The sequence below is a fragment of the Cellulomonas sp. EB106-03-03-XG116 genome, from assembly GCF_058792015.1.
In genome coordinates this window covers 1-57086 of the sequence record NZ_JBYTEP010000023.1, presented here as the reverse complement: position 1 = coordinate 57086, position 57086 = coordinate 1, and the positions used below count along the sequence as shown (strand labels likewise).

The following is a 57086-nucleotide window of genomic DNA, read 5'->3' as shown; positions in this document are numbered from 1 at the left end:
GCGTGGTCCGGGACGCTCCTCGTCGTGGGCCAGCCCGCCGAGGAGACGGCGACCGGCGCGAGCGCGATGCTCGCCGACGGCCTGTTCACCCGGTTCCCCAAGCCGGACGTGGCGCTCGGCCAGCACGTCGGGCCGCTGCCGGCCGGGGTGGCGAACCACTCCCGCGGGCTGCTCATGGCCGCGGCCGCGACCCTCGACGTGACCGTCCACGGGCGCGGCGGCCACGGCTCGCGGCCGTTCGTCACGGTGGACCCGATCCTCACCGCGGCCTACGCGATCACCCGGCTGCAGACGATCGCCGCGCGCGAGACGTCGCCGGAGGACCCGCTGGTCGTCACGGTCGGCACGTTCCACGCCGGCACGAAGTCGAACATCATCCCGGACACCGCCACCTTCACGGTCAACCTGCGCGCGCGGTCCGACGCCTCGATGGCGCGGGCGGTCGCGGCGGTCGAGCGCATCGTCGGCGCCGAGGCGCAGGCCGCGGGCTGCCCCGAGCCGCCGACGATCACGATGCGGGAGAACCCCCCGGCCACCGTGAACACGGCCGAGGTGGTCGACCGCGTCATGGCGGCGCAGCGGGCGGTCATGCCGGAGGGCGCGGTGCGGACCGCCGAGCCGCTGATGGGCTCCGAGGACTTCTCCGAGTACGGCCTGCCGAAGGGCCGGTACGACGGCGACCCGGTGCCCTACGCGTTCTGGTTCTGGGGCGGCATGGACCCCGCGCAGTTCCCCGACGGCTACGTCTCCGGCTTCTCCGCGGCCGTCCCCGGCAACCACACCGCCCAGTTCGCCCCGCTCGACGAGCCGACGATCGCCGCCGGGCGCCGGCTGCTGGTCGCCGCCGCGCTGGAGTTCCTGGCCTGACCGCGTCCGGGGGATGATGGCGGGCGTGCCCGCGCTCGACATCGTCCACCTGACCGACCCCGACGACGAGCGGCTCGCCGACTACGTCTCGCTGACCGACGTCGCGCTGCGCTCGCGGCACGAGCCCGAGAAGGGGCTCTACATCGCGGAGAGCTCGACGGTGCTCGGGCGGGCGCTCGCGGCGGGCCACAGGCCGCGGTCGGTGCTGGTGTCCCCGCGCTGGCTCCCGGACCTCACGGCGATGCTGGCGGCGCGGGACCCCGACGGCGAGCCCGTGCGCGTCTACGTCGCCGAGCCCGCGGTGCTGGAGGCCATCACCGGCTTCCACGTGCACCGCGGGGCGCTCGCGGCGATGCACCGCCCCGTGCTGCCGCCGGTCGCGGAGGTGATCGCGGGGGCGCGCCGGGTCGCCGTGCTGGAGGACGTGGTCGACCACACGAACGTCGGCGCGGCGTTCCGGTCCGCGGCGGCCATCGGCGTGGACGCGGTGCTGGTGACGCCGCGCTGCGCGGACCCGCTGTACCGGCGGTCGGTGCGGGTGTCGATGGGCACGGTGTTCCAGGTGCCGTGGACCCGGGTGGACCCGTGGCCGGGCGGGATCGAGCTGCTGCGCGAGGCCGGGTTCGTCACGGCGGCGCTGGCGCTGTCCGACGACTCGGTGAGCCTCGACGCGCTGGAGGCGGACCCCCCGGAGCGGCTGGCGCTCGTGCTGGGCGCCGAGGGCGACGGCCTGAAGCCGGCGACGATCGCCGCCGCGGACCTGACGGTGCGGATCCCGATGGCCGGGGGCGTGGACTCGCTCAACGTGGCGGCGGCCGGCGCGGTGGCGTTCTGGGCGACGCGCGTGCGGGGCTGATCCGCGGGGCGTGCGGAGGGCCCGGCCCCTCGCCCTAGAGTGGCCGCCCGGGCGGCACCGCCCGCCCACCTGCTGGAGAGGAGTCACGTCGTTGCCGCGGATCGACGCACCCACCGTCGCGGAGCACCGCGCCGCGCGCCGACGGGTCGCCGTTGTCCCGGGTGCGCAGGACCCGCGCGCCGAACGCGCGGGCGATCTCCGGCGTCGCGTCGGTGCAGCGGTCGGCCACCACGGTCACCGCCGCGGGTCGCGCCGTCTGCCGGCGCAGGGCGCGGAGCGTGCCGGGCAGGGCCGCCTGCTCGTCGTGGGCGGGCACCAGCACGACCAGCCGGGCACGGTCCACCGTCCGGCGCGCGGCGACCCGCGGCGGCGGGGCGTGCGGGGCGGGTACGGCTGCGGTCGGCATCGGGACCTCCGGAGGCTCGGGCGCCCGGCTCTCTGGCGGCCCGGGCGCGGCGTGCTCCCATCGGACCCCGGCGGGGGGTGGTGCTCAGGCCCGGCGGCGGGCGCGCGAGCAGCGCGGGGGCCGGGGTGGAGCACCCGGCCGGCCGGGGTCGGGTGACCCGGGCGCGCCTGCTCACGAGCGTCAGCGGATGCGGCGGGCCAGGCCCTCCCGGTCGCCGACGCCGATCTTGCGGTAGATCCGGTACAGGTGGTTGTCGATGGTGCGCACCGACACGCCGAGCGCCTCGGCGACCTCCCGGTTCGAGGCGCCCCCGGTGACGAGCCGGGCGATCTCGAGCTCCCGGGCGCTGAGCCCGGCGACCGGCCCGAGGGTGTCCAGCGCGCGGTCCAGGTCGCCCTCGGCCGCGGCAACCACGGCGTCGGCGGACCGGAGCTCGGCCTCGGCCGTCGCCGGGTCGCCCTGGAGCGCCGCCAACGACGCCGCGCGGGCGTGCGCGCGGACCGCGTGCACGCGCAGCCCGGCCGCCCGCAGCTCCGGGCCGACCCGCGCCGCCTCGCCCGGGCTGCCGGCCGCCAGCGCGGCGACGTACCGACCCAGCACCGGCAGCAGCGCGCCCTGCGCCTGTGCTGCGACGGCCGCCACCCGTCCGGCGGTCGGGTGGTCCGGCAGCACCTCCGCCGCGGCCGCGCCACCCAGCACCGCGGCCGGGACGTAGCCGCGGTCCAGGTCGCGCCCGACCTCCGCCCACAGCGCCCTGGCGTCGTCCCGCGGGTCCCGCCCCGAGGCGACCGACACCCGCGTCCGCGCGAGCGTCGCGGACGTCAGCGGCACCGGCCCCGGCGCCAGCCGCATCGCCGCCAGGCCGTCCCGCAGCGCCGCCGCGGCGACGACCCGCCCGTCGGCGGCCGCAAGGGACGCGCCGACGCAGAGCAGCACGCCCCGTGCCCACGGCTGGAGCGGCGCCGTCGACCCGAGCGCGAGGGCGCCGGGCAGGTGCTCGCGCAGCTCCCGGGACCGCCCCGCGAGCGCGAGACCGAGCGCGACCACCGCCGCGCCGAGCTCGACCGCGGGGCCGTCCAGCGCGGCCCGGGCCTCGTCGAGCGCCCGCGCCGCGTCGCGGACCGCGTCGTCGAGCTGCCCGGCGAGCAGCAGCGCGAGCCGGCGGGCGGCCTGGTCCTCGGGGTCCGGCGGCGTCGACCCGCGCGGCGCCTCCAGGGCGGCCACCGCGTCCTGCACCCGGCCGGCGGCGAGGAGCAGCCAGCCGTCCGGCCGGGCGTCGGCGGACGGCCCGGGTGCCTCGGCGGCGGCCGTGCCCACGCCGAGGAACAGCTCCAGGCGCGCTCGGGCGCGCCGCCCGGGGGCGTCGTCCCGGACCGGCACCGCCAGCGCCGCGGCCACGTCGCCGCACGCCAGGCCGAGGTAGCGGGCGTGCCACTCCTCGACGGCCGCCCCGCCTGCCGGCCCGAGCCGGTCCCGGGCCGCCGTGGCGGCGGCCTCGACCTCACGGCGGTCCGCCCCCGACCGGGCGAGCGCGTCGAGGTACCGCACCGCGGTGCCGGCCGTCGGCTCGTCCCGCCACGCCGCGCGCTGCACGGCGAGCCGGGTGGCGGCGGCGCGGCGCAGCCGGCGCCCCAGCACGGCGACCGCCTCGCGGGACCACGCCCCGGCCGGTCCCGGGCCGTCGGCCCACGGGGTCTCGGGGTCCTCCGGCCGCGGCGCACCCGCGCCGGACGCGTCCGCCGCGCCACCCGGGGACGCGTCCGCCGTCGCGGGCGGGTCGCCGTCGTGCCCCGGCGACGGGTCCGCGGCGAGCGCGCGCTCCACCTGCTCGCGGGCGCGCGCCGCCTCGAGGCGCCCGCCCGCGGTGAGCAGGTGCTCGGCGACGAGCGGCGGCACGACGGCGACCTCGGTCCCCGCCGCGGAGTCGACCACCCGGACCACGCCGGCGTCCTCGAGCGCGGCCAGGTCGTCCCAGCCGACCACCCGCCGGACGACGGCCGGGCTCGACGGGCCGAGCGTCGCCAGGAGCAGCAGCGCCCACCGGCCCTGTCCGTCGAGGCCCTCGAGCAGCGCGTCCACGACCGTCGCCAGCTCCGGGGTGCGCAGGTCGGCCACCGCGGTCCACACGCCGTCGACCAGGACCAGCCGCCGGGCCCGGCGCGCGGCGGACGTGACCGCCCTCGCGACACCCGGGAGCCCGGCGGAGAGGGCGTAGACCCGCGCCGCCGCGTCGGGCGACGGCGCGGCCCCCAGCTCGTCCGCCAGCACCGCGAGCAGCTCGTCGAACCGCAACGGGGGCACCGCGAGGGTCGCCGTGGGCACCGCCCCGGCCGCGCGCAGCGCCGCGGACCTGCTGGCGCGGGCCGGTCGGGACGTGAGCAGCGGCAGCGCGGCGGACCCCTCGGCCACCGCGGCGAGGACCGCGCGGCTCTCCTCGTCGAGCAGGTCCGCCCGTCGAGCGAGCAGCACCGCGCGACCCGCACCGACGGACTCGAGGACCCGCGCGGTCGCGGGTCCCAGCGGGTCCCCGGGGGCCGGTCGCGCGGCCAGCCCCGCGAGCGCGAGGGCCGCGAGCGGGCGACCTCGGACGCCCGCCCGACCCGGGACGCGCAGGACCTGCCAGCCGTCCTCGGCGAGCTCCTGCGCCGCGGCCTCGGCGAGCGCGCCCGCCCCCGCGCCCGGGACACCGGTCAGGAGGACGCCGGTGCCGGGGCGCAGCGCGTCGGCGACCGGGTCCGCCGCGGCGTCGCCCCCGGGCCCTGCCCCCATCCCGGTCACGGTACCGGTGACGCCGTGCTGCGGCGCGGGCGCCCTCCCACCCCGGTCGGACGACGGGACCGGGGCGCCGTCCGACCGGGGTGGGAGGGCGCGCCGGCCCGGTCGGCCCCGGGGCCGACGCGCGGGACGGGCGACCCGCGGGACCGTCGGTGCATGACCCGACGCGACCACGCCCGCCGCGCCCCCCGAGCCGTGCGCCGACCGGTCGCCCCGGTCGGGGCCGCGCTCGCGGCGCTCGCCCTCGCCGGCTGCTCCGCAGCCGGAGCCGCCGCCGAGCCGGACGCGCTGCCCGCGGTGCCGGGGGAGACCGCCGACGCGACGGCCGGCGCGCTTCCGGAGGTCGCCCCCGGCGCCGGTGCTCCGCCGCTGGACGACGGCCTGGACGGCGTCGACGCCGACCTCGCCGCCCGGTTCGCGGCCGCCCGCGCCACCGCGGAAGCCGCGGGCGTCGAGCTGCGCGTCACCTCGGGGAAGCGCACGCCGGAGGAGCAGCAGCGCCTCGTCGACGACGCGGTCGCGACGCACGGCGTCCCCGAGGCGTACCGCTGGGTGCTGCCGCCGGAGTCGTCGGCCCACGTGCAGGGCCTGGCGGTCGACGTCGGTCCGACCGAGGGGGCGTACTGGCTCGCGCAGCACGGGGTCGACTTCGGGCTGTGCCAGACGTACGCCAACGAGGTGTGGCACTTCGAGAAGCTGCCGGACGGCGCCGACACCTGCCCGGAGCAGCACCCGGACTCGTCCTGGGGCTGGGGGTAAACGCTGGCCGGCGGCGCCGGTGCCCCCGTAGCGTCGCGGCATGACGACCGCCGAGCACCGCCGCCCGACGACCGCCCCCGAGGACCTCGGTCCCGCCCTGCACGCCCGCGCCGAGGCCTCGGGCCTCAGCGGCGTCGTGCACGTCTCCCGCGCGGAGGAGGTGCTGTTCGCCCGGGCGTACGGCTGGGCCGACCGCGCCCGCCGCGTGCCCGCCGCGCCCGACCACCGGTTCGGCGTCGCGAGCGTCGCGAAGGGGTTCACGGCGCTGACGATCGCGTCCCTCGTCGAGGAGGGACGGCTCGGCTGGGACGACCCGGTGCGCCCGGTGCTCGGCGCGGACCTGCCGCTCGTCGACGACCGGGTGACCGTCGACCACCTGCTGGGCCACACGTCCGGGATCGGCGACTACCTGGACGAGAACGGCGACGGCGCGATCACCGACTACGTGCTGACGCTGCCGCCGCACGTGCTGGACGACACCGAGGCGTACCTGCCGATGCTCGCGCCGCACGCCCAGGTGTCCGAGCCGGGCACGGAGTTCGCGTACAACAACTCCGGGTACGTGCTGCTGGCGCTGGTCGCGCAGCGGGTCGCGGGCGCGCCGTTCGCCGACCTCGTCGCCGAGCGGGTCCTCGCCCCGGCCGGGATGACCCGCACGGGCTTCCCGCGGTCGGACGAGCCGGCGGCGGACCTCGCGGTCGGGTACCTCGACGAGGACGGCCCGCGGACGAACGTGCTGCACCTGCCGGTCCGGGGGAGCGGCGACGGCGGGCTCGCCACGACGGCGGCGGACCTGGCCGCGTTCTGGCGCGCGCTGACCGCCGGCCGGATCGTCCCCGGGGCCACGGTCGCCCGGCTCACCGAGCCGCTGCACGTGGTCGAGGACGAGGGCATGCGGTACGGGCGCGGGTTCTGGCTCGGCCTCGACTCCGGCGACCTGGTCCTGGAGGGCTACGACGCGGGGGTGTCGGCGCGCACCCGGCACGACCCCGCGACCGGGGTCACCGTCACCGTGCTCGCGAACACCTCGGACGGGGCGTGGCCGGTGCTGCGCGAGCCCGGGGACGACTGACGCGACGCCGGCCGCCCGCGCCTCACCCGCGCGCGGCCGGCCACTCGTCGGCGAGCACCGCGTACAGGTAGGCGTCGTGCCAGACCGGTGCCCCGTCCGCGTCGGTGCGGAACGAGGCGCACCGCCGCTCGTGGCCCTCGCGCCGCAGGCCCAGCCGCTCGAGCAGCCGCCAGGACGGCGCGTTCCGGGGGTCGCAGCGCGCGACGACCCGGTGCGCGTCCTCGGCCCGGAAGCAGTCGTCGACGACCGCGCGGGCGGCCTCGGTCGCGTAGCCGGCGCCGCCGTGCGCGGGGTGGAACACGTAGCCGAGGGTCCAGGTGCGCCACGCCTCGGGGCCGGTGGGCGCGCGGAACACGTGGCCCAGCAGGACGCGGTCCGCGGTGCGCTCGACGGCCACGAACCGGGGATCGGTCTCCCGGCGCAGCGCCTCGGCGTCGGCCTCCTCCCGCGCGCAGGCGTCGTACGGCTCGAAGCGCACCACGTCCGGGAGCCCGAGGTACCCGTGCAGGGCCGGGCCGTCCGAGGCGGCGAACGGGCGGAGGGTCAGGCGGTCGGTGAGGGCGTGCACGGGCGCGACGCTACGGACGCCGCGCCCGGCGGTCCACGGGATTCCCGTGGCCGCGGCGGCTCAGCTCGCGCCGCGCCCGGTCTCGCCCTGGAGCCGGTCGATCATCTCGGAGGCCTGCGCCTTGGTCAGGCCCTCCGGGACCTCCTCGCCGGCCTCCCGCGCGAGGGTGTGCAGGTAGGAGTCCTGCGGGCCGGTGATCGGCTCGTCGCCCGTCACCCAGTCGGCGGGGTCCTTGGCGGCGTCGGTGCTGGGGTCCGGGGTCTGCTCGGTCATGGGCGCCACGCTAGGTCCGGGCACCCCGGCGCGCACGGCGAGCCGGCCCGGCGCGCGGCGTGCGAGGGCGGGGTCGATCCTGTGGTGGGTGGTGGGCTCCCTGGCTAGGGTGGTCGCCGCCCTGCCGCCGACCGAAGAGGACCCCCGTGGCGACACCGACGACCCAGACCGCACCCGACGCGCGCGTGCCCGAACCGGGGACCGGTCGCGGCCCGTGGGGCACGTCCCGGGCGGTGTTCTGGGGCGCCGCCGCCGTCGTGGCGGTCGTCTCCGGGTTCACCATCCTGTTCCCCGACACCGCGAGCGAGGTCATCGGCTCGGTCCAGACGAACGTGGTCAGCGCGTTCGGCTGGTACTACGTGGCGCTGGTCGCGGGCTTCGTGGCGTTCGCGATCTGGCTGGGTGTGGGCCGGTGGGGCGACATCACGCTCGGCAAGGACGACGACGAGCCCGAGTACCCGCTGATGACGTGGTTCTCGATGCTGTTCGCGACCGGCATGGGCATCGGGCTGGTGTTCTGGGGCGTCGCCGAGCCGCTGAGCCACTACGCGGACCCGAAGCCCGGCGTCACCGGGACGCCCGAGCAGCTCGCGCAGCAGGCGATGTCGCAGACCTACCTGCACTGGGGCCTGAGCGCGTGGGCGATCTACGTGGTCGTCGGCCTGTCGATCGCGTACACGGTGCACCGCAAGGGCCGGCCCGTGTCGATCCGCTGGTCGCTGGAGCCGCTGCTCGGCGACCGGGTGCGCGGCCGGCTCGGCGACGCGGTCGACATCACCGCCGTCGTGGGCACCGTGTTCGGCGTCGCCACGTCGCTCGGGCTCGGCGTCCTGCAGATCACCGCGGGCCTCGACCACACGGGGATCGCGACGAGCTCGACGACGCTGCAGGTCGTCCTCATCGTCGCGATCACCGCCGTCGCGACGCTGTCGGTGGTGTCGGGGCTCGACAAGGGCCTCAAGTGGCTGTCCAACATCAACGTGTCGATGGCGGGCGTGCTGCTCGTGCTGGTGCTGGTGCTCGGCCCGACGCTGTTCCTGCTGCGCGAGTTCGTGCAGTCGATCGGCACCTACCTCGCGCAGGCGATCCCGCTCATGTTCAACGTCTCGGCGTACGCCGGTGCGGAGGGCGAGGCGTGGCAGGCGGCGTGGACGACCTTCTACTGGGGCTGGTGGATCTCCTGGTCCCCGTTCGTCGGTGTGTTCATCGCCCGGATCTCCCGGGGCCGGACCGTCCGCCAGTTCGTCGGCGGCGTGCTGCTCGTCCCGACGATCGTGTGCTTCCTGTGGTTCTCGGTGCTGGGCGGGTCGGCGCTGCACCGGGAGCTGTTCGGGCAGGGCGGCCTGGTCGGGCCGGGCGGCGAGGTCGTGCCGGAGAACGCGCTGTTCGACCTGCTGGCCGGCCTGCCCGGCGGTGCGGTGCTGTCGGTCGGCGCGATCATCCTGGTCGCCCTGTTCTTCATCACCTCCGCGGACTCGGGCGCCCTGGTGGTGTCGATGCTCGCGGCCGGCGGCGACCCGCACCCGCGGACCCCGCTGCGCGTCGTGTGGGCGGCGCTCGGCGGCGTGCTCGCCATCGCGCTGCTGCTCGCCGGCGGGCTCACCGCGCTGCAGACGGCGGCGATCCTCATCGCCCTGCCGTTCAGCGTGGTGATGATCGGCATGGTGGTCTCGACGTCCCGCGCGCTGCACGCCGAGCACACGGCGTTCCTGCGTGCCGAGCGCCGGCAGCTGCGCGCCCAGATCGACGAGCAGGTGTCCCGCCAGCTCTCCCGGCAGGTCGACCGGCGGGTGGACCGGCGGTTCGACGAGCGCCTGGGCCGGTGGCGGCGCTCGCGGGAGCGCGGCGGTCGGTAGCGGCGGCGCGGCCCCGTTACGGTAGGTCGCCGGCCCGGCGACCGCGGTCGGCACCCGGCGACGGGCCTGCACCGGCCCGTGCCGCCGCACCCCCACCCCTGCACCAGGAAGCCGCATGCCCCGCGCCACCCCCGCACCGTCCACCGCCCTGCCCGCCACGCCGGCCCCGGCCGAGCACCTCGGCCACGGGCTGCGCACCCGGCACCTGACGATGATGGGCCTCGGCTCCGCGATCGGCGCCGGGCTGTTCCTCGGCAGCGGCGTCGGGATCGCGACCGCCGGCCCGGCGGTGCTGGTGTCCTACGCGCTCGCCGGGGTGCTCGTCGTGCTGGTGATGCGGATGCTCGCCGAGATGGCGTCCGCGCTGCCCGCGAGCGGGTCGTTCTCCGTGTACGCCGAGGCGGCGCTCGGGCGCTGGGCCGGGTTCACGCTGGGCTGGGTCTACTGGTTCACGCTGATCATGGTGCTCGGCGCCGAGGTCACCGGCGTGGCCCGGATCGTGACCGGCTGGGCGCCGGGCGTCCCGCAGTGGCTGGTCGCCCTCGTGGTCGTCGCCGTCTTCGCCGTGGCGAACCTCGCGGGCGTGCGCAAGTTCGGCGAGCTCGAGTTCTGGTTCGCGCTGGTCAAGGTTGCCGCCATCGTCGTGTTCCTCGTGCTCGGCGTCCTGCTCGTGCTGGGCCTGCTGCCGGGCACCGACCCGGTCGGCACCACGAACCTGCTCGGCCACGGTGGCTTCGCGCCCGCGGGGGTCGGGGGCGTGGCGGCGGGGCTGCTGGTCGTGGTGTTCGCGTTCGGCGGCATCGAGATCGTGACGATCGCCGCCGCCGAGGCGCGGGACCCGCAGCGCGCGGTCGGCCGGGCCACCCGGACCATCCTGTGGCGCATCCTGCTGTTCTACGTCGGCTCGGTGGCGATCATGGTGCTGGTGCTGCCGTGGGACGCCCCGGTCCTGCAGGAGGGCCCGTTCGTGGCAGTGCTCGACGTGGCCGGCCTGCCCGGCGCGGCGCGGCTGATGGAGGCCGTGGTGGTCGTCGCGCTGCTGTCGGCCTTCAACGCGAACGTGTACGCGACGTCCCGGATGGCCTACTCGCTGGCCGCCCGCGGCGACGGGCCCGCGGTGCTGCGCCGGGTCTCCGGCCGCGACGTCCCGTGGGTCGCCGTGCTCGTGTCGGTGGCGTTCGGCGTGGTCGCCGTCGCGCTGAACTGGGCGCTGCCGGACACGCTGCTGGGCATCCTGCTCAACGCGGTCGGCGCGGCGCTGCTGGTGGTGTGGGTGCTGGTCGCGGTCGCCCAGCTGCGGCTGCGGCCGCGGCTCGAGGCGGAGGCGCGGGAGCGCGGGGAGGAGCTGCCGCTGCGGATGTGGGGCTACCCGTGGCTGACCTGGGCGACGCTGGCGGCGCTGGCCGGGCTCGTGGTGCTCATGCTGGCGGACGGGTCGGCGCGGGGGCAGCTGCTGTCGACCGCCGGGCTGGTCGCGGTCGTGGTGGGCATCTACGGCGTGACGGCGCTGGTGCGCCGGCGCCGGACCGCCGCCGCGGCCTGAGCGCGGGGCCCCGCGCCTCACAGCCCGAGCAGCAGGCTCACCGCGATCGCCACCATCACCAGCGCGATCACCCCGTCGAGCACCCGCCACGCCCCCGGGCGGGCGAACACCGGGCGCAGCAGGCGCGCCCCGTACCCGAGCGCCGTGAACCAGAGCAGGCTGCCGAGCACCGCGCCGCCGCCGAACCACCACCGGTCCTCGCCGTGCGTCCCGGCCACCGAGCCGAGCAGGACCACGGTGTCCAGGTACACGTGCGGGTTCAGCCAGGTCAGCGCGAGGCAGGTCGCGACGACGGGCCAGACCCGCCGGGGGGCCTCCTGGCCGTCCTCGGCGGTGAGCGCCCCGCCCCGGCGCAGCGCCCGCCGGCCCGCCACGACGGCGTAGCCGAGCAGGAACGCCGCACCCGCCAGCCGGGCGACCGTCAGGACGGCCGGGTGCTGGTCGACGAGGGTGCCGAGCCCGGCCACCCCGGCGGCGATCAGCACCGCGTCGGACAGCGCGCACACCGCGACGACCGGCAGCACGTGGGCGCGGCGCAGGCCGGTGCGCAGCACGAAGGCGTTCTGCGCGCCGATGGCGACGATGAGCGACAGGCCGAAGGCGAGCCCGGTCAGGGCTGCGGCGAGGGAGGCGGGCACGGGGTGACGCTAGGTCCGGCGGCGCACATCAGTCCAACGCATGATACTCATACTGCATCCGAGACGCTGATGCTCTCCTCGGTGCCGAGTCCGCCACGAGCGGTGCCCCGCGGTCGGTAGGGTCCCCGCATGGCCGAGGTCGACCTCCCGCAGCTCCGCGCCCTGCTCGCCGTCGTCGACGAGGGGTCGTTCGAGAACGCCGCCGTCGCGCTGCACCTCACGCAGTCCGCGGTGAGCCAGCGCATCCGGGCGTTGGAGACCGCGGTCGGCCAGGTGCTCGTGCGGCGCGCGCGGCCCGCCGGCGTGACCGCGGCGGGCGAGGTCTACCTCCGGCTCGCGCGCCAGGTCGTCGCGCTGGCCGACGAGGCGCACGCCGCGGTCACGGCGGGGGCGACCTCGGGGCGGCCGGTGCTGCCCATCGCGGTGAACTCCGACTCGCTCGGCACCTGGGTGCTGCCGGCGCTGGCCCCGCTCGCGGACGAGATCGTCTTCGACCTGCACCGCGAGGACCAGGACCACTCGGCGGACCTGCTGCGCGAGGGCGCGGTGGTCGCGGCGATCACGACCGCCGCGCGGCCGGTGCAGGGCTGCACGTCGCACCGGCTCGGGGTGCTGCGGTACCGGCCGATGATCGCGGCGCACCGGGCCGCCGCCCTGCTGCCGGACGGCCCGACGCCGGCCGCGCTCGCCGCCGCGCCGCTCGTGGTGTTCGACCGGAAGGACGACCTGCAGGACCGCTACCTGCGCGGGCGCGGCGCGGACCCGGCGCTGCCGCCGCGGCACCACGTCCCCGCGTCGGCCGACTTCACGCTGGCGGTCCGGCTCGGTCTGGGCTGGGGGATGCTGCCGGACGCCGACGCGCGCGCCGGGGAGGCCGACGGGACCCTCGTCGACCTCGACCCCGGCCGGCACGTCGACGTCACCCTGCACTGGCAGCAGTGGACCGTCCGCACCGCGGCCCTGGAGCGCACGGGCGAGGCGGTCCGCGCGGCCGCGGCGTCCTACCTCCGCTGACCGGACGCACCGGGCGCACCGGGTGCCGAGGTCGGCGATTGCGCCCCGGCACGCGGCGCGACACGCCGGGCCCGTGGGCGGAACCGGCGACCTCGGCGGTCAGGTCTCGTCGAAGACCGGGTGCCGGTGCGGCGGCTGCGGCGGGGTCGGGTGGTGCTCGACGGGGGGCTGGGGGCGCTCCTGCTCCGGGGTGGCCGTCGTCAGGTGCACCGGGTCGCCGTGGTGGGTCAGGTGCGCCTCCTCGCCGGAGAGCAGCCGGTAGGCGACGACGTCCTGCCGCACGTCGACCTCGACCCGGGCCCCGGCCTGGAGCACGGTGAACGCGATGCGGGTGAGCCGGCGGGGGAGCCGCGGCGTCAGGTGCACGGCGTCGCCCCGCTGGCGCAGGCCGCCCAGCCCGACGACCAGGGCGGTCCACGCGCCGGCGAGCGCCGCGACGTGCAGGCCCTCGGCGCTGGAGGCGCGCAGGTCGGACAGGTCGATCAGCGCGCACTCCCGGGCGTACGCGTACGCGAGGTCCGGGTGGCCGACCTCCGCGGCGACGACGGCCTGCGCCGGCGCGGACAGCGACGAGTCCCGCACCGTGATCGCCTCGTAGTAGGCGAAGTCGCGGCGCTTCTGCTCGACCGGGATGTCGTCGGCGGCCACGTGCAGCGCGAGCACCAGGTCGGCCTGCTTGGTGACCTGGCGCCGGTAGATCTCGACGAACGGGTGGTGCTCCTGCAGCGGGTACCGGGTGTTCTCGGGGGCGGTGAAGTCCCAGGGGGCGCGCCGCGTGAACCCCTCGTGCTGCTCGGTGACGCCGAGCTCGGCGGAGCGGGGGACCATCATCCGGTCGGCGGCCCGGCGCCACCCGGCGCGCTCGGTGGCGGTGACCCCGAGCCGGGCCGCGACGTCCGGGTGCCGCTCGCAGGCGTCGGCCGCGGCCCGCAGGTTCTCCCGCGCCACGAGGTTCGTGTACGTGTTGTTGTCGACGACCGCGGTGTACTCGTCCGGGCCCGTGACCCCGTCGATCCGGAACCCCTCGGGGGTGTGGTGGCCCCGGCCCGCCCACAGCCGCGCGGTGGGCACGAGCAGGTCGACGGCGACGTCCCGGTCGAACACCGCGTCGCCGGTCGCGGCGACGTGCCGGGCGGCGGCGATGCCGACGCCCGCGTTCACGTGGAAGGCCGCGGTGCCGGCGGGCCAGTACCCCGAGCACTCCCGGCCGCTGATCGTCCGCCAGGGGAAGGTCACGCCCGGGAGGCCGAGCTCGACGGCCCGGGCGCGGGCCTGCGGCAGGGTGGCGTGCCGCCAGCGCAGGTGGTCGGCGGCGGCCCGGGGCAGGACGTGGTCGAGGACGGGGAGCACGAAGCACTCCGAGTCCCAGAACGTGTGCCCGTGGTAGCCGGTCCCGGCGAGGCCCTTGGCGCGGATCCCGGCGCCGTCCGCCTGGGCCGAGGCCTGAACGACCTGGAGCAGCGCGTACCGGGCGGCCTGCTGCAGCTCGTCGTCGCCCTCGACCAGCACGTCGCCGCAGGCCCAGATGCCCGCGAGCTCGGTCTCCTGCTCGTGCCGCAGGCCGGACCAGCCGGCGGCCCGTGCGGCGCGCAGCTCGGCGTCGGCCTGGGTGTGCAGCGTCTCGGCGTCCGACCCGCCCGCGTACGCGGCGATCACCACCACCTCGACCGCCTGCCCCGCGCGCAGGTCGACGGTCAGCACGGCGCCACGCGGGTCGTCGGTCGACCAGCGCGCGACCACGCCGTCGTCGGCGGTGACCTCGTGCGCGGTGCGCACCACGACCTCGCGGCCGGACGCCTCCGCGCGCTGGTGCACCGCCGAGCCCTCGGGGTCGTGCCGGCAGGTCAGCGTGCGCACGCCGGGCTCGTGGGCGGGCGGCGCGCCGGCGTGGTCGCACCCCGGCACGGGCGCGGCGGTGAGCGTCACGTCGGCCTCGGCGCGCACCCGCCACCGGGTCGCGACGACGCCGCGGCGGGTCAGCGACACCAGCCGGCGCGTGCTGAGGGAGACCGCGGCGCCGGTCGACGGCGCGGTGCGGCGCTGCTCGCGGTCGAGGATGCCGCGGCGCAGGTCGAGCACGCGGTCGTCGTGGGACGCGGGGGCGGGTGCGGCGTCGGCCGGGGCCGCGTCGAGCGGGTCGCCGTCGACGGACCAGCCGACGGCCCAGGCGTCGACGACGGGCACCAGCACCTCGTCGACGGCGGGGTAGGCGTACGCCCGCTCGGCGTAGGTGTGCGGCACCTCCTCGTAGACGGTCGCGAGCAGCGTGCCGGGGCCCAGGCCGTGGCCGGGTCGCTCGGGCACGGCGCGCACGCCGAGGTAGCCGTTCGACAGCGTCAGCACGGAGGCGGCGGCCGCGGCGTGGTGCAGGTCCAGGCGGGACTGCCGGACGTGCCAGGGGTCGTCGGATCGGTGGAGCACGGGGTCACTCCACCACAGGGTCCGCGACCCGGCGCGGGGAACGCGGGCCGCCGGCGGTCCGGTCAGCGCAGGAGATCGCGCAGGTCGTCGGCGGTGAGCGCCGCCGAGAACAGGTCGCCGTCGTCCAGGACCGCGTCGACGAGGGCGGCCTTGCGGGCCTGCAGGGCGACGACCTTCTCCTCGATCGTGTCCTCGGCGATCAGCCGGTAGACCATGACCGGCCGGTCCTGGCCGATGCGGTGCGCGCGGTCGACGGCCTGCTGCTCGGCGGCCGGGTTCCACCACGGGTCGAGCAGGAAGACGTAGTCGGCCTCGGTGAGGTTGAGCCCGGTGCCGCCGGCCTTGAGGCTGAGCAGGAACACGGGCGCGTCGCCGGTCCGGAACTCGTCGACGACCTCGCCGCGCCGGGTCGTCGAGCCGTCCAGGTACACGTACGGCACGCCGGCGGCGTCGAGGCGGTCCGCGGCGCGGGACAGGTAGGACGTGAACTGGCTGAACACCAGCGCACGGTGCCCCTCGGCGACGACGTCGTCCAGCTGCTCCAGCAGCGCGTCGAGCTTGGCGGACGGGGTGCCCGCCAGCGCCGGGTCGATCAGCGAGGCGTCCAGCGCGAGCATCCGCAGCAGGGTCAGCGACCGGTAGACGATGAACCGCTGCCGGTCGAGGTCGTCGATGAGCCCGAGCACCTTCTGCCGCTCGCGCTGCAGGTACCGGTCGTAGACGTCGCGGTGCGCGGGGTCCAGGGCGACCGTGAGCGTCTGCTCCTGCTTCTCCGGCAGGTCGGCGGCCACCAGGTCCTTCGTGCGGCGCAGCAGGAACGGCCGGATCCGGCGGCGCAGGCGCTCGAGCCGGCCGGCGCGCAGCCGGGCGGCGGAGTCGGGCAGGTCGCCCGCGCCCGGACCGGTGGCGATGCCGGCGTGCGCGTCCTCGATCGGGCGGACGTACTGCAGCGCGAACGTCCCGGCGGGCGGCAGCAGGCCGGGCGCCACGAGGTCGAGCAGGGCGTGCAGCTCGGTGAGCGAGTTCTCGACGGGCGTGCCGGTGAGCGCGACGACGAACGGCGCGGCCAGGTCCTTCGCCGCGCGGTGCACGCGGGAGGCCGGGTTCTTCACCTGCTGGGCCTCGTCCAGCACGAGCCCGGCCCAGCCGACGGCGCGGTACGCCTCGGCGTCCAGCCGGAGCAGGGCGTAGGAGGTGACGACGACGTCGGCGCCGGCGGCGATCTCGGCGAGCGGGACCGGGCCCGCGGCCTGGGTCGCCTCCACCCGCCGCACTTTCAGCCCGGGCGTGAACCGGGCGGCCTCCGCCACCCAGTTCGGGGTGATCGAGGTCGGGGCGACGACGAGGAACGGGCGGGCCTCGTCGCCGGGCCCGCGCTGCTCGGCGACGCGCTGCTCGGCGACGTGCTGGAGCAGCGCCAGGGTCTGCAGCGTCTTGCCGAGGCCCATGTCGTCGGCCAGGATCCCGCCGAGCCGGTGCCGCCACAGGAACGCCAGCCAGGCGAACCCCTCGGCCTGGTAGGGCCGCAGCGCGGCGCGCAGCCCCGCGGGGGCGGGCACGGGCTCCGGCCCGTCGCCCGCGGCCTCGGCGAGCAGCCCGCGCCACGCGTCCGGCGGCTCGGCCTCGTCCGCGAGCTCCGCGAGGTCGGCCCACAGGCTGGTCTGGTGCCGGCTGACCCGCAGGCCGGTCTCCCACTCGGCCAGCTCCCGCGCCTCGGCGACCAGGGCGGCCAGCGGCTCCAGGGCCGGGTGGTCGAGGGACAGGTAGGTGTGGTCGACCAGGCGCATCCGCCGCCGGCCCTGGGCCAGCGCCGCGAACAGCGGGCCGAACGGGACGGTGCGGCCGTCGATGGTCACGGTGACGCCGAGGTCGAACCAGTCGGTCCGCTCGCTGGGCTGCGCGGTGACGGTGAGGACCGGGGCGTCGTGCAGCACCCGGTAGTCGGGGGCGGTGCCCACCGTGTCGACGCGGACGCCGGGGAGCGCGGCGACGCGGGGGAGCGCGGCGGTGACGTAGTCGGCGGCGTCGGCGTCGCGCAGGGTGGTGGGCGGGGGGAGCGGGCGGCTGCCGGGCGTGCCGCGGGGTCCGTCGGGGGCGGCGTCGGTGCCGAGGCCCGCGGCCGGGTCGGTGGCCGGGTGCGTCGCCGGGCCCGCGTCCGGGGCGGGCCAGCCACCCGGGACCAGCTCGTCCGGCACGAGGTCCCGGGGGTCGGGGGCCGGGCCCGAGCGGGCGTGCCCGTCCCACCGCCACGCCAGGTCGACGACCCGCCCGGGCAGGTGCCGCACCGTGAGGACGAGCGTCGGCGGGGCCGGGGGCGGGACCACGACCGAGCCGTCCGCGCTCGCGACGTCGAGGCCGGCGCGCAGGGCGGGCAGCTGCTCGCGCAGGAACGCGCCGGCCTGGTCCTCCGGCACCACGACGCCCGCGCGCAGCGCGTCCGCGACGGTGCGCCCGCCGGCCGCGTCCCCGAGCAGGGCGAGCTGCTGCGGGCCGAGCGGCTCGGCGGCCGGGGCCAGCAGCACCCGGCGCGGGTGGGCCGGGTCGACGACGTACACGCCGTGGTCGCCGATCGCGTGGGCGTGCTCGACCGGGAACGGCTCGCCGTCGACGGTGAGGCGCGCCGCGAGCCGCAGGCCACCCGGGCCGCGCGTGACGTCCAGGCCCAGCCGGGCCGCGCCGGCGCGCCGCACCTCGGCGCCGGCGCCCGAGCCCACGAGCGGGATGCCGAGGTCCCGCGCCTGGTCGAGCAGGTCCCAGAGCACCGGGTTCACGAACTCGTCGAGGTACACCCACGCCGCGTCCTGCCCGGGCACGGGCGGCTCGGCGGCGCGGTGCAGCGCGCCGACCTGGCAGAACCAGCGGTGCTGCTCGGCGTCGAGGTCCAGCCGGGCGCGCAGGTGGGGGATGTTCGCCCAGGTGACGCTGCCGCGGGTCCAGCCGCGGTCGCTGCGGGTCACCGGGCGGACGCCGAGGCGGTAGCCGGCGGTGCCGGGGTCCGCGGGCTCGCCGGGTCGGCGGGCGACCGCGGTGCGGGACACCGGGCCGTTCCAGCGCTCGCGGGTGCGGGGGGTCAGCTCGCGGAGCTCGACCTGGAGCGCGGCGCGCCGGGCGCGCGGGGCGGGGGCGGCGTCGCCCCAGGCGAGCAGCCCGTCCAGGACCGCGCGCCAGTCGCCGGTGGTGCCGTCGGGCTCGCCGGCCCCGCCCGCGGACGGCGCGGGGGACGGGACGGCGGGCACGCGCCCGATCGTGCCACACGCCCCCGACACCTCCGCCGCCCCGGCCGGCCCGGCCGCCCGCCGCCGCTGCCGCCCCCGCGAGTGTCGACGAAACGGGCCGAGTGCCTATCCGCCGGATAGGCACTCGACCCGTTTCGTGCGCACTCGGCGCCCAGGATGCGTCCCGCGCGACGGTCAGGCCGGCTCGACCTCCGCGAGGACGGCCGTCAGCTGCTCGCGGGTGGTGGCGGCCAGGACGCGCTCGACGCGCTCGCCGTCGCTGAACACCAGGGCGATCCGGGACAGCAGCGACAGGTGCTCGTCGCCGACGCCCGCGATGCCCACGACGACCCGCACGGGGTTGCCGTCCCAGTCGACCGGCTCCTCGTACCGCACCAGGCACACGGCGGACCGGTGGATCGCACCCTTCGCCTCGTTGGTGCCGTGCGGGATGGCGAGGTAGCTGCCCATGTACGTGGAGATGGTCAGCTCGCGCTCGAGCATCGCGTCCACGTACCCGGGGTCCACCGCGCCGGAGCCGACCAGCAGCGCCCCCGCCTCCCGGATGGCCTCCTCCTTGGACCCGGCGCGCCCCGCGGGGACGATGAGGTCCGCGCTCAGCAGCTCGGTCATGACGTGCTCCTCTCCGCCGTCCCGGCCTCCGCCTCGGCCCGGGCCTCGCGGACGACGTCGTCGTACACGGGGCTGGACAGGAAGTTGTCGACCGACACGTGCCGCGCGCTGGGCGCGTGCCGGCGGGCCCGGTCGGTCAGCTCGCGCTGGGTGATGACCAGGTCGACGTCGTCCTCCAGGTTGGCGACGGCCTTGTTGACCACGGTGATGTCGCCGCGGCCGGCCTTCTTGAGCTTGTCGCGCAGGATGCTCGCGCCCATCGCGGACGACCCCATGCCGGCGTCGCACGCGAACACGATGGACCGCACCGGCGCGGCCGGCTCCCCGTCGTCGGTCGCGCTCGCCCCGGCCGGCACCGTGCCGCCCTGGCGCGCCGCCATGGCGTCGAGCGCCGTGGACGACTTGCCCTTGTTCGCCTCGGTCTGGGCGATCGCCGCGGCGAGGTCGCCGCCGCCCGCCGCCAGGTCCCGCTTGCGCGAGGCCCGGAGGATGACCGCCGCCACGAGGAACGTGACCACGAAGGCGAGCACCACCGAGAGCGTCACCCCGACGAACGAGTCGCGTGGCGTCGCGGCGTACACCGCGATGATCGACCCCGGTGCGGCCGGGCCGCGCAGGCCGCTGCCGAACACGACGTTGGTCGCGATGCCGGTGGCGCCGCCGAGGATCGCCGCGATGATGAGCGTCGGCTTCATCAGCACGAACGGGAAGTACACCTCGTGGATGCCGCCGATGAACTGCACGACCGCCGCGCCCGGGGCCGACGACCGTGCCGCCCCGATGCCGAAGAACGTGTAGGCCATCAGGATGCCCAGGCCGGGCCCGGGGTTGGACTCCACCAGGAACAGCAGCGACTTGCCCTGCTCCACGACCTCCTGCGCGCCGAGCGGCACCAGGACGCCGTTGCCGATGGCGTTGTTGAGGAACAGCACCTTCGCGGGCTCGACCACGACGGCCATGAGCGGCAGCAGGTGGTTGTCGGCCATCCAGGACACGACGTTGCCGAGCGCGTCGGACACGCCGGTGATGATCGGGGCGAACCCGAAGAACGCGGCGATGGCCATCGCGGCGCCGAGGATGCCCGCGGTGAACATGTCGACGAGCATCTCGAAGCCGGGCCTGATCTTCCCGGCCCAGATCGAGTCGACCTTCTTCAGCACCCACGCCGACAGCGGGCCGACGACCATCGCGCCGAGGAACATCGGCACGGTGGAGCCGGTGATCATGCCGACCGCCACGATGGAGGCGACGACGCCGCCGCGCTCCTTGTACACGATCCGGCCGCCCGCGTTGGCGATGAGGATCGGCAGCAGGTACGTGACCATCGGGCCGACCATGCCGACGTACTGCTGGAACGTCGTGCCGTCGTCGGCGAGGGCCAGCTGGGTGGCCGCGCCCTGCCAGCTGCCGGGGTCGTCGGCGTTGCCGAACCCGCCGAGGATGCCGTTCGGCAGCCAGCCGACGGCGATGAACAGCGACGTGATCAGGCCCCAGGCGAGGAACGCCGGGAGGTTCGGCATGATCATGGCGCTCAGGAACGCCCCGAACCGCTGGACGCGGACCTGGGCCTGCTTGCCCCGCGACGGGGCCGGCGAGGTGGTGGCGGCTGCGGTGGACACGGGGTTCACACCTCCCCGTCGCGGGGGGTCGGCCGGGCGCTGCGGCCCGGCGCGGAGAGGATCCTCATTGACCTGCTCCTTCGTGGTGGGTGACGGCTGCCTCGCGGCGCGTCGTCACGGCTCGATGGTGACCTTGATGCCCGCGCCCGTACGGACGACGTCGATGCCCTCGGCGACCTGGTCCAGCGGCAGCCGGTGGGTGATGAGGTCGGCGACGGGGACGCTCCCGTCGGCGATGTGCGCCAGCGCCTGCCGGTTGTGCTCGGGGCTGGACCCGTTCGCCCCGAAGACCGCCAGCTCGCGGTAGTGCACGAGGTTGGAGTCGAAGGTGATGGTCGGCCGGTCCTTGGGCAGGCCGCCGAACAGGCTGAGCCGGCCCTGCGGGGCGAGCATCTGCAGCGCCTGCTCCTGCGCGACGCCCGAGGCGGCGGCCGTGATGACGACCGAGGGCCCGCGGCCGTCCGTGGCCTCCTTGACGGCCGCGACCGGGTCGACCTCGGCCGCGCAGATCGCGACGTCGGGGTGCACGACCGCCGCGGCGAGGTCGAGGCGCTCGCGGCTGAGCTCGACCAGGACGACCTTCTCGGCGCCGCGGGCCCGGGCGAGCCGGACGTGCAGGCAGCCGATCGGGCCGGAGCCGACGACGACCACGACGTCGCCCTTGTGCACGTCGATGATCTCCTGGGCGTTGATCGCGCAGGCGAACGGCTCGGCGACGCTGGCCTCGGCGAACGAGACGTTCTCCGGGATCCGGTTCAGGCCGTCGACCTTCAGCACCTCGCGCGGCACGATCATGTACGGCGCGAACCCGCCGTCGAAGTCGTAGCCCATCGACACCTGGTTCGGGCAGATGGTCATCGCGCCCGCGCGGCAGAACTCGCACTCGCCGCAGGGGATCGCGGCGATGACCTGGACCCGGTCGCCCGGCGCCCAGCCCTCGACGCCGGCGCCGACCTCCACGACCTCGCCGGCGATCTCGTGCCCCATGACGCGCGGCGGGCGGATGCGCAGGTGGCCGGAGGTCGAGATCTTGACGTCCGTGCCGCACATCGACGTGGCGCGCACGCGGATCTTGACCTCGCCCGCCTGCGGCGTCGGCTCGGGCGCCTCCTCCAGGCGCACGTCGCCGGGGGCGTAGAAGCGGAAGACCTTCATCTCTCTCCTTGGGCTCAGGCCCGCACGACGCGCGGGCCGGCGGACTCGATCTCGTCGGCGAGCTCCGGGGCGACGCCGCTGTCGGTGACGACGGCGTCGACCCGGCCGAGCGGCGCCACCACGGCGAGCTCGGTGCGGCCGACCTTGGTGTGGTCCGCGAGCACGACGGTGCGGGCCGCGGCGGCCACGAGCGCGCGCTTCACGGTGGCCTCGGCGAGGTCGGGCGTGGACAGCCCGGCCTCCACGCTCAGCCCGTTGGTGCCGAGGAACGCCACGTCGACCCGGACGTCGGCGAGGGCGCGCTCGGCCCACGACCCGACGGCCGCGAGCGTGCGGGGCCGGACGGTGCCGCCGACCAGGTGCAGGGTGACGAGGGGGAGCGCGGCCAGCGCGGTCGCGACCGGCAGCGCGTGCGTGACGACGGTGAGCTCCCGGTCCGCGGGCAGCATCTCCGCGAGCCGCGCCGTGGTGGACCCGGCGTCGAGGATGACGGACCCGCCCTCGGGCAGCTCGTCGAGGGCCGCCTTCGCGATCCGGTCCTTCTCGGCGCCGAGCTCGTGCTCCCGCTGGGCGAGGGCGGGTTCGTAGCCGAGCCGCTCGACGGGCACCGCGCCGCCGTGCACGCGGCGCACGAGGCCCATGCGCTCGAGCGCCGTGAGGTCGCGGCGCACCGTCTCGGGCGTCACCTCCATCTCGGCGGCGAGCTGCTGCACCTCGACCCGGCCCGCGGCGCGCGCGGTGGCGAGGATCAGCGTGTGGCGCTCGGGCGGGTACACGACGGCGATGTCCTGTTCCTGGCGAGGTGCGGCCCGCGGTGGCGCCGCGTCGGGCCTCGGTGCCCGGCAGTGCCCACTGTGGCGGAGGACACACCGAGAAGTCAACAAAAACGGAGGAAGTCAGACCGAACCAAACATGCATGCGGGGGTAAACGCAGGTGGGCCCCGCCCTCGGGGTCGCCCCGGTCGGCGTCCCCGGAGGTCACGCGCGACTTCGTGCCGCCGGGAACATGCGGGGCGCCCCGGGCGTTGGGGAGGGCAGGATGAAGAAGCGATACGAAGACCTCGAGATGCAGGACGGCACGGTCGTGCGCTACCAGCGTCACGGCAACGGCGGCGGGCTCGTCGCCAAGGGGGCCGTCGTCGACGACACGGCGTACGTCGCGGACTCGGCCTGGGTGGACCCGGGCGCCCGCGTCGAGGCGCGCGCCCGGATCGGGCAGCACTGCTGGGTGGAGCCCGGCGCCCGCGTGGAGGTGGCGGCGACCGTCGGGTCGCACGCCCACCTGGCCCGCGGCGCGACCGTCGGCGCCGGCGCCTCCGTGGGCGTGCGCGCCGAGATCGGCGCCGACGCCCGCCTGGAGCCCCGCGCGGTCGTGGAGGCCGAGTCGCGGGTGGAGCCCGGGGCGGTCGTGCCGGGCGCCGCGGCGCGCAAGGCCGGCCGGCTCGACCGGCACCTGGTCGCCTGACGCCCTGACCTGACGACGACGACCCGGCCCGCCACCGCGCGGACCGGGTCATCGGCGCGCCCGGGGCCGGGCCTCGGTGGGCGGGCTAGCGGCCCGCCGGGCGGCGCTCGCCGGCCCGGACGGGGAAGGGGAGCGTGTTGCCGGCGGGCGGCAGCGGGCAGGTCCCGTGGTCGCTGAAGGCGCACGGGGCGTTCTCGGCGCGGTTGAGGTCGAGAACCACCGAGCCGTCCGGGCGGGGGTCGACGACGAGCACCCGGAACGCCGCGGTCTCGCGCCCGTTGGTCGCGTCCCGGAACCAGATCGCCGGCTGCGGGCCCCCGGCCACCTGGAGCACGTGCTCCGCGCCGTCGTGCGTGAACCGGACGTGCCCGGCGACGTCCCGGTGGTGCCGCACCCGGCCCGCCACGGAACCGGTCTCCTCGACGGTGCCCGCGGCCGCCGGCTCGAACGACGCCGTCAGCACCCACGCGGGGTCGTGGTCGAACCGCGGCACGCCGCCGAACCCCGCCAGGGCCGGCGCGTGCGGGTCGCGGACCCGGACGCCGTGGTTCAGCGGCCCGCGGCCCACCGGCTCCAGGCGGCGGTCGCCAGCGCGCAGGTCGCCCTCGGCCCCGCCAGCGACGGTCCAGACGACGACCGGGGCGGTGAGGGGGTCGCCGTCGAGCGTGAGCGCGGACGCGCCGGCCCCGCCCGCCGGGTCGACGTGGATGCCGTCGGCGTCGGCCCACCACCGGCCCGGGAGGTCGCCGTAGGTCGCGGGCGTCCCCGTCAGCCAGTGCAGCGCGGTGAGGCTCAGCCAGCCGAGCGGGTCGGCGAGCTCGGCGTCGCGGGCGGCCGCCCAGGCGCGCCAGCCCGCGGGGGCGGCCGGGTGGTCGATCGGGGTCGTGCTGGTCACGCGGGGTGCTCCTCGGGGGTCGCCGGGTCCGGGCGACGGTAGCCCCGGCCCACGCCGCCGGGCCACCGGCACCCGGCGGCGTGAGACGACGTGTCGGTGCCGGGCGCCCGTCCGCGCGCCCTCGGGTGGGCGCCCGCCCCGCCGCGCGAGCCGGCCGGGCCGCCGCGATACTGGCCGGCATGCCGACGTTCGCCACGCTCGCCGCCCGCACCGAGGACCGGGTCACCTCCGTCGTCGTCCGCCTGCTGTCCCGCCGCGGGTACACCCCGCGGGTCGTGGCGTACCCGTCGTACGGCACGACCGACCGGTCGAGGGTGCGCGCGCGGGTCCTGCTGACCGCGCCGGACGCGCCGACCCCCGGCAGCATCGCGCGGCGCGGCTGGCGGAACCTGCTCTCGGCCGAGCTGCCGGACGCGGAGGTGCGGGTCCGCGCGCAGCCCGGCGACGGGCCCGACCTGCTCGTGGCGCGGACCGACCGCGGCGGCTACCTCGACGCGTGGCTGGACGTCCCGCTCGAGCCGGGCTGGCAGACGCTCTACCTGTCGGTCGGCGAGGACCGGGACGTGCCCGCGCCGGTGCAGGTGGTCGACCCCGCCGCGACGCACGGCATCGTCAGCGACATCGACGACACGGTGCTGGTCACGATGGTGCCGCGCCCGCACCTCGCCGCCTGGAACTTCCTGGTGCGCTCCGAGGCCCGCCGCAAGCCGGTCCCGGGCATGCCGGAGCTGTACGGGCGGCTCACCGCCACGCACCCGGACGCCCCGGTCTTCTACCTGTCGACCGGCGCGTGGAACACCGCGAGCGCCCTGTCCCGGTTCCTCCACCGGGTCGGGCTGCCCCAGGGGTCGCTGCTGCTCACCGACCTCGGCCCGACCGGGGCCGCGCTGATGCGGTCCGGGCGCGAGCACAAGGCCGCGACGCTGCGCCGGCTGGCCGAGGAGCTGCCCGGCCTGCGGTGGATCCTGGTCGGCGACGACGGGCAGCACGACCCGCAGGTCTACGAGACGTTCGCGGCGGAGAACCCGGGCCGGGTCGCGGCGATCGCGGTGCGCGAGCTGTCGGTCGGCGAGCAGGTGGCGCAGAACGGCCTGCCCGGCCCGACCCCGGCCACCCGGCGCGCGGTGGACGAGCTGGAGCGGTCGTCGGTCGTGACCGTGCACGCCGCGGACGGGCGGGCGCTGGCGGACCAGCTGGCCGCCGCGGGCGTCATCGGCTGACGCCGCTGCCGCGGACCCCCCCGCCTCACGGGGTGTCGGGCCGCCCGAACACCTGGCGCAGCGCGCGCCGGGCCGCGTACCAGCCGGACAGGCCGTGCACGCCGGGCCCCGGGGGCGCCGAGGCGGAGCACAGGTAGACGCCGGGCGCGCCGGTCGCGAACGGGTCGAGCCGCGGCGTCGGGCGGGTGAACATCCCGACGAGGGAGATCGCGCCGCCGGAGATGTCGCCGCCGACCAGGTTCGCGTCGTGCTCCGCGAGCCGGGCGGCGGGGATGCCCCGCGCGGCGACGACGGTGTCGCGGAACCCCGGGGCGAACCGCTCGACCTGCCGGATCACCGTCTCGGTCGGGTCGACGTCGGACCCGGCGGGCACGTGCGCGTACGCCCACACCGGGCGCACGCCGCGGGACACCCGGCCGTGGTCGAGCGCCGCCGGGTCGGACAGCAGGGTCAGCGGCTGCTCCGCGTGCCGGCCGCGGCCGACCGCGCGCTCCGCGGCGACGACCTGGTCCCGGTTCCCGCCCAGGTGGACGGTGCCCGCGCGGTGCACCTCGGGGTGCGCCCACGGGATCGGCCCGTCGACGACGAGGTCGACCTTGGCGGCGGCGTTCCCGTACAGGAAGCCGGCGTACGCCCGGACGAGGTGCGGCGGCATCGCGTCGCCGAACACCTGCGCCACCAGCCGCGGCCCCGTGTCGAACAGGTAGGCGCGCGCGGGCGGCAGGTCCGCGCGCCGCGCGACGGGGTGGCCGGTCACCACGCGGCCGCCGAGCCGCACCAGGTCCGCGAGCAGCGCGTCCACGATCGCCTGGGACCCGCCCCGCACCACCGGCCAGCCGTGGCCCGCGTGCGCCAGCGTGGTGAGCAGCACCGCCGTCCCCGCCGCGGCGAGGGACGGCAGCGGCGTGATCGCGTGGCCGGCGACGCCGGTGAGCAGCGCCGCGCCCTCCTCGGTCCGCAGCGTCGACGGCACCACCGACTGCCCGTTGCGCAGCACCGCCAGCGCGAACCGCGCCGCCGTGACCGCCGACCGGGGCGTCGCCCCCGCCGGCACGCTGCGGTGGTCGCCGAGCGCCAGCGCGACGACGTCCTCCCACCGCTCCGCGAGCGGCCCGAAGGTGGCCCGCCAGGCGGCGCCGTCCGCGCCCAGCCCGTCCGCGGTGCGGTCCAGGTCGCGGTAGGCGATCGCGGCGCGGCCCCCGTCGAGCGGCTGGGCGAACGAGGCGGTCGGGGTGAGCAGGTCCAGGCGCCCGGGCAGGTCCAGCGACCGGAAGAACGGCGACGCCCACGCCATCGGGTGCACCGCCGAGCAGATGTCGTGCACCACCCCGGGCGCCAGCCCGAGATCGAGCGTGCGGGAGCCGCCGCCGACGGTGTCCTGCGCCTCCAGCACGACCACCTCGAGCCCGGCGCGCGCGAGGGTCACCGCCGCGGCGAGGCCGTTCGGGCCGGCGCCGACGACGACGGCGTCGACCTCGCGGGCGGCGGGGCGCGCGCCGGCGGTGCGGGCGCCGGGCGCGGGGACCGGAGGCCGTCCGGCGGGGGCCCGTCCGGCCGGGGGGAGCGCGGCGGCGCGGCGTCCGCGGCGCGCGCCGTGCCGCGCGGGGTGCCCGCGGTCGCGGTCGGGGCGGTCGGGGCGGTCGGCGGAGGGCGAGGTCACGCCCTCGACCGTAGGCGGGATGCCTCGCGGCCGCAGCGGCTCGCGGCTCAGGCCGGGCCCGCCGCGCGCGCCAGGCGCACCGCCTCCGCGGCCCCACCCGTCCAGGGCTCGCCGTGCCCGGGCAGCACGACGTCGGCGCCCGTGGCCGCGAGCGCGTCCAGCGACGCGAGGTTGAGCGCGCTGTCCGCGGTCGCCGCCCCGGCCACGATCCGCGGCTCGGTGCGCCCGGTGTACGGGTCGAGGGTGACCAGGGCGTCGCCGGACAGCAGCACCCCGCGGTCGGGCAGGTGCAGCGCGACGTGCCCGTCGGTGTGCCCCGGGCAGGCGACCACGTCGGGGCGGCCCGGCACCTCCAGCCGCTCCCCGGGCACGAGCGAGCGCACGACCGTCACCCCGCGCACCCGGGCGGCGCCGGCGGCGACCATCGCCCCGAGGATCGGCACCGCGCGCGGGTGCCGGATCGGGTAGACCGCGCGCGGGTTCTCGTGCGCGTACCGGTACGGGTGCGCCGCGAGGCGGGCGTCGGCCGGGTGCACCCAGACGTCGACGTGCAGGTCGCGCATCGCCTGCCGCGCGAAGCCCACGTGGTCGAAGTGCGCGTGCGTGAGCACCACCGCGCGGACGTCCGCCGGCGTGCGGTCGACCGCCGCGAGCAGCCGCGGCAGGGCGCGCCACATCCGGGGCAGGCCCGCGTCGACGACCGTGGCCCCGCGGTCGCCGGCGACCACGTAGCAGTTGACGTACGCGTGCTCGAGGCGGGCCACCCCGGGCGCGGGGACCGAGATCCTCACGACGCGTCCCGGGCGGCGCCGGGCGCGGGCACCGGCTCCGGCGGCCGGGGCACCTCGTCGTCGGTGCGGAAGCCGATCGCCTTGTGCGAGCCGTCGCAGAACGGCTTGATCCCCGACGCGCCGCACCGGCACAGGGCGACGGTCGCGCGCCGGCGGGGCACCACCCGGCCGGCGGCGTCGCGGATCTCGACGTCGCCGCGCACCAGGATCGGCCCGTCGGGGCAGGGGGTGAGGACGACGGGGGCGGGCTCGGCGGTCATGCGGTCTCCAGGGCGTGTCGGGGTGCGGGTGCGCGGCGGCCGGGGGCCGGGCCGTCGGCGGGGTCGGGGGTCGCGCGGGTCCTGTCGGGGGTCGCGCGCCGGGTCGGGCGGGCGGTCGCGCGCCGGGTCGGGTCGGCGGCGGCCCGCGCGCGGAGCTCGCGCGGCGGGGTCGCGGCGCGCGGCAGCCGGGCACCGCCGTAGCGGGCGCCGCCGGTGGCGCGCAGGACCAGGGCGAGCCAGGCGCACACGCCGCGCTCGACCAGCCAGCCCGGGGCGAGCAGGTCCGCGCTCGCGGGGAACCGCGCGGCCCCGCCCGCACGGCGCCGGCCCACCTCGGCGAGCGCGCAGGCGGCGGCCGCGAGGGCGAGCAGCAGGCGGGGACGGCGGCGCGCCGCCAGGACGGCGACCGGGAGCACCGCGAGCTCGGCGGCGTACCGGGCGGGCTGGGCGAGGCTGTCGTACGCCTGGCGCGGGCGCTGGCCGAGGAAGTGCCGGGTGGTGGGCGGCCGGCGCGCGACGTACAGGTCGTCGGCGCGCAGGACGACCCCGCCGCGGGCGCGGACCGTGCGCAGCAGCTCGAGGTTCTCGAACAGCACGTCGCCGTCGTAGCCGGCGGCGCCGAGCGCGGTCCGGCGCAGCGCGAGCGTCCCGGGGTAGTCGCCGCCCGCCGCCCGGTTGACCAGCATCCGCGCGGTGTCCCAGCGGGCGTGCCAGGGGAGCGGGTCGAACACGTTCTGCGGGCGGACCACGTCGGCCCGGGCGAGCCGGTCGAGGACCGCCACCAGCGTCGGCCGGTCGTACCGCACGTCGTCGTCGGCCAGCACCACGCGGTCGGCGCGCGCCAGCCGCAGGCCGGTGACGACCCCGGCCACCTTGCCGTTGCGGCCCGGGTGCGGCTCCGGGTGCACGTGCCGGACGGCGGGCGCGAACGCCGCCGCGTGCGCCGCGAACCGGGCGTCGTCCGACCCGTCGACCACGGTCACCGGCAGCCACCCGACCAGGCGGCCCAGGTAGGCGGCCAGGTCGGGCAGGTCGCGGTCGTCGGCCCAGCGCAGCGGCAGGACGTACTCCGCGTCCGGCAGCGCCGGGGCGCCGCTGGTCACGCGGCGCTCCCCACCGCCAGCGGTCGGCGCAGCGACGACTCGCCCGCGGTCCAGCGCTCGATCTGGTACCGCCCGACCCGGCCGTCGACCGCGAGGCACGCCGCCGCCCCGAACAGCACGTCGTCCCGCAGCCCCGGCTGCTGCTCCACGAGCCCGCCGGCCAGGTCCCGGCCGGCGATCTGCTCGTGCACGGCGTCGGCCTCCACGTGCTCGTCGAAGTACCAGGTGACGTCCGCGTCGTACCCGTGCCGGCGGAAGCCGTTGCCGTAGAGCCGGTTCGGCTGCGAGGACGTCATCTCGAACGCCGCGAGGTGCCCGACGACGCAGCCGCGCAGCCGCCGGTGCAGACCGAACAGGCTCATCATGTTCACCGAGGCGAGGGTGATCGCCGGCACGTCGTCGACGTACCGGCCGTAGGTGTCGTCCAGGCCGAGGCCGCGCATCGTGCGGGCGAACAGCGCCGCGTGCATCCGCTCCGGGCGGCCGCCGCCGTACTCGTCGGCCTGGATCTCCACCAGCGCCGCCTTCGGGACGCCGAGCAGCCGCGGGATGGCCCAGGTGTGCGGGTCCGCCTCCTTGAGCTGGTAGACCGACCGCTGGACGAGCAGCTCGCGCAGCTGGTCGTCGGTGGCCCGGCGCGCGACGTACGCGGACAGGCTCGGGCCGTCGTCGCGGCTCGTGAGGTCGAACAGCGCGCGGGCGACGGCGGCCGCCACGCCCTCCCGCTCCGTGGTCGTCTCCAGCTCGGCCACCAGGTCCGCGGGCACCACCACGTCCCGGCGCAGCTGCGCCTCGAACGCGTCCTCGAGCGCGGCGCGGGCGCGCAGCAGCGTCGGGTCCCACTCCAGCCGGTCGTCCACGCCGTCGAGGCCCTGGTGGTGCAGCTCGTACAGCGCCGTGAGCGTGATCTGCACGTCCTCGTCGGTCAGCAGGTCCGGCGACGCGGCGGCGGCTCGGGCGGCCTCGTCCGGGAGCGCGGGGTCGGCCTTGCCGGTCGTGAGGGCGTGCAGGACCCGCTCGCTGAGCGGGCCACGGGGCGACGGTGCGCGCATGGGTGGGTTCCCTGGTCCTGGGCGTGCCGCGCGACGGGGCGCGGCGGTTCGCCCCCCGGCTGCTCGAGGGGCCCGCTCGGGGGCGGCGGGCGTGGCGCGCCGGTCCCCGTGCTGGTCACGCTAGCCGCGGGGACGGGGGCGCGCGCGGCGAGCGCTCGGCCGGCCCGAGCTGGTCCGCGGCGCAGGTCGGCGGGGTGCGGCGAGCGCGAGGGCGCCCCGCGCTGCGTAGGTGGTCGCGCGGGCTGGGTGGGGTCACCGCGCCCCTAGCGTCGGGAGGGCCGCCGCGCGTCCGCACGGCCCGCTCCCGAGGAGGGTGACGCCCCATGTCCGACGACGGCCACGGTCCGCAGCAGGCTCCCGGGGCGACACCCCCCGCACCGGGCCCGGTGCCGCCGCCCCCGCCGCGCGACCCGGACGGCGACGGCGTCTCGCTCGCGGCGTTCATCACCGGCCTGCTCTCGCTCGGCCCGGTGCCGCTCGTGCTCGGGATCGTGGGCTACGAGCGCTCCCGGCGCCGCGGAGCCCGCGCGCCCTGGATGGCGGTCACGGGCATCGTGCTCGGCGCGGTCTCCACGGTCGGGATGCTCCTGCTGGTTCCGCTGATCGCGTTCTCGCTCCTCGTGGTGGGCCACGTCGCGAGCGTCGACGACGGGTACCGGTCCGGCGGCTCGTGGTCGTTGACCTGGGAGGACCCGCGCGGCCACCGCACCGGGGACGGCGACCGCAGCCCCTGAGACCCCGGCGGGCGGCGTCGTGGCGCGTCAGGCCAGGGCGAGGCCCTCGACCACCTCGACGCCCGGGGCGGTCGCCAGCAGCGCCCCCGGGAGCGCGATCTTCGACCGGCGCAGGCCCGACCCGATGATCACCGTGCCGCCCGCCTCCGGGTCGGCCTCCGCGACGCCCGCGTCCAGCAGCACCCGGTAGCCCGTCGGCAGGCCGATCGGCGTGATGCCGCCGTACTCCATGCCGGAGTCCTCGACGGCGCGGTCCATCGGCAGGAACGACGCCTTGCGCACGTCGAGCAGCCGCTTGACCGCGTTGTTCACGTCGGCCCGCGTGGTCGCCCGGACGACCGCCGCGGCCACCCGCTCGTCGCCCGCGCGCCGGCCGGACACCAGCACGCAGTTCGCCGAGACCACGAGCGGCAGGTCGTAGGCCTCGGTCATCGCGGCCGTGTCCGCGAGCTCGGGGTCGATCTCGGTCACCTGCACCGCGTCGGCCACCTCGGGTGCCACGGCGGCCCAGCCGGACAGCGCGGCGGCCGTCGGCTCGGCGAGCAGGTCCAGGCGGTCGACGGCGCGCGACCAGGTCAGGGCTCCGAGCGTGAGGGTCATGGCCGCAGGGTACCCAGGCAGCCGGTGCGGGAGCGGGGTTCAGCCCGGAGGCCGGCCGAGCACGGGACGTGACGTGGGCGGCGGCGCGCCGACCTCCTCGACGGTGTGGTCGCCGCACGGTGCCGAGGTGAGGGCCGCGTGCTGCACGCGGTCCAGCCGGAACCAGCGCATGGCCTCGCGGAGCCGGCACCACCCGATCAGGTACCAGGTCCCGTTCCGGGACCCGAACAGCACCGGCTCGACGTCGCGGGTGGTGACGGCGCCGTCGCCGGAGAGGTACTGGATCCGGACCACCTGCTGGTCGGTCATCGCCTGCTCGATCGGGGACCTCACGGACCGGGCCGGCGGGGGCGGTGCGTCGACCCACACCCGGTCGGCGAGGCGCTCGGCGTGCGCCCGGGTCCGCGGGTCCAGGACGTCGAGGACCTTCTGCACGGCGGCGGTGGCGAGGTCGGCGTACGGGGCGTCCCGGGCCGCCGAGACCGCGGCGAGGAGCGAGACCGCCTGCGCGGAGGTGAGGTTGACCGGCGGCAACGACGCCCCACCGGCGAGGCCGTAACCCCCGCCGGGGCGCTCGGGACCAGATCGGTGCCCCGGCGCGTTCCAGCGCGTCCAGGTCCCGCTTGACCGTCCGGACCGAGACGCCGAACTCCGCCGCCAGGCGCTGCGCCGTGCACCCACGGGCGCCCTGCCGTCGCAGCAGCTCCGTGAGCGCGTGCAGCCGCTCGGAACGCTTCACGCCGGCACGATACCGATTCGTGACAACAATGGTGACACCCTGCTGTCCGACCGGGGCGCGATGGTGGCGTCATGAGCACACGAGAGAACGCCGTCTCGATCGTCCTGGTCCCTGGTCACTGGCTGGGCGCCTGGGCGTGGGAGGGGGTCGTGGACCGCCTCCGCCGCGGCGGGTACCGGGCCACCCCGCTGACCCTGCCCGGGCTGGACCCCCTGGACCCCCGGCGCACCGCACGCACGCTCGACGACCAGGCCGCGGCGGTCGAGGAGGCGCTGCGGCAGGCCGTCGACGCCGGGGGGACGCCGGCGGTCCTCGTCGCGCACAGCGGGGCGAACGCCCCGGTCAGTCTGGTGCTCGACCGGCGCCCCGAGCTGGTCGGTCGCGTGCTGTGGGTGGACAGCGGCCCGGCGGCGCCCGGGACCGCGTTCCTGCCGGACGCGCCGTCCGACCTGGTCGAGCTGCCGCTCCCCGACCTGGAGGTGCTCGCCCAGCAGGCCAGCCTCGACGGCCTGGACGCCGACGACCTGGCCCGGTTCACCGAGCGGGCCGTCCCGGAGCCCGGCCCTGTCCTGACGCAACCGGTGGTGCTCTCGCGTCGTGAACGCCACGCCGTGCCCACCCTGCTGGTGTGCTGCTCCATGCCCAGCGCGCAGGTCCTGGAGCTGGCCCGCGACGGACACCCGATGTTCGCCGAGGTGGCGGCGCTGGAGCACCTCGACGTCGTCGACCTGCCCACCGGCCACTGGCCGATGTGGAGCGAGCCGGACCGGCTCGCGGAGATCATCGCCGCCGCGTCCACGCCGACCGCCGCCTGAGCCGCGTCGCCGGTCCGTCGCGACCCGCCGCACCTCGGGGGGTCTCGGTCGTGCCATGAGCGCTCTGGTCGCCCGCGGACGGCAGGATGGCGGCGTGACCGACGCCGCCTCGCCCGCCGACCCGTTCGCCGCCGACCCGTACGTGCTCGTGCCCGCCGCCCCGCCGCTCGACGAGTACCTGCGGCTGCGCCGGGAGTCGGGGCTCACGCCGAAGAATGCCGAGCAGGGCGCCGGGGCGCTCGCGGGCAGCTGGTCGTGGTGCCACGTGCGGACCGCCGAGGGGCAGGTCGTCGCGATGGGGCGGGTCGTCGGCGACGGCGGGTGGTACTTCCTGGTCGCGGACATGGCGACCGACCCCCGGCACCAGCGGCGCGGGCTCGGGCGCAGGGTGCTGACGCGGCTGCTGGACGACGTGCGGGCGCGGGCGCCGCGGGGTGCGTACGTCACGCTGGTCGCCGACCCGCCGGGGCGCGCGCTGTACGAGTCGCTCGGGTTCCGGGACGTGGCGCCCGGGGCGACGGGGATGGTGCTGGAGCTGGGGGCGAGCGCGGGCTGAGGGCCGGCGCGGCCCGCTCAGCGTCGGGGGCGGGGCGCAGGTCGCGGCGGGGGAGCCAGTCGGGCCGGTTCCGGTCGTCGAGTCCCCACAGGGCGTGCGGGGTCTCGCCACGGCGGCGGTGCCCGCGGTCGTGGACCCCCATCCCGGCGAGCTCGAGCGCCAGGCCGGCGAGGGCCAGCAGCAGCAACCAGCCGTTCCCGTCGAACGGCCCGCCCTCGGCCACGGCGCTCCAGGTCCACAGCACGACCCCGGTCAGCGCGGCGGCCGCGCCGGCGACGATCATCGTCGCCGAGAGCGGCGTCCGGAACGGTGAGCTCACGCGCCCTCGGTAGCAGCGGCGCGCCGGGGCCGCCACCGCTCGGGGCGGCGGTCCCGGCGGGCCCGGGCCCTGTCAGCGCTGGTAGGTCGGGGCGATCAGGGCGCGGCCGATCGTGTGGAACAGCGCCGTGAACGCCACGGCCGTCGGCGTCGCGTCCGGGGTCACGTCGAGGTGGTCGACGTCGAGCGCGTGCACCGCGAACACGTACCGGTGCGGCCGGTCCCCGGGCGGCGGCGCGGCGCCGGTGTAGCCGGTGGAGCCGCCGTCGTTGCGGACCTGGAACGCGCCCTCGGGCAGCAGGTCGGCCGCCGCGGAGCCGGCGCCGCGGGGGAGCGACGTGGTGCTCACCGGGACGTCCACCACCGTCCAGTGCCAGAAGCCGGCCGGGGTCGGCGCGTCCGGGTCGAAGCAGCTCACGACGAACGAGCGGGTGCCCTCGGGGAAGCCCGACCACTCGAGCGCAGGGGACAGGTCCTCGCCGTCGGCCGCGAAGGTGGCGGGCAGCGGCTCGCCGTGCGCGACGTCGGCGCTCGCGAGGTCGAAGTCCGGGACGGACGGCAGCAGGGCGTACGGCTCGGGGGCGACGGGACGGGTCAGCGAGACGGCCATGGTCCTCCTCCTGGTGGGCGCGCCGGGGCGCCCGGACGGGTGTGCCTGTCCCGTCATCATGCCCCCGCCCGGGGACGTCCGCAGGGGGTCCCGGCGCGTCGCCCGAGGCGCGCCGGGCGGTGGTCCCCAGGGCGGGTGACGCCGGATTGACGCGTGCCGGAGTGTCAGCGTCTACTGGCACAATCGAACACGTGTTCGAACGAGTGCCCGGCGGTCGGCCGGCAGGTGGCGGGGAGGTGCGGCGGTGAACCAGGAGGAGCGGATCGCCCGGGCTCGCGCCGCCCTGGTCAGCGCCGAGCTGCGCACCGGCGCCCGCAGCCTCGCGCCGCGGGGGACGGGCGCTGCCTCGGCGAGCGAGGGCGGCGCGGGGAGCAGTGTCGCACCCCGGACCGACGTGCGCGGCGACGTGCGCGGGCCTCGGTCGGACGTGGCGCGGGCGGACGGCACCCGTCCCGGCACCCGCGCCGTCGACGCCCCCGTGCGGGGCGCCACGGCGCTCGCGGTGCTGCCGGTCGAGGACCCCGCCCCGGTGCCCGCGCCCGCGGGTCCGGTCGCCGTCCCGGACCTGCCGGACCGGCAGCCGGCGTCCCGGTCGACCGCCGCGCGCGGCCCGGTGCTGCTCACCGACCGGCCGCCGCTCGCGGTGCCGCCCGCGCTCGCCCCGCTGCTGCCCGACGGCCTGCGCCGCGGGAGCACGACGGCGGTGCTCGGCTCCACCTCGCTGGTGCTCGCGATGGTCGCCGCCGCCTGCACCGCCCGGGAGGCGTGGGCGGCCGTGGTGGGGCAGCCGAGCCTCGGCCTGCTCGCCGCCGCCCAGACCGGGGTGGCGCTGGAGCGGCTCGCCGTCGTCCCGCAGCCCGGCGTGGACGCGCCGACCGTGGTCGCGGCCCTGCTCGACGGCATCGACGTCGTGGTCGTCGGCCCCGGCACGCACCTGGCCGACGCCGACCGCCGCCGGCTGATGGCGCGCGCCCGGGACCGCGGGTCCGTGCTGCTCGCCACCGCGCCCTGGCCGGGGGCGGGCACCGTGCTGACCGTCGAGGGCGGCCGGTGGACCGGGGTCGGCGAGGGCGACGGCCGACTCCGCGCGCACGAGGTGCAGATCACCCGCACCGGCCGCGGCAGCGCGGGGCGGGCCCAGGACCTGCGCGTGGTGCTGCCGCTCGAGGTGGGCACCGACCCGTACGGCCTCCCCGCCGACCGCCGCGCCGCGCCGCCCGCGCAGCCGGTCGCGCCGCAGCCGGTCGCGGACGACGGCGCGCTGCTCGCGCCCGACCTGAGGCTCGTCGGATGAGCACCCGCACCACCGTCGTCTGGGTGCCGGACTGGCCGGTCGTCGCCGCCGTGCGCGCCGCCGAGGTCCCGCCGCACCTGCCCGCCGCCGTCCAGCACGGCGCGCGGCTCACCGCCGTGTCGGCGATCGCCCGCGCCCAGGGGGTGCGCCGCGGCATGCGCCGTCGGCAGGCCCAGGGCGTCTGCCCCGAGGTCGTGCTGCTGCCCGCCGACGACGACCGGGACGCCCGGCTGTTCGAGCCGGTGGCGGTCGCGACCGAGGCCGTCGTCGCCGGGATCGAGGTCGCCCGGCCCGGCCTGCTCCTGCTGCCCGCGGGCGGCGCGGCCCGGTTCCACGGCACCGAGGAGACGCTCGCCGAGCGCCTGGTGTCCGTGGTGGCCGAGCGGACCGGGCACGAGTGCCAGGTCGGCACCGCCGACGGCCTGCTCGCCGCGATCCTGGCCGCCCGCACCGACGCCGTCGTGCCGCCCGGCGCCTCGCGGGAGTTCCTGGCACCGCGCCCCGTCGACGACCTCGCGCCCGCCGCGGTGACCGACGACGCCGGGCACGCGGTCGTCGAGCTCGTCGACCTGCTGCGCCGGCTCGGGCTCCGCCGCCTCGGCGACCTGGCCGCCCTCGACGGCGGCGACGTGCACGCGCGGTTCGGGACCTGGGGGACCTGGGCGTGGACCCTGGTGCGCGGCGAGGACCTGCGCCCGCCCGCCCGGCGCCGGCCGGAGACCGACCTGGAGGTGGGCACCGAGCTGGACCCGCCGGCGCACCGCGTCGACGTCGCGACGTTCGCGGGTCGCCGGCTCGCGGAGGAGCTGCACACCCTGCTCACCGAGCACTCCGTGACCTGCGCGCGGCTGCGGATCACGGCCCGCACCGACGAGGGCACCGAGCTCACCCGCGCCTGGCGGACCGACATGGGCGGCCTCGGCGGCCTGTCGGCCGCACGGATCACCGACCGCATCCGCTGGCAGCTCGAGGGCTGGCTGACCGCCGCGGCCGCCGAGCACGGCGCCGGCGCCCGGCCGGACGGGGGCGAGCCCGACGAGCACGCCGAGCCGATCGGCCTGGTCGCGCTCGGCATCACCGCCGAGGAGGTCGCGCCCGCCGGCGCCGAGCAGGGACGGCTGTGGGGCGGCGCGTCCGGCGGCGACCTGCGCGCGCACCGGGCGCTCGACCGCGTGCAGGGGCTGCTCGGCGGCGACGGCGTGCTGACCGCCGCCCTGCAGGGCGGCCGGGACGTCCGCGACCAGGTGCACCTGCAGCCCTGGGGCGCCCAGGCCGCCGCGCCCCGCCCGGTCGACCGGCCGTGGCCCGGGCACCTGCCGCCACCCGCCCCCGCGACCGTGCCGGTGCGGCCCGCCCCCGTCGACGTGCTGGACGGCACGGGGCGGCCGGTCCGGTTCGACAGCCGGTTCGCCATGAGCGGCGACCCGGTGCGCGTCCGCACGCACGCCACCGACCGCCGGCCCGCGGTCGACCACGACGTCGCGGGCTGGGCCGGCCCGTGGCCGCTCGCGGAGCGGTGGTGGTCGCCGGCCGAGGCGGGGCTGCGCATGCACCTGCAGGTCACGCTCGGCGACGGCCGCGCCCTGCTGCTCGCCTGGCGCCCCGACGGCTGGACCTGCGAGGCCGTCTATGACTGACGCACCGCGCTACGCGGAGCTGCACGCGCACTCGGCGTTCAGCTTCCTCGACGGCGCCAGCCAGCCCGAGGAGCTCGCCGCCGAGGCGCACCGGCTCGGGCTCGGCGCGCTCGCCCTCACCGACCACGACGGGCTGTACGGCGTGGTCCGGTTCTCCGAGGCGGCGCGGGAAGTCGGCCTGCCCACCGTGTTCGGCGCCGAGCTGCACCTGCCCGTCCCCGGCGTCGGCGGCCCCGACGTCCTCGACCTGCCGACCGGCGTGCCCGACCCCCGCGCGCTGCACCTGCCCGTGCTCGCCCGCGGCCCCGAGGGCTACCGGGCGCTGTCCCGCACCATCGCGGAGGCACACCTCGCCACCGGGACCAAGGGGGCCGCGGAGTACCGGCTGGAGCAGCTCGCCGAGCAGGCCGACGGCCGCTGGCTCGTGCTCACCGGCTGCCGCAAGGGACCCGTGCGGCACGCGCTGACCGACGGCGGCCGCGAGCCCGGCGGCACCGCGGCGGGCCTCGACCGCGCGCGCGCCGAGCTCGACCGGCTGGTCGCGCTGTTCGGCCGGGACAACGTCGCGGTCGAGGTCACCCAGGGCGGCAGCCCGTACGACTCCGAGCTCGCGGACGCCCTCGCCGGGCTCGCCGACGGCGCCCGGCTGCCGCTGGTCGCCACCGGGAACGTGCACTACGCCACCCCGCGGGACGCCGACCTGGCGATGGCCCTGGCCGCCGTCCGCGCCCGGTCGTCGATGGAGGACCTGGACGGGTGGCTGCCCGGGGCCCCGACCGCGCACCTGGCGTCCGCCGCCGAGATGCTGCGCCGGCACCGGCGGCACCCGCAGGCCGTCGCCACCGCTGCCGCGATCGGCGCGGAGTGCGCGTTCGACCTGCACCTCGTCGCCCCGCAGCTGCCGCCGTACCCGGTGCCGCCCGGCCACACCGAGGCGACCTGGCTCCGCGAGCTCGTCCGCCGCGGCGCGCTGGAGTGCTACGGCCCGCCCGAGGCCGAGCGGGTGCCCGGTGCCTACGCCCAGCTGGAGCACGAGCTGCGGGTCATCGAGGACCTCGGCTTCCCCGGGTACTTCCTGGTCGTCTACGACCTCGTCGACTTCTGCCACCGCAACGGCATCCTCGCCCAGGGCCGCGGCTCGGCGGCCAACTCCGCGGTCTGCTTCGCGCTCAAGGTCACCGCCGTCGACGCCGTCGCGCACGGCCTGCTGTTCGAGCGGTTCCTCGCGCCCGAGCGCGACGGGCCGCCGGACATCGACGTCGACATCGAGTCCGGCCGCCGCGAGGAGGTCATCCAGTACGTCTACGCCAAGCACGGCCGCACCCACGCCGCGCAGGTCGCCAACGTCATCTCCTACCGCGCCCGGTCCGCCGTGCGGGACGCCGCCCGCGCGCTCGGGTACGACGTCGGGCAGCAGGACGCGTGGAGCAAGTCGATCGAGCGCTGGGGCACGCTGCGCGGCCCGGCGCCACGGCACCCCTGGTGGTCGGGGGCGAACCGGGGCGCCGCAGCCGTGTCGGCGACCCCGCCGACGCAGCACGTCGCCGACCGAGCCACGTCGACCCGCCCGTCGTCGCCGCACCCGTCCTCACCCGCCGTCGGCCCGCCGGCCGCGGCGACGCCGGGTTCCCCGGTGAGCCGCGAGGACCGCCGCGCCGCGCAGTACGCCGCCGCCCAGCGCGACCCCGACGGCGTCGTCTGGGGCTGGAACCACGAGCCGGGCGCAGGCCCCGCGCCGGCCCCCAGGCGACCCGCCGGGCACGACGACGTCGACGGGCCGGCGGGCCAGCCGACCGCCGACCGCCACGACGTCGTCCCCGCGCACCGCCCGCCGCCCGCCAGCGACCTCGAGGAGATCCCCGAGCAGGTCATCGACCTGGCCGACCGGTTCCTGCGCCTGCCGCGGCACCTCGGCATCCACTCCGGCGGCATGGTCATGTGCGACCGGCCCGTCATCGAGGTCTGCCCCGTGGAGTGGGCGCGCATGGAGGGCCGCACCGTCCTGCAGTGGGACAAGGACGACTGCGCCGACGCGGGACTGGTGAAGTTCGACCTGCTCGGCCTCGGCATGCTCACCGCCCTGCGGCTGGCGTTCGACCAGGTCGAGCAGCACGGCGGTCCGCGCCTCCACCTGCACCAGCTGCCCAACGAGGACCCGCTGGTCTACGACCTGCTGTGCGCCGCCGACACCGTCGGGGTGTTCCAGGTGGAGTCGCGCGCCCAGATGGGCACCCTGCCGCGCCTGCAGCCGCGCAGCTTCTACGGGATCGTCGTCGAGGTCGCGCTGATCCGCCCCGGCCCGATCCAGGGCGGGTCGGTGCACCCGTACATCGAGCGCTACCAGGGTCGGCAGCCGATCACCTACCCGCACCCGCGGCTCGAGAAGTCCCTGGAGCGCACCCTCGGCGTCCCGCTGTTCCAGGAGCAGCTCATGCAGATGGCCATCGACGTCGCCGACTTCACGCCCGCCGAGGCGGACCAGCTCCGGCGCGCGATGGGCTCCAAGCGCAGCATCGAGAAGATGGAGGCGCTGCGCGCCCGGCTCATGGACGGTATGACCCGCAACGGCATCCCGGAGCCGGTCCGCGAGGAGGTCTACGAGAAGCTCAAGGCGTTCGCGGACTTCGGCTTCCCGGAGTCGCACGCCTACTCGTTCGCGTTCCTCGTCTACGCCAGCTCCTGGCTCAAGGTGCACCACCCGGCCGCGTTCTACGCCGGGCTGCTCGCCGCCCAGCCGATGGGGTTCTACTCGCCGCAGTCGCTCGTCGCGGACGCCCGCCGGCACGGGATCGGCGTGCTGCGGCCGGACGTGCAGCGCTCGGCGGTGCAGGCCGTCGTCGAGCGGGTCGGACCCGTGCCGCCGGGCGGCGAGCCGCGCCTGACGCCGCGGCCGTCCGGGACGGCGCCGGTGCCGCCGCTGCGGGCGGGCGGGGCGCGCGGGTTCGCCGAGGTGCCGCCGCCCTTCGGGCCCGCCACCGAGCCCGTGCCCGCGCCAGGTGCGCCGGCCGCGTCCGCCGAGCCCGGGCGGGTCGCGCCTGGGTACACCTCGCCCGCCGAGCCCGCGCCTGCCGAGCCCGAGCGCTCCCTCGCGGTGCGCGTCGGCCTCGCCTCCGTGCGGAACGTGGGGGAGAAGGTCGCCGAGCGGATCGTCGCCGAGAGGGACGCGCACGGCCCGTTCGCGGACCTGCGGGACCTCGTCCGGCGCGTCGAGCTCAGCACCGCGCAGCTCGAGGCGCTGGCCACCGGCGGTGCCCTGGAGTCGCTCGGCGTCACCCGGCGCGAGGCGCTGTGGGCCGCGGGCGCGCTCGCGCAAGAGGGCCCGGACACCCTGCCCGGTGTCTCGGTGGGCGTCCAGGCGCCGACCCTGCCCGGGATGAGCCCGGTCGAGCTCGCCGTCGCCGACGTCTGGGCCACCGGCGTGACCGTCGACTCGTACCCGACCCAGTACGTGCGCGACGGCCTGGACGCCCAGGGGGTGCTGCGCGTCGAGCAGGCGTTCCGGCACGAGGCCGGGCGCCGGGTCGCCGTCGCGGGCGTCGTCACCCACCGGCAGCGACCCGGCACCGCCGGCGGCGTCACCTTCCTGTCGCTCGAGGACGAGACCGGGCTGCTCAACATCGTGTGCAGCACCGGGCTCTGGCAGCGGTTCCGGAAGGTCGCCCGCACCTCCAGGGCGCTCGTCGTGCGCGGGCGGCTGGAGCGGGCGGACGGGGCCACCAACCTCATCGCCGAGCACCTGACGCCGCTGTCGCTGGGCATCGCGACGACCTCCCGGGACTTCCAGTGACCCGTACCGGAGCCCCCGTCGCCGCGCACCCTGCGCACCCACCGCGCGTGCCAGACTGCCCGCGTGACCCTCCTCGGCCCGCTCGTCCCGTACCTGCCCACGCCCCGCGGCCACGAGGGCGAGGTGGTGATCGACCCGCTGCAGCGCCTCGTGGACGACGCGGTCGACGCCGGGGCCTCGGGCGTGGCTGTCCTCGGCAGCACGGGCGGCTGGCCGTACCTGACGGCGGGGGAGCGTCGGCTGGTCGTCGAGGCGGCGGTCGACGCCGCCGGGGGCCGGGTGCCGGTCGTGGCGGGCGTCGGGGCGTTCACGACGGACGAGGTGGTCGTGCACACGATCGTCGCCGAGCGCGCCGGCGCCTCCGCGGTGCTGCTGCCCACGCTGGCCTACCTGCCGCTCACCGACGACGAGGTCCTCGACCTCGTGACGGACGTGGCGGACGCCGCGCGGGTGCCCGTGTGGCTCTACCACAACCCGGTGAGCACGACGTTCCGGTACTCCGTCGAGACGCTGGTCCGCGCGGCGCAGGTGCCGGGCGTCGGCGGGGTGAAGGACCGGGGGAGCGACGCCGCCGAGCTGCGGGACCGCGTCACGGCGCTCCGGTCCGCGGTCCCGGACACGGTGGAGATCGGCTGCAGCGGGGACGTGCTCGGCGTCGAGGGCCTCCTGGCGGGCGCGCGGACCTGGCACTCGGGGCTCGCGAGCGTGCTGCCCGCCTGGTACGCGGCGGTCGCCCGCGCGGCGGCGGCGGGACGGGCGGACGAGGCCCGCGCGCACATGGCGCGGCTGGCGCCGGTCGCGGAGCTGGTGGCCTCCCTGGGCGGGCCGCGGGCGGTGCACGCGCTCGCCCGGGTGCTCGGCACGGACCTCGGCCAGCTGCCCGCGCCCCTGCGTCCGGTGGACGACGCCGGCACCGCGGCGCTCTCCGCGGCGGTGGAGCGGCTCGGCGACGCGCCGGTGCCGGCGGCCGAGGGGCCCGCGCGGGACTAGGCCTCGGCCCCCTCGCCGTCCTCCTCGACCGGGCCGACCTCCTCGTCCGCATCCTCCGGCTCCATCGGCGGGTCGGGCTGGTGGAACCGCGACCAGATCGCCCACACCACCGACACCAGCGGGACCGCGATGACCGCGCCGAGGATGCCCGCGGTCAGCGTGCCGCCGGTGACGGCCAGCGCCACCACGACGGGGTGCAGGGACACCTGCTTGCCCATGACGAGCGGCTGCAGCACGTGCCCCTCGAACTGGCCGATCAGCGCGATGCCGATGCCCACGACTGCCGCCTGGATCGGGCCGTTCGCGGCCAGGGCCACGATCATCGCGATCACCATGGCCGCCGGGGCGCCGATCAGGGGGATGAACGCGCCGATCAGCACGAGCACCGCCAGCGGGGCGGCCAGCGGGACGCCGATGATCGACAGCAGGATGAACGCGAGCAGGCCGTCGGTGACCGCGATGATCACCGTGCCACGGGTGTAGCCGGAGAACGTGTACCAGCCGGCGCCGCCCGCGGTCTTCCACGAGTCGCGCACCGACGACGGCAGCTGGTTGACGAACCAGGTCCACATCTCCCTGCCCCGGGCGAGGAAGAAGATCGCGCAGAAGACCGCCAGGGCCAGCGCGGTGAACACCTCGACCACCGAGCCGGCGGACGCCGCCACCTGACCCGCGAGGTCGCCCGCGTGCTCCTGCACCCACTGCCGGCCGTTGTCGATCCACTCGGCGATCTGGTCGTTGCTGATCGAGAACGGCAGCGGTCCGTTCTCCAGGAAGTCGACGATCTGGTCGATGCCGTCGCCGAACTGCCGGGACAGGGCCTGCCACTGGTTCGCCACGGAGTAGCCGACGTAGAACACCATGCCCGCGAGCACCAGGAACCCGGTGAGCAGCCCCAGGGCCGTCGCCAGCCCGCGCGGCATCACCCGCGTGTAGAGGTCGACGACCGGCCGCAGCACCGCCGTGAACACGAACGCGATGAACACGGCGACGAACAGCAGCTGCACCTGCGATGTGGCGAAGAACACGAGCGCGATGCCGGCGAGCAGCACGAGCAGCCGCCAGGTGATCCCCGCGGAGGTCCGCAGCCAGCGGGGGACGCCGTCGTCCGGGGCGATCCCGGTGGGCGGTCGGCGCTGCCCCGCGACCCGTCGTGACGCGGATCCGGCCGGTCCGCCGGCCTTCGCGCTGCCGTACCGGTCCGCGCCGCTCTGGTCCGCCATCGCGCGCGCCACCTCCTGCCCTGCTGGTGCGACGCGTCCGCAACGGTGCTCCGCCGGACGCCCCCGCCAGTGTGCCCCCACCTGCGGATGCGTGCTCGGCCGCCACTCCGTGCTATGTTTTCTGCCGCACCTGAGGGGCCGGGAAGCGCGGAAATGCGCTCTTCGTCCACGTCAGGCGTACACCCTGTCCGGGTGGCGGAATGGCAGACGCGCTAGCTTGAGGTGCTAGTGCCCGTATAGGGCGTGGGGGTTCAAGTCCCCCTCCGGACACTCGTTGAGACAGCGACGATGAAGGCCTCGATCCCCGCCAGGATCGGGGCCTTCGTCGTGCCCCGATCCGTTCGTGCGAGAGAAGCGGCCAGAATCTGACCGCTTCTCCCGCGACCCTGGGTCGTGAGGCCGGGCGGACCGGCCCGCGACCGACGGGGGACCGACCATGCTCCAGGGACTGGCGACGTCGAACTTCCAGGCGGCGGATCTCGCGGCCGCGCGCGAGTGGTACACCGCGCTGCTCGGCGTCGAGCCGTACTTCGTGCGGGACGGCTACGTCGAGTGGCGGCTCGGCCGGGACGGCGACGAGCTCGGGATCGTGGACGCCCGGTACGTCCCGGGCGCCCTCGACCGCACGCCGGGCGGGCAGTACACCTACTGGGCGGTCGAGGACGTGGACGCCGCGGTCGCCGCGCTCGTCGAGCGCGGGGCGACGGTGCACGAGTCGCCGACGGCCCGCGGCGAGGGCTTTCGGACGGCAGCGGTCGTCGACCCGTTCGGGAACGTGCTGGGCGTGATGACCAACCCGCACTGGGCCGGGTCGGAGGGCTGACCGAGGCGACGTGCGTGCCGGTCGTCTCGGGCGTTCGGCCGTCCGGGGGTCGCCGGTTCGGGGGAACCAGGGAGCCGCGCGGAGCATCGCCGTCGGGACGCCGGTGCACCGGTAGGGCATGCGGTCGACGCGCTGACCAGCGGCGACGCGGCGTCCACGCCGCGCGCCGCCGGGCCCGGCCCGGCTGTGACCGCACGGGGCGACCGCTCGGTCGGCTCCGGCTTCACCCGTTGACTGCCGGAAATCGGCACAAAACGGACAGTAGCCTCGCCGCGACCGATGCCCCACCCGGCAACGACGCCCCGGAGGACACCGTGCACGCCCGCCTCGTCCCGCTGCCCCGGGTGACCGCCGCCGACGCCCGCGCCTGGAGGCGCCTCGCCGACGCCGCCGTCGAGCCCAACGTCTACCTCGACCCCCGCTTCCTGGTGCCCGCGCGGCACCGCGGCCGCGACGTGGCGGACGTCCGGCTGCTCGTGGTCGAGGAGGGGGACGAGTGGCTCGCGCTGCTCGCGCTCACGACGACGACCGTCGTCCCGGGCGTGCCGCTGCGCGCGGTGACCACGGGCGGCACGTTCATGACGACGCACTCCGACCGGCACCACCCGCTCGTCCGGACCGGCCGGGAGGTCGAGGCGCTCGGCGCGCTGCTCGGCGGCCTGCGCGACGTCGGGCTGCCGGGGCTGGTGCAGCTGCAGCACTTCCCCCTCGACGGGCCGCTCGCGGACGCGCTGCGCCAGGTCGCGGCGCGCGGCGGGATGCTGGTGCACGAGCGGCGCCGGACGGAGACCGCGTACGCGCGGCGGTCGGCGGCCCAGGAGCGCGTCTCCTGCGCGGCGGGCGCGCCGCTGGTGGACCCGCCGCTCGCCGCCGACCACATGGGCGCGGGCCGGCGGAAGGACCTGCGCCGCCGGGTGCGCGGCCTGGCCCGGGACGCGGGCGGCCCGCTCGAGCTGCACGACGTGAGCGACGACCCCGCCGTCGACGCGGAGTTCGCCGCCTTCCAGGCCGCGGGCTGGAAGGGCGACGCCGCGCGCGGCGGCGCGGCGCTCGGCCTGGACCCCGTCGCGTACCGGTGGTTCCGCGACGTGGTCGCCGGGTTCCGCCGCGACGGGGACGTGACGGTGCTCCGGCTGACCGCGGGTGGCGAGACGGTGTACCTGAGCTACGCCCTGCGCTCGGGCGGCACGTGCTTCGGGTTCCTCGACGCGTACGCGGAGCGGTTCGCCAAGTTCAGCCCGGGTGCCCTCGGCCGGCTGGCGGAGCTGACCTACGTGCTCGGGTCCACCGACGCCCCGGCGTTCGACCCCGCCTTCGACCCGCGGTATGTCGCCGGGACCCAGCTCTACCCGGAGCGGCGCGGTCAGGCCGACCTGCTGGTCTCGACCCGCGGGCTGGTGTCCCGGACGGCGGTGCTCGCGGCGCCGGTGGCGGCGCGGTTCGGGATCGGGGCCCGCGCCGTGGGGCTGCCGCTCGTCCCGGTGGGCGGGGAGCTCGCCGAGTGGCTCGCGCTGGTGGCCTGAGCGCGCCGGGCGCCGCCGGCGCCCGTGAGGTCGTCACATGGCGGTGAGGTCGGCCGTTGTTCGTGACGACCTCGTCGGCTTGTGACGACCTCACCGGCGGCACGCGCAGCCTCGTCAGTCCCGGCGCCCCGCCGTCACCGCCGCGCGACCGCCAGCAGGTGCCCCGACAGGTCCGCCGACTCCGGGTGCCCCTGCGCCCGCTCCGCGAGCACGACCGCCGCGGCGACGACCTGGTCGTCCGGCGGCACCAGCTCCAGCGCGAACGACCCCGGCCCCTCGACCCCGGCGACCGTGACGTCGCGCAGCCCGGCGTCCTCGACCTCCCCGGCCAGCTCGGCGGCGGTGTGGAAGTGCCCGGCGGGGAAGCCGTCGGCCGGGTCGAGCGGGCTCTCACCCGTCTCGAGCAGCCGCAGCAGCCCCGGGCCCGGCAGGTCGGCGAAGCCCGCACCCGTCACCAGGTCCGTCGCGGCGACGACCCGGGAGATCGCGCCCGCCAGCAGCACCCCGCCGGGCCGCAGGACGCGGCGGGCCTCGCCCAGCGCCGCGAGCCGGTCCGCCCGGGCGCGCAGGTGGTACAGCGGGCCGAGGAGGAGCACCGCGTCGAACGACCGGTCCGGGAACCGCAGCGTGCGGGCGTCGCCGGGCTCGGCCGCGAACCCGCCCGCCGCGCGCGCGGCGGCGACGTGCTCCGGCACCGGGTCGACCAGCGTCACCGGGTGCCCGCGCCCCGCGAGCCAGGAGGCGTGCACGCCCGTCCCGCCCCCGACGTCGAGCACCTCGGCCCCCGCGGGCAGGTGGTCGGCGAGCAGCCGGCGGGTGCGCGCCAGCTCGACCAGACCCGCGGCGGACCGGGCGGTGAGCCGGGACGACTCGTCGAACCGCCCGCCGTAGAACCGGCGGATGTGCGCGTCGAGGTCCGGCTGGCTGCCCATCGAGCCAGTCTGCGCGGGCCGGGGCGCTCGTGTGGGCGACTTCCGTCCCGGGATCGCTCCCGCGTCCTGACCACCCCCGCCGGTCACCTACGCTGTCCGGCGATGATCACTCGTGCCGAAGGGGCGTACCTGGGCGCCGTCCGGGCCTTCCAGAACCCGATGCTGGACCTGCTCCACAAGCGGCACGCCCCTCTCGTCGTCTCCCTCCTCTCGCTCGTGTTCACCGCCGAGCGCGCCCAGGTGCCGGTCGCGGACGCGCACACCGAGGTCGGCGACGCCCTCGACCAGCTGCGCGCGGCCGGCCACGGCGACGACCTGCCGGTGGGCTCCGCGCGCGACCTGTGCCGCCAGTGGGCCGACGCCGGCTGGCTCGCGCGGCAGGTGCTGGACGACGACGTCGAGGTCTACAGCTTGTCGGCGCACGCCGTGGGCGCGCTGGAGGTCGCGGGCCGCGCGGGCGGGACCCGGGCCCGGGTGTCGCAGTCGCGGGTGCGGACGCTGCTCGACGCGGTGGAGCGGCTCGCCGAGGACGCGGACCCCGACGCGCTGATGCGGATGGCCCGCCTGGACGCCGAGATCACCCGGCTCCGCGGCGAGCTCGACCGGATCCAGAAGACCGGCGAGGTCGAGCAGACCGACGAGGAGACGCTGCTCGAGGAGGCCGAGAACGTCCTGCACCTGGTGCGGGAGCTGCCGGCCGACTTCGCCCGGGTCGCCGAGTCGATCAAGGTCATGCAGCGCGACGTCGTGCAGGCGCTGCGCCAGGACGAGCGGCCGACCGGCGAGGTGCTGCGCGAGTACCTGGAGCGCGGCGAGCACGTCATGGACGCGACGCCCGAGGGCCGGGCCTTCGCCGGCGCCCTGCGGCTGATCGGCGACCCGCAGCGGCTCGACCACCTCGCGACCCAGCTGTCGACCGTGCTGCGGCACCCGTTCACCCGGCGGCTGCCGGCGCAGCAGCGCGCGGAGCTCCGGGACATCGGCCGCCGGATCGAGCAGGGCCTGGACCAGGTGTTCACCGCGCAGCGCGAGGCGTCGTTCGTCATCACCGCGCAGGTGCGCAACCACGACCCGCTGCGCGACCGGCAGGTCGACGAGCTGCTCCGCGACGTCATGACCGGCCTGCAGGCGTGGGTCCCGGGCGCCCGCCGCGGCCAGGCGGTCGACCCGCTGCGCCGGCTGCCGGTCGCGGAGGTCGAGCACCTGCGGCAGACCGCGGGCGACGTGCGGCCGGCCGAGCCGCCGAGCCCGCTGGCCGCGTGGGACGACGACGACTCCGACGCATCGGCCGCGGAGGCGCTCGCCTGGGGCGGCCCGCACTACGCCGACCTGGGGTCGCACCTGGTGGCGTTCGCCGGGGGCGCGGGCACCGTCGACGTGGGGGCCGCGTTCAACGCGGCCCCGGAGCCGCTGCGGCGGCCGGTCGACCTGCTCGGCCTGCTGGAGATCGCCCACCAGCGCGGCATGACGGAGACCGACGAGGTCGCCTACGTGGACGCGGTCCGCCCGGACGGCACCCGCCGGCGGTTCGCGTTCGGCGGCGTGACGACGACGACGAAGGACGAGGACGATGACTGACACCACGACGGCCGACCGCCCGGAGGTCCCCGGCGCCGACGACGTCGAGGCGTTCATCGACACGGTGTCGATGGAGGAGGACCCGGCGGAGCTGTTCCCGGGCGACTCCGGGACCCTCGACGCCGACGTCCGCCGCGTCCTGGTCCGGCTGCTGCAGCGCCGGTTCCTGCTGGCCGAGAAGAACCGCCAGCAGTGGCGGACGCTGCTCGACAACCAGCAGGTCATCGAGTCGCGGCTGCACGACCTGTTCGTGCACCTCGTCGTCGACCACCAGCGGGGCATCGCCTACAAGCGGCAGGTGCGCTCCGACGAGCTCGACGTGCCGGTGCTGCTCCGCGACGAGGCTTACACCCGGGCCGAGACGCTGGTGCTCGTGCACCTGCGCACGGTGTTCCAGCGCGAGCGCGGCGCGGGGGAGACCTCGGCGCGCGTGGACGTCGAGGAGATCGAGCAGACCGCGCTCACGTACTTCGACCCCGACGACACGAACGTCGCCGCCCGGCAGCGGGAGATCCGCGCCGCGGTGCTGCGGCTCGCGAAGGAGGGCGTGGTCGAGGAGGAGTCCGAGGGCCGGTACCGGGTCACGCCGCTGGTCGAGGTCGTGCTGAGCAACGAGCGGCTGTCCGAGCTGAGCGCGTGGCTGCGGGAGCAGGTGCGCACCGGCGGGGCGGCCGCGGACGAGGCGCCGGGCGACGACGCGGCCGCGGCCGACGACGTGCCGCCCGACGACGTGCCGCCCGACGACGAGGCCCCGGCCGACGACGACGCCCCCGCGGGTGACGCCGGCACCGCCGAGGGCGACGAGCCCGCCGAGGAGCCGGTCGACCTGGGCCCGACGCTCGAGGAGGCGGCCGCCGAGGAGCCGGCCGCGCCCGGCGACACCGCCCCGCACGACGTCGCCCCGCACGACGCAGCTGCCGACGACGCCTCCGAGGAGGTCGCACGATGACGATGGTCGACACCCTGTTCGGCCTGATCCCGGCCGCGTCGACGGGCCAGCAGTGGGTCGCGCGCGACCTGCAGCTCGTCAACTGGGGTGGCTACGACGGCCACCACCGGGTCCGGTTCGCCCCGACGGCGACGCTGCTGTCCGGCGGCTCGGGCTCCGGCAAGTCGACGCTGATGGACGCGTACATCGCGCTCCTCATGCCGCACACCACGCCGTTCAACGGCGCGTCGAACGGCGGCGTCGTCGGCCGCCCGCGCGGCAAGGACCAGCGCAACATCCTGTCCTACGCGCGCGGCAAGCTCGACGAGACCCGCGCCGCGGACGGCACGAAGCAGCGGGTGCTGCGCGGCGACGGCCGGGACACCTGGTCGGCGATCGCGATGACCTGGGTCGACCAGGCGGGCCGCGAGCTCACCGGCGTGCGCGCCTGGTACGTGCCGTCGGCCGCGCGGACGCTCGAGGACGTCATCGCCCTGCGCGCGACCGCGGACGGCGCGTTCGACCTGCGCGACCTGGAGGCCGCCGCGGCCGACCGGTTCCCGCGCCCCGTGCTCACCGCCGCCGGGCTGACGCCGTTCGACACCGACCGCGAGTTCACGGCCCGGTTGCACTCGACGCTCGGCATCGGCGCGACGGGCGACGGCGCGAAGGCGGTCGCCCTGCTCGGCCGGATCCAGGCGGGCCAGCAGATCACCACCGTCGACGCGCTGTACAAGGCGATGGTGCTGGAGGAGCCGAGCACGTTCGCGACGGCCGACGCGGTGGTCGAGCAGTTCGACAAGCTGTCCGGCACCCGCGAGCAGATGATCACCGCCCGCCAGCAGGTGAAGGCGCTGGAGCCGATCCGCGCGCACCGCGAGTCGCTCGACGAGGCGGCCGAGCGGCTCCGCGTCATCGACCGGGTCGGCACGCTCGACGACGACCGGTCGACCGCGACGCTGTGGCGGCACGAGCGCCGGCTGGGTCTGCTGCGCGCCGTCGAAGAGGAGCTGGGCCGCGAGCACCAGCACGCCGAGAAGCGCGCCGCCGAGACCACCGGCCGGATCGCCGCCGCGCGGTCGGAGCTCGAGGGCGTCCGGGAGACCCTGTGGTCGTCGGGCGGCGACCGCCTGGCCACCGCGCAGCGCGAGCTCGTCGCGACCGAGGACCGGCTGGAGCGCGTGACCCGCGCCCGGGGCCGGCTGGACGACGTGCTGCGCACCGCGTTCGGCACCACGGTGTCGAGCGAGAAGGAGTTCGACGCGCTCGCCGCCCGCGGCCGCGCCGCGCAGGCCGACGGCGACGCGAAGTCCGAGGCGCGCGCGGAGTTCGGCACGGCCATGTCGGAGAAGAAGGCCGCCGGGGTCGACCTGGCCGTGCTCCGCTCCGACCGGGAGGCCGTGGCGCGCCGGCAGGACAACATCCCCGGGGACCTGCACCGGGCGCGTGCGGCGCTGGCCGAGGCCGCCGGGCTGACGCCGGAGGAGCTGCCGTTCGTCGCCGAGCTGATCGAGGTCCGCACCGAGCACGAGCCGTGGCGGGACGCGTTCAACCTCGCCCTGGGCGGGTTCGCGACGCTGCTGCTGATCGACGCCGCGCACGTGACGGCGTTCCGCCGCGCGATCGACGCGGTGCCGACGGCGCGCCGCATCCGGTTCGAGGGCGTGCCGACCGACCTGCGGTCGGACGTGGCGCTCGACCCCCGGACGCTCCCGGGCCGGCTCGACTTCCGGAACGGGCCGTTCACCGGCTGGCTGCGCAGCGAGCTCGCGAGCCGGTTCGCGTTCGTCTGCGTCGACACCCCCGGCGAGCTGTCCCAGCACCCCAAGGCCCTGACCCGGTCCGGGCAGGTGTCCGAGGGGCGCCGCGGCGCGCACGGCGGCCAGGGCCGCGCCAACGTGCTCGGGTTCACCAACACCCGGCGGCTCGCGCACCTGGACGAGCAGATCGCCGCCGCGCAGGCCCGGCTGGACGACGCGGAGCGCCAGGTGCGCGCCGCGGAGGACCGGCTGGACGCGCACGACGTCGAGCTGCGCGCCTACGAGCAGCTCGACGCGGTGAGCTGGGACCAGGTCGACGTCGCGGCGGTCGAGGCCGAGCGCGCCCGGTGGGCGACCGTGATCGAGGACGTCACGTCCGGCAACCCCGAGGTGACCCGGCTGCAGCAGCGCGTGGTCGAGCTGGAGAAGACGATCCGCGACCTGACCGAGGAGGTCGGCCGGACCAAGGGCTCCGCCGAGGACCTCGGCGGCCGGTGGTCGACGATCACCGACGAGGTGGACGCCGCGCAGCTCGCGCTGGACGAGGCGCAGAACGCCGGCGTGACGGTCGGCGAGGACCAGCGGGCGTACCTGGACGCGCTGCTGGGCGGGTCGTCCGGCACCGGCACCGGCGCGGGTGCGTCGGGCGGGTCCCGGCCGGCCCCCGCCGCCGCGCTCGCCGCGTTCGACAGCACGGTCGCGCGCGCGAACGAGATCCTGCGCACCGACCTGCTCGCCGCGCAGCAGACGATCGGGGCGGCGCGCGAGGCGCTGCGCCGGACCTTCGAGACGTTCGTCGAGCGCTGGCCCGACCCGAACCTGGGCACCGACCCGGACGCGTCGTACGCCGACTTCGCGCGCATCCTCGGGGCGCTGGAGACGTCCGGGCTGCACGAGCTCGAGGCCGAGTGGCGCAAGAGCCTGCTCCGGCTGTCCGGCAACGACCTCACGGACCTGCACCACGGCCTGAGCCGGTCGGTCCGGGAGATCAAGGAGCGCATCCAGCCGGTCAACGACATCCTCGCGGACCTGCCGTTCGCCGACGACGAGCACCGGCTGCGGATCGACGCCCGGGACACGCAGTCGACGGTCGTCGCGCGGTTCCGCAAGGAGCTCAAGGACCTCAACGAGCTGCTCGCGACCGAGGCGTCCGACGCCGAGCGCGAGCGCCGGTACCACCGCATGGCGAAGGTCATCGACCGGATCCGGCGCACCTCCCCGGACTTCGCCGACCTGGTCGACGTCCGCCGGCACGTGCGGCTGAGCGCGGAGAAGGTCGACCTCGACGGGAACCACGTCGCGCTCTACGACCACATCGGCGAGAAGTCCGGCGGCGAGTCGCAAGAGCTCGTGGCGTTCATCGTCGGCGCGGCCCTGCGGTACCAGCTCGGCGACGCCGGGGCCCCGCGCCCGCGGTACGCGCCGGTGTTCCTCGACGAGGCGCTGATCAAGGCGGACGCGCGGTTCACCGGCCGGGCGATCGGCGCGTGGCGCGGGCTCGGGTTCCAGCTCGTGATCGGCGCGCCCAACGACAAGTTCAGCGCGCTGGAGCCGCACGTGGACCTCAAGTACGTGGTGCTCAAGGACACGGCGGGGCGGTCGCGGACCAAGCCGGTCGCGGGCGTCGCGGCCGGCTGACGCGGCGCGGCGAGCCGGAGGGAGGGCGGCATGGAGCCGGAGGTGCTGCTGGTGGCCGGGCGGTCCGGCTCGGGCAAGTCGTCGGTCGCGTTCGAGCTGTCGGCGCGCTGGCAGCGGTCCGGGCTCGCGCACTGCCTGGTCGACGGCGACAACCTGTCGGCCGCGTACCCGAAGCCCGCGTCCGACCCGCACGGCACCGCGCTGACCGAGGCGAACCTCCGGGCGGTGTGGGGCACGTACGCCGCGGCCGGCTACCGGCGGCTGGTGTACGTGAACACGGTGAGCGTCCTCGAGCGCGAGCTCGTCGCCCGGGCGCTCGGCGGCCGGGCGCGGGTGTCCGGCGTGCTGCTGACGGCGTCGGCCCGCACCGTCCGGACCCGGCTCGGGGCGCGGGAGATCGGGTCGGCGCTCCGCGAGCACCTCGACCGGTCGGCCGCGGCGGCGGAGGTGCTCGACCGCGCCGCCGGGCCGTGGGTCACCCGGGTGGCCACGGACGGGCGCACGGTCGAGGAGCTCGCGGCGACGGTCGCGGCGGCCTCGGGCTGGGAGTCCTGAGGCACACGCTCGGCACCGGGTCGCGGCCCGGCGTGGGAGGGTGGCGCGCGTGAGCGGCGACGGCCCCGGGCCGACGGTCCTGCTCGACCTGCCCGGCGACGGGTGCTGGCGGGTCGAGCACAGCCCCGCGCGCCGGGTGCCGAGCCACGGGACGGACCTGCTCGGGCTGCGGTACGCGATCGACCTGGTCCGGACGGACGCCGACGGGCGGTCGGCCCGGGTCGTCGACTGGCGCACCGTCCTGGGCGTCGAGCCGCCGGAGCGGTTCGTCGGGTTCGGGCGGCCGGTGCGCGCCCCGGTGGGCGGGACGGTCGTCGCGGCGCACGACGGCGAGCCCGACCACGGCGGCCGCCGCTCGCCGGTGACCCTGCTGCCGTACGCGCTCGGGCAGGCGGGGCGGCTGCGCCGGGGGATCGCGGCGGTGGCGGGGAACCACGTCGTCGTGGCGCGGGCCGACGGCGCGTGCGTGGCCGTGGCGCACCTGCGCGCGGGGTCGGTGCGGGTGCGGGTCGGGCAGGCCGTCGCGGCGGGGGAGCCGGTCGGCGCGTGCGGCTGCTCGGGGAACGCGACCGAGCCGCACGTGCACCTGCAGGCGATGGACGGCCCCGACCCGGCGCGCGCCCGCGGCCTGCCGCTCGCGTTCGAGGCCTACGAGGAGCGGTCCGCGGACGGTACGTGGCTGCTGCGCACCCGGGCGGTCCCCCCGGAGGGGGCGGTCGTCCGGCGGGCCGAGACCGGTGGTCCTGCTCGAGATCGGTGGTTCTAGGCACCGATCTCGGCGCGAACCACCGACCTCGACGAGGGTCGCCGCGTCAGTGGCCGGCGGGACCCAGCGCGTCACGCGCCGCGCCCGGCGCCTCGGCCGCCGCCTCCGGCGCGTCGTCCTCCGGCAGCGGCTCCGGCGCCTCGTCGGTGTGCGCGACGTGCCGGAGCTGGCCCCAGATCAGCACCACGAACAGCGCCGACCCCGCGAACGCGAACCAGAACGGCGCGGTCACGCCCCAGTGCTCCGCGAGCACGCCGCCGACCGCCGACCCGACGACGAGCCCGCCGAACACGCCGACGGTGTAGACGCTGCCGACCCGGCCCTGCAGCGCCCGCGGCACGGCGCGCTGCCGGACGCTCACGGACGTGGTGCCCCACACGAGCTCGTGCACGCCGAACAGGAAGAAGATCCCGATCGCCACCCACGCCTGCCGGGTCAGCGCCAGGCCCAGGTGCGTCAGCGTCTCGACGACCAGCCCGATCCGCATGAGGTTGCCGAGGCTGACCCGCCGGGTGATCCAGCCGTAGATCACACCGCCGACCAGCCCGCCGACCGCGCTCACGGTCGTCAGCAGGCCGAACCCGATCTCGCCGAGCCCGAGCCGCCGGGTCGCGTAGAGCACCAGCACCGACCAGGCGGCGCCGAACGTGATGTTGAAGATGAAGATGGTGAGCACCAGCGTGCGGACCGCGGGGTGCCGGACCGTCCACCGGAAGCCCTCGGCGATGTCCCGGCCGAGGTGGCTCCGTCGCTCGGGGTCGCGCGGGACCGCGGGCAGGACGATGCGCGCGACGAGCAGGGCCGCGGCCGCCACGAGAAGCGCCTGCCCGGCGAACGGCCAGACCGCCCCGGCCGCGAACAGGGCGGCGCCGAGCGGCGGACCCGCGAGCTTGTTGACCGTGATGAAGCCGGTCTGCAGCCGCGAGTTCGCGAGCGCGAGGTCGTCGCGGCGCACGAGCATCGGCAGGAAGGTCTGCGCCGCGTTGTCGGCGAACACCTCGGCGGTGCCGAGCGCGAAGAGCACGGCCAGGACCAGGGCGATGGAGGCGTGGCCGGTGCCGATGGTCGCGGTCAGCACCCCGAGCACGAGCACCCGCACCCAGTTGACGACGAGGACGATCCGGCGGCGGTCCCACCGGTCGGCCAGCGCCCCGGCGAGGAGCCCGAACAGCAGCGGGGGCAGCCACTGGACGGTCGCCCCGAGCGCCACCAGGCGCGCGTCGTCCGTCAGCGACGCGACCAGCAGCGGGCCCGCCGCCATGGCGATGCCGTCGCCGAGGTTGCTGGTCCAGGACGACGCGATGAGCCAGCGGAACGGGGCGCCCAGCCGGGCGGGCAGGACGGTCTCGACGAGTCGGCTCACAAGGGCGAGATGCTAGCCCGCGCCCGGCCTCGTGCCGACGGCATTCCGCCGGTGCTCATCCCTCCAGGGCCTCGAGGACGGTGGCGGCGACCCGCGCGTCCGACAGGTAGCCGGAGATGCCGTGCTGGTTGGCGGTCGGGTTGTCGACCTTGCCGTAGTCGTCGATGCCGTCGACCGGGAACCACGGGGCCGTCAGCGGGTGCAGGGCGACCAGGTCCTCGGGGTCGTAGGCGTTGAACCAGGCCCCGACGGGCGCGGGCCAGGACACGGGCCGCAGGGTGCGGCTGATGTTCGTGACGCCGAGCGGCGAGCCCACGGTCACCAGCAGCGGCACGTCCCAGCCGCGCGCGGCCGCCTCCCGGCGCAGCAGGTTGTAGGCGACGACGGTGCCCAGCGAGTGCGACACGACGACCGCGCCGTCGGTGCCGTCGAGCGCCTGCCGCACGCCGTCCTCGATGGTGTCGCGGACCCGGACGTTGTGCAGGTACTGGTAGACGTCCCGGGTGGCCAGCGCGATCGACCACGCGCTGACGTTGGGCAGCCGGTCGAGCGCGGTGAGCGTCGCCCGGACCCAGCGCCAGTTCATCGGGCCGCGCTCGACCGGGCCGTCCGCGCCCGCCTCGCGGGCGGCGTCCTCGGCGACGCCGGCCTGCTGCGCGATCTCCAGCAGCGCCTCGCGGACGAACAGCGTCTCGGCGTCCGGCCCGGCGTCCGCGCCGCGGACGACGACCTCCGCGGCGTGCTCGGCGTCGCCCGCGACCAGGTCGAACAGTGTCTGCCCGTAGTACGGCAGCCGAACGCGGTCGTCGGGCAGGTCGAGCGGGCGGCCGGCGTGGTGCGCGCCCACGTCGAGCGCGTCGAGCCACTCGCGCTTCACCGCGAGCGGGTCCTTGTGCTCCTGGGCCCGGCCGTGCACCAGCACGAGCGTCCTCATGGCTCCTCCTCCGGTCGGGCGGGGACGGCCGCGGCGGCGACCTCCGCGACGCGCGCGGCGTTCTCGGCGGCGAACAGGGTCCAGTGCGACGGCAGCCGCGCCGGGAACGTCAGGGCGTGGTCCCGCACGGCGGGCGGCGCCGCGGCGAGCAGCGGCCAGCCGCGCGACAGCAGCGGGACCGGGGTGAGCAGGCCGGACCAGTCGACGGGCTCGTCGTCGTGTCCCGGGTCGGGGCCGGAGGCCAGCAGCGCGACGTCGAACAGCCGCGAGCCGGGGGAGCCGGGGGCGGCCAGGTCCGCGATCGCCGCGCGCCGGCCGCGGTCGTGCAGCTCCCACGCGCGGTACAGCGCGGCGAGCGGGTCGGCCTCGACGGCGACCGCGCGCCGCGCCGCCCGCCGCGGGTCCGGGTCGTCGCGCGCCGGGGCGTCGTCGTCCTCGTCGTCGTCCGGGCGCAGCCCGAACCGCGACCACGCCGCGGCCAGTGCCCGGCGGGCGACCGCGCCGTCCACCCCGGGCGGCGGGGCGCCTCCGCCGGCGCCGGGGGCCCGGGGAAGCGCGCAGTCGACGAGGCAGCCGCGCTCGACGGTGGCCAGCGTGACCCGCCCCGGCAGCGTGGGCAGCACGGCGCAGCCGCCCGAGGCGAACGTGACGACGACCGCCGTCGGCGACACCGGCACGACGTCGAGGGCGCGGTCGCCCTGGACCACGACCAGGGGCCCGCCCGGCCGCGGAGCGGACGGCAGCGGGGCGACCTCGAGGTCGGGCGCCCGCGCCGGCGCGGGGACCGCGGGCGCGGGTGCGGCGTCCGGCGGGGCGGGCTGCGCGGGCGGCGACGGCGGCCCGACCCCGGACGGCACGGCGGACGGG

The 57086-nt window shown here is 77.2% G+C and carries 46 protein-coding genes, 1 tRNA gene and 3 pseudogenes (1 of these 50 running past the window's edge); 24 read left to right on the top strand and 26 right to left on the bottom strand.

Annotated elements, in window-relative coordinates; all coding sequences use genetic code 11:
- Positions 1–867, top strand: partial view of an amidohydrolase gene (locus AC3WUG_RS10635; protein WP_492327626.1) — the 3' portion only. Its footprint begins 432 nt before the window's first position; 867 of the gene's 1299 nt are visible here — the last part of the coding sequence; its start codon lies beyond the left edge, outside the window; the stop codon is at positions 865–867.
- A gap of 16 nt (positions 868–883) precedes the next feature.
- Positions 884–1723, top strand: a complete 840-nt coding sequence (locus AC3WUG_RS10630) for a TrmH family RNA methyltransferase (protein WP_492327625.1) — start codon at positions 884–886, stop codon at positions 1721–1723.
- A gap of 34 nt (positions 1724–1757) precedes the next feature.
- On the opposite strand, the gene AC3WUG_RS10625 is transcribed toward AC3WUG_RS10630, so the two are convergent.
- Both AC3WUG_RS10625 and AC3WUG_RS10620 read right to left on the bottom strand, forming a co-directional pair.
- Complete coding sequence (locus AC3WUG_RS10625) at positions 1758–2129, bottom strand: glycosyltransferase (protein WP_492327624.1); 372 nt, start codon at positions 2127–2129, stop codon at positions 1758–1760.
- Positions 2130–2309: 180 nt separating this feature from the next.
- Entirely contained in the window at positions 2310–4898 is a 2589-nt protein-coding gene (locus AC3WUG_RS10620) for a LuxR C-terminal-related transcriptional regulator (RefSeq protein ID WP_492327623.1), read from the bottom strand.
- Between the two features lie 162 nt (positions 4899–5060).
- Here AC3WUG_RS10620 and AC3WUG_RS10615 point away from each other — a divergent pair, with 162 nt between their 5' ends.
- Both AC3WUG_RS10615 and AC3WUG_RS10610 read left to right on the top strand, forming a co-directional pair.
- Positions 5061–5663: a M15 family metallopeptidase gene (locus tag AC3WUG_RS10615; RefSeq protein WP_492327622.1), complete on the top strand. Its 603-nt coding sequence runs from the start codon at positions 5061–5063 to the stop codon at positions 5661–5663.
- Positions 5664–5703: 40 nt separating this feature from the next.
- Positions 5704–6735, top strand: a complete 1032-nt coding sequence (locus AC3WUG_RS10610) for a serine hydrolase domain-containing protein (RefSeq protein ID WP_492327621.1) — start codon at positions 5704–5706, stop codon at positions 6733–6735.
- Positions 6736–6757: 22 nt separating this feature from the next.
- On the opposite strand, the gene AC3WUG_RS10605 is transcribed toward AC3WUG_RS10610, so the two are convergent.
- Together AC3WUG_RS10605 and AC3WUG_RS10600 are read right to left on the bottom strand one after the other, a co-directional pair.
- Entirely contained in the window at positions 6758–7303 is a 546-nt protein-coding gene (locus tag AC3WUG_RS10605; RefSeq protein ID WP_492327620.1) for a GNAT family N-acetyltransferase, read from the bottom strand.
- A gap of 60 nt (positions 7304–7363) precedes the next feature.
- Complete coding sequence (locus tag AC3WUG_RS10600) at positions 7364–7576, bottom strand: DUF3072 domain-containing protein (protein ID WP_492327619.1); 213 nt, start codon at positions 7574–7576, stop codon at positions 7364–7366.
- A gap of 146 nt (positions 7577–7722) precedes the next feature.
- Here AC3WUG_RS10600 and AC3WUG_RS10595 point away from each other — a divergent pair, with 146 nt between their 5' ends.
- Both AC3WUG_RS10595 and AC3WUG_RS10590 read left to right on the top strand, forming a co-directional pair.
- Complete coding sequence (locus AC3WUG_RS10595) at positions 7723–9432, top strand: BCCT family transporter (RefSeq protein WP_492327618.1); 1710 nt, start codon at positions 7723–7725, stop codon at positions 9430–9432.
- Between the two features lie 115 nt (positions 9433–9547).
- A complete protein-coding gene (locus tag AC3WUG_RS10590; protein WP_492327617.1) occupies positions 9548–10975 on the top strand; it encodes an amino acid permease in 1428 nt (475 codons plus the stop codon).
- 17 nt (positions 10976–10992) lie between these two features.
- On the opposite strand, the gene AC3WUG_RS10585 is transcribed toward AC3WUG_RS10590, so the two are convergent.
- Positions 10993–11613, bottom strand: a complete 621-nt coding sequence (locus tag AC3WUG_RS10585; protein ID WP_492327616.1) for a LysE/ArgO family amino acid transporter — start codon at positions 11611–11613, stop codon at positions 10993–10995.
- Between the two features lie 129 nt (positions 11614–11742).
- On the opposite strand from AC3WUG_RS10585, the gene AC3WUG_RS10580 reads away from it, so the two are divergent.
- Positions 11743–12627 carry an ArgP/LysG family DNA-binding transcriptional regulator gene (locus AC3WUG_RS10580; protein ID WP_492327615.1) on the top strand — a complete coding sequence of 295 codons (885 nt, stop codon included), beginning with the start codon at positions 11743–11745 and terminating at the stop codon, positions 12625–12627.
- A gap of 99 nt (positions 12628–12726) precedes the next feature.
- Here AC3WUG_RS10580 and AC3WUG_RS10575 read toward each other — a convergent pair whose 3' ends face one another.
- From AC3WUG_RS10575 to AC3WUG_RS10550, 6 genes are all read right to left on the bottom strand, one after another.
- On the bottom strand, positions 12727–15048 hold the full coding sequence (locus tag AC3WUG_RS10575) for a glycoside hydrolase family 65 protein (RefSeq protein ID WP_492327614.1): 2322 nt from the start codon (positions 15046–15048) through the stop codon (positions 12727–12729).
- Between the two features lie 62 nt (positions 15049–15110).
- Positions 15111–18284, bottom strand: coding sequence for a DEAD/DEAH box helicase (locus tag AC3WUG_RS10570; protein WP_492327613.1), 3174 nt, complete (start codon positions 18282–18284; stop codon positions 15111–15113).
- 174 nt (positions 18285–18458) lie between these two features.
- A complete protein-coding gene (locus tag AC3WUG_RS10565; RefSeq protein WP_492327612.1) occupies positions 18459–18896 on the bottom strand; it encodes a PTS mannitol transporter subunit IIA in 438 nt (145 codons plus the stop codon).
- Entirely contained in the window at positions 18893–20422 is a 1530-nt protein-coding gene (locus AC3WUG_RS10560; RefSeq protein ID WP_492327628.1) for a PTS mannitol transporter subunit IIBC, read from the bottom strand. The genes AC3WUG_RS10565 and AC3WUG_RS10560 overlap by 4 nt, the downstream gene beginning before the upstream one ends.
- Positions 20423–20629: 207 nt before the next feature.
- A complete protein-coding gene (locus AC3WUG_RS10555) occupies positions 20630–21670 on the bottom strand; it encodes a zinc-dependent dehydrogenase (RefSeq protein ID WP_492327611.1) in 1041 nt (346 codons plus the stop codon).
- Positions 21671–21684: 14 nt separating this feature from the next.
- The gene (locus tag AC3WUG_RS10550) at positions 21685–22446 is read right to left on the bottom strand and encodes a DeoR/GlpR family DNA-binding transcription regulator (protein WP_492327610.1); all 762 of its coding nucleotides are present in this window, start codon (positions 22444–22446) and stop codon (positions 21685–21687) included.
- Between the two features lie 263 nt (positions 22447–22709).
- Between AC3WUG_RS10550 and AC3WUG_RS10545 the strand changes: the two genes are divergently transcribed.
- Positions 22710–23135, top strand: a complete 426-nt coding sequence (locus AC3WUG_RS10545; protein WP_492327609.1) for a transferase — start codon at positions 22710–22712, stop codon at positions 23133–23135.
- Positions 23136–23220: 85 nt separating this feature from the next.
- On the opposite strand, the gene AC3WUG_RS10540 is transcribed toward AC3WUG_RS10545, so the two are convergent.
- Positions 23221–24030, bottom strand: a complete 810-nt coding sequence (locus tag AC3WUG_RS10540) for a DUF1684 domain-containing protein (RefSeq protein ID WP_492327608.1) — start codon at positions 24028–24030, stop codon at positions 23221–23223.
- A gap of 179 nt (positions 24031–24209) precedes the next feature.
- Here AC3WUG_RS10540 and AC3WUG_RS10535 point away from each other — a divergent pair, with 179 nt between their 5' ends.
- The gene (locus tag AC3WUG_RS10535) at positions 24210–25250 is read left to right on the top strand and encodes an App1 family protein phosphatidate phosphatase (RefSeq protein WP_492327607.1); all 1041 of its coding nucleotides are present in this window, start codon (positions 24210–24212) and stop codon (positions 25248–25250) included.
- Positions 25251–25275: 25 nt separating this feature from the next.
- On the opposite strand, the gene AC3WUG_RS10530 is transcribed toward AC3WUG_RS10535, so the two are convergent.
- The 5 genes from AC3WUG_RS10530 to AC3WUG_RS10510 are packed head-to-tail and all read right to left on the bottom strand — an operon-like array spanning position 25276 to position 30116.
- Entirely contained in the window at positions 25276–26910 is a 1635-nt protein-coding gene (locus tag AC3WUG_RS10530) for a phytoene desaturase family protein (protein ID WP_492327606.1), read from the bottom strand.
- 47 nt (positions 26911–26957) lie between these two features.
- On the bottom strand, positions 26958–27701 hold the full coding sequence (locus AC3WUG_RS10525) for an MBL fold metallo-hydrolase (RefSeq protein WP_492327605.1): 744 nt from the start codon (positions 27699–27701) through the stop codon (positions 26958–26960).
- Complete coding sequence (locus tag AC3WUG_RS10520; RefSeq protein WP_492327604.1) at positions 27698–27961, bottom strand: CDGSH iron-sulfur domain-containing protein; 264 nt, start codon at positions 27959–27961, stop codon at positions 27698–27700. The genes AC3WUG_RS10525 and AC3WUG_RS10520 overlap by 4 nt, the downstream gene beginning before the upstream one ends.
- A complete protein-coding gene (locus AC3WUG_RS10515; RefSeq protein WP_492327603.1) occupies positions 27958–29064 on the bottom strand; it encodes a glycosyltransferase family 2 protein in 1107 nt (368 codons plus the stop codon). The genes AC3WUG_RS10520 and AC3WUG_RS10515 overlap by 4 nt, the downstream gene beginning before the upstream one ends.
- Entirely contained in the window at positions 29061–30116 is a 1056-nt protein-coding gene (locus AC3WUG_RS10510) for an iron-containing redox enzyme family protein (protein ID WP_492327602.1), read from the bottom strand. Before AC3WUG_RS10510 ends, AC3WUG_RS10515 begins: the two co-directional genes overlap by 4 nt.
- A gap of 323 nt (positions 30117–30439) precedes the next feature.
- Here AC3WUG_RS10510 and AC3WUG_RS10505 point away from each other — a divergent pair, with 323 nt between their 5' ends.
- Positions 30440–30850: a DUF4190 domain-containing protein gene (locus AC3WUG_RS10505; protein WP_492327601.1), complete on the top strand. Its 411-nt coding sequence runs from the start codon at positions 30440–30442 to the stop codon at positions 30848–30850.
- Positions 30851–30877: 27 nt separating this feature from the next.
- Here AC3WUG_RS10505 and AC3WUG_RS10500 read toward each other — a convergent pair whose 3' ends face one another.
- From AC3WUG_RS10500 to AC3WUG_RS10490, 3 genes and pseudogenes are all read right to left on the bottom strand, one after another.
- The gene (locus AC3WUG_RS10500) at positions 30878–31450 is read right to left on the bottom strand and encodes a YbaK/EbsC family protein (protein ID WP_492327600.1); all 573 of its coding nucleotides are present in this window, start codon (positions 31448–31450) and stop codon (positions 30878–30880) included.
- Positions 31451–31489: 39 nt separating this feature from the next.
- Positions 31490–31984, bottom strand: a complete 495-nt coding sequence (locus AC3WUG_RS10495; RefSeq protein WP_492327599.1) for a helix-turn-helix transcriptional regulator — start codon at positions 31982–31984, stop codon at positions 31490–31492.
- A 97-nt stretch (positions 31985–32081) separates the two neighbouring features.
- Positions 32082–32189, bottom strand: a pseudogene (locus tag AC3WUG_RS10490) (transcriptional regulator); the annotation flags it as partial.
- 71 nt (positions 32190–32260) lie between these two features.
- On the opposite strand from AC3WUG_RS10490, the gene AC3WUG_RS10485 reads away from it, so the two are divergent.
- Both AC3WUG_RS10485 and AC3WUG_RS10480 read left to right on the top strand, forming a co-directional pair.
- On the top strand, positions 32261–33004 hold the full coding sequence (locus tag AC3WUG_RS10485) for an alpha/beta fold hydrolase (RefSeq protein WP_492327598.1): 744 nt from the start codon (positions 32261–32263) through the stop codon (positions 33002–33004).
- A gap of 94 nt (positions 33005–33098) precedes the next feature.
- Positions 33099–33560 (top strand): GNAT family N-acetyltransferase, encoded by a 462-nt coding sequence (locus AC3WUG_RS10480; RefSeq protein ID WP_492327597.1) that lies wholly within the window; start codon positions 33099–33101, stop codon positions 33558–33560.
- A 391-nt stretch (positions 33561–33951) separates the two neighbouring features.
- Here the strand turns inward: AC3WUG_RS10480 and AC3WUG_RS10475 are convergent, their stop codons facing one another.
- Positions 33952–34488, bottom strand: coding sequence for a YbhB/YbcL family Raf kinase inhibitor-like protein (locus AC3WUG_RS10475; protein WP_492327596.1), 537 nt, complete (start codon positions 34486–34488; stop codon positions 33952–33954).
- 244 nt (positions 34489–34732) lie between these two features.
- Between AC3WUG_RS10475 and imuA' the strand changes: the two genes are divergently transcribed.
- From imuA' to AC3WUG_RS10455, 4 genes are all read left to right on the top strand, one after another.
- Positions 34733–35782 (top strand): DnaE2-dependent mutagenesis accessory factor ImuA', encoded by a 1050-nt coding sequence (gene imuA' / locus AC3WUG_RS10470; RefSeq protein ID WP_492327595.1) that lies wholly within the window; start codon positions 34733–34735, stop codon positions 35780–35782.
- Complete coding sequence (locus AC3WUG_RS10465; protein ID WP_492327594.1) at positions 35779–37419, top strand: DNA polymerase Y family protein; 1641 nt, start codon at positions 35779–35781, stop codon at positions 37417–37419. Before imuA' ends, AC3WUG_RS10465 begins: the two co-directional genes overlap by 4 nt.
- A complete protein-coding gene (locus AC3WUG_RS10460) occupies positions 37412–41206 on the top strand; it encodes a PHP domain-containing protein (RefSeq protein ID WP_492327593.1) in 3795 nt (1264 codons plus the stop codon). Before AC3WUG_RS10465 ends, AC3WUG_RS10460 begins: the two co-directional genes overlap by 8 nt.
- 63 nt (positions 41207–41269) lie before the next feature.
- Positions 41270–42196 (top strand): dihydrodipicolinate synthase family protein, encoded by a 927-nt coding sequence (locus AC3WUG_RS10455; protein WP_492327592.1) that lies wholly within the window; start codon positions 41270–41272, stop codon positions 42194–42196.
- Here the strand turns inward: AC3WUG_RS10455 and AC3WUG_RS10450 are convergent.
- Positions 42193–43419 (bottom strand): AI-2E family transporter, encoded by a 1227-nt coding sequence (locus AC3WUG_RS10450; protein ID WP_492327591.1) that lies wholly within the window; start codon positions 43417–43419, stop codon positions 42193–42195. The two genes, AC3WUG_RS10455 and AC3WUG_RS10450, sit on opposite strands and share 4 nt — an antisense overlap.
- A gap of 186 nt (positions 43420–43605) precedes the next feature.
- Between AC3WUG_RS10450 and AC3WUG_RS10445 the strand changes: the two genes are divergently transcribed.
- From AC3WUG_RS10445 to AC3WUG_RS10435, 3 genes are all read left to right on the top strand, one after another.
- A tRNA-Leu gene (locus AC3WUG_RS10445) sits at positions 43606–43689 on the top strand.
- Between the two features lie 166 nt (positions 43690–43855).
- A complete protein-coding gene (locus AC3WUG_RS10440) occupies positions 43856–44242 on the top strand; it encodes a VOC family protein (RefSeq protein WP_492327590.1) in 387 nt (128 codons plus the stop codon).
- Between the two features lie 314 nt (positions 44243–44556).
- Positions 44557–45765: a GNAT family N-acetyltransferase gene (locus tag AC3WUG_RS10435; protein ID WP_492327589.1), complete on the top strand. Its 1209-nt coding sequence runs from the start codon at positions 44557–44559 to the stop codon at positions 45763–45765.
- A 134-nt stretch (positions 45766–45899) separates the two neighbouring features.
- Here AC3WUG_RS10435 and AC3WUG_RS10430 read toward each other — a convergent pair whose 3' ends face one another.
- The gene (locus AC3WUG_RS10430; RefSeq protein ID WP_492327588.1) at positions 45900–46697 is read right to left on the bottom strand and encodes a class I SAM-dependent methyltransferase; all 798 of its coding nucleotides are present in this window, start codon (positions 46695–46697) and stop codon (positions 45900–45902) included.
- A 102-nt stretch (positions 46698–46799) separates the two neighbouring features.
- Between AC3WUG_RS10430 and AC3WUG_RS10425 the strand changes: the two genes are divergently transcribed.
- From AC3WUG_RS10425 to AC3WUG_RS10405, 5 genes and pseudogenes are all read left to right on the top strand, one after another.
- Positions 46800–48275, top strand: a complete 1476-nt coding sequence (locus AC3WUG_RS10425; RefSeq protein WP_492327587.1) for a DUF3375 domain-containing protein — start codon at positions 46800–46802, stop codon at positions 48273–48275.
- Positions 48268–48951, top strand: a pseudogene (locus AC3WUG_RS10420) (DUF4194 domain-containing protein); the annotation flags it as partial. The gene AC3WUG_RS10425 and the pseudogene AC3WUG_RS10420, both read left to right, overlap by 8 nt.
- Positions 48952–49220: 269 nt before the next feature.
- The gene (locus tag AC3WUG_RS10415) at positions 49221–52601 is read left to right on the top strand and encodes an ATP-binding protein (protein ID WP_492327586.1); all 3381 of its coding nucleotides are present in this window, start codon (positions 49221–49223) and stop codon (positions 52599–52601) included.
- 30 nt (positions 52602–52631) lie between these two features.
- Complete coding sequence (locus AC3WUG_RS10410; protein ID WP_492327585.1) at positions 52632–53156, top strand: adenylyl-sulfate kinase; 525 nt, start codon at positions 52632–52634, stop codon at positions 53154–53156.
- 49 nt (positions 53157–53205) lie between these two features.
- Positions 53206–53922 carry a M23 family metallopeptidase gene (locus AC3WUG_RS10405; protein ID WP_492327584.1) on the top strand — a complete coding sequence of 239 codons (717 nt, stop codon included), beginning with the start codon at positions 53206–53208 and terminating at the stop codon, positions 53920–53922.
- 46 nt (positions 53923–53968) lie between these two features.
- On the opposite strand, the gene AC3WUG_RS10400 is transcribed toward AC3WUG_RS10405, so the two are convergent.
- From AC3WUG_RS10400 to AC3WUG_RS10390, 3 genes and pseudogenes are all read right to left on the bottom strand, one after another.
- Complete coding sequence (locus tag AC3WUG_RS10400; RefSeq protein ID WP_492327583.1) at positions 53969–55285, bottom strand: MFS transporter; 1317 nt, start codon at positions 55283–55285, stop codon at positions 53969–53971.
- Between the two features lie 55 nt (positions 55286–55340).
- A complete protein-coding gene (locus tag AC3WUG_RS10395; RefSeq protein WP_492327582.1) occupies positions 55341–56219 on the bottom strand; it encodes a hypothetical protein in 879 nt (292 codons plus the stop codon).
- Positions 56216–57086 (bottom strand): annotated as a pseudogene (locus tag AC3WUG_RS10390) (hypothetical protein); the annotation flags it as partial. The gene AC3WUG_RS10395 and the pseudogene AC3WUG_RS10390, both read right to left, overlap by 4 nt.

Coding starts and splice junctions, on each gene's coding strand:
- AC3WUG_RS10560 (WP_492327628.1), bottom strand. CDS start 20,422: ATGATCATGCCGAACCTCCCGGCGTTCCTCGCCTGGGGCCTGATCACG.
- AC3WUG_RS10555 (WP_492327611.1), bottom strand. CDS start 21,670: ATGAAGGTCTTCCGCTTCTACGCCCCCGGCGACGTGCGCCTGGAGGAG.
- AC3WUG_RS10580 (WP_492327615.1), top strand. CDS start 11,743: ATGGCCGAGGTCGACCTCCCGCAGCTCCGCGCCCTGCTCGCCGTCGTC.
- AC3WUG_RS10510 (WP_492327602.1), bottom strand. CDS start 30,116: ATGCGCGCACCGTCGCCCCGTGGCCCGCTCAGCGAGCGGGTCCTGCAC.
- AC3WUG_RS10465 (WP_492327594.1), top strand. CDS start 35,779: ATGAGCACCCGCACCACCGTCGTCTGGGTGCCGGACTGGCCGGTCGTC.
- AC3WUG_RS10450 (WP_492327591.1), bottom strand. CDS start 43,419: ATGGCGGACCAGAGCGGCGCGGACCGGTACGGCAGCGCGAAGGCCGGC.
- AC3WUG_RS10615 (WP_492327622.1), top strand. CDS start 5,061: ATGACCCGACGCGACCACGCCCGCCGCGCCCCCCGAGCCGTGCGCCGA.
- AC3WUG_RS10520 (WP_492327604.1), bottom strand. CDS start 27,961: ATGACCGCCGAGCCCGCCCCCGTCGTCCTCACCCCCTGCCCCGACGGG.
- AC3WUG_RS10485 (WP_492327598.1), top strand. CDS start 32,261: ATGAGCACACGAGAGAACGCCGTCTCGATCGTCCTGGTCCCTGGTCAC.
- AC3WUG_RS10600 (WP_492327619.1), bottom strand. CDS start 7,576: ATGACCGAGCAGACCCCGGACCCCAGCACCGACGCCGCCAAGGACCCC.
- AC3WUG_RS10545 (WP_492327609.1), top strand. CDS start 22,710: ATGAAGAAGCGATACGAAGACCTCGAGATGCAGGACGGCACGGTCGTG.
- AC3WUG_RS10625 (WP_492327624.1), bottom strand. CDS start 2,129: ATGCCGACCGCAGCCGTACCCGCCCCGCACGCCCCGCCGCCGCGGGTC.
- AC3WUG_RS10425 (WP_492327587.1), top strand. CDS start 46,800: ATGATCACTCGTGCCGAAGGGGCGTACCTGGGCGCCGTCCGGGCCTTC.
- AC3WUG_RS10565 (WP_492327612.1), bottom strand. CDS start 18,896: ATGACCGAGCTGCTGAGCGCGGACCTCATCGTCCCCGCGGGGCGCGCC.
- AC3WUG_RS10475 (WP_492327596.1), bottom strand. CDS start 34,488: ATGGCCGTCTCGCTGACCCGTCCCGTCGCCCCCGAGCCGTACGCCCTG.
- AC3WUG_RS10610 (WP_492327621.1), top strand. CDS start 5,704: ATGACGACCGCCGAGCACCGCCGCCCGACGACCGCCCCCGAGGACCTC.
- AC3WUG_RS10500 (WP_492327600.1), bottom strand. CDS start 31,450: ATGACCCTCACGCTCGGAGCCCTGACCTGGTCGCGCGCCGTCGACCGC.
- AC3WUG_RS10440 (WP_492327590.1), top strand. CDS start 43,856: ATGCTCCAGGGACTGGCGACGTCGAACTTCCAGGCGGCGGATCTCGCG.
- AC3WUG_RS10410 (WP_492327585.1), top strand. CDS start 52,632: ATGGAGCCGGAGGTGCTGCTGGTGGCCGGGCGGTCCGGCTCGGGCAAG.
- AC3WUG_RS10630 (WP_492327625.1), top strand. CDS start 884: ATGGCGGGCGTGCCCGCGCTCGACATCGTCCACCTGACCGACCCCGAC.
- AC3WUG_RS10505 (WP_492327601.1), top strand. CDS start 30,440: ATGTCCGACGACGGCCACGGTCCGCAGCAGGCTCCCGGGGCGACACCC.
- AC3WUG_RS10460 (WP_492327593.1), top strand. CDS start 37,412: ATGACTGACGCACCGCGCTACGCGGAGCTGCACGCGCACTCGGCGTTC.
- AC3WUG_RS10395 (WP_492327582.1), bottom strand. CDS start 56,219: ATGAGGACGCTCGTGCTGGTGCACGGCCGGGCCCAGGAGCACAAGGAC.
- AC3WUG_RS10415 (WP_492327586.1), top strand. CDS start 49,221: ATGACGATGGTCGACACCCTGTTCGGCCTGATCCCGGCCGCGTCGACG.
- AC3WUG_RS10535 (WP_492327607.1), top strand. CDS start 24,210: ATGCCGACGTTCGCCACGCTCGCCGCCCGCACCGAGGACCGGGTCACC.
- AC3WUG_RS10590 (WP_492327617.1), top strand. CDS start 9,548: ATGCCCCGCGCCACCCCCGCACCGTCCACCGCCCTGCCCGCCACGCCG.
- AC3WUG_RS10430 (WP_492327588.1), bottom strand. CDS start 46,697: ATGGGCAGCCAGCCGGACCTCGACGCGCACATCCGCCGGTTCTACGGC.
- AC3WUG_RS10620 (WP_492327623.1), bottom strand. CDS start 4,898: ATGGGGGCAGGGCCCGGGGGCGACGCCGCGGCGGACCCGGTCGCCGAC.